The organism is Brevibacillus ginsengisoli, from assembly GCF_050113715.1.
Taxonomy (GTDB): Bacteria; Bacillota; Bacilli; order Brevibacillales; family Brevibacillaceae; genus Brevibacillus_H; species Brevibacillus_H ginsengisoli.
The window spans coordinates 1-57,671 of record NZ_JBNJQR010000013.1 but is presented as its reverse complement, the minus strand read 5'-3'; the positions used below and the strand labels follow the sequence as shown (position 1 = coordinate 57,671).

59 protein-coding genes (1 of these 59 running past the window's edge) are annotated in these 57,671 nt (G+C 46.3%); 53 read left to right on the top strand and 6 right to left on the bottom strand.

Annotated elements, in window-relative coordinates:
* The 16 genes from ACQCN2_RS22055 to ACQCN2_RS21980 form a co-directional block, all read left to right on the top strand.
* Positions 1-113, top strand: the end of a protein-coding gene (locus tag ACQCN2_RS22055; RefSeq protein WP_426931121.1) for a FixH family protein. It extends 301 nt beyond the left edge of the window; only the last 113 of its 414 coding nucleotides appear in the window; its start codon lies off the left edge, out of view; its stop codon occupies positions 111-113.
* 13 nt (positions 114-126) lie between these two features.
* Complete coding sequence (locus ACQCN2_RS22050; RefSeq protein WP_426931120.1) at positions 127-762, top strand: SCO family protein; 636 nt, start codon at positions 127-129, stop codon at positions 760-762.
* 120 nt (positions 763-882) lie between these two features.
* The gene (rnjA, locus tag ACQCN2_RS22045) at positions 883-2,532 is read left to right on the top strand and encodes a ribonuclease J1 (RefSeq protein ID WP_426931119.1); all 1,650 of its coding nucleotides are present in this window, start codon (positions 883-885) and stop codon (positions 2,530-2,532) included.
* Positions 2,533-2,620: 88 nt separating this feature from the next.
* Complete coding sequence (locus tag ACQCN2_RS22040) at positions 2,621-3,052, top strand: BrxA/BrxB family bacilliredoxin (protein WP_426931118.1); 432 nt, start codon at positions 2,621-2,623, stop codon at positions 3,050-3,052.
* 87 nt (positions 3,053-3,139) lie between these two features.
* Complete coding sequence (locus ACQCN2_RS22035; protein WP_426931117.1) at positions 3,140-4,015, top strand: aldo/keto reductase; 876 nt, start codon at positions 3,140-3,142, stop codon at positions 4,013-4,015.
* Positions 4,016-4,157: 142 nt separating this feature from the next.
* Entirely contained in the window at positions 4,158-6,944 is a 2,787-nt protein-coding gene (locus tag ACQCN2_RS22030) for a calcium-translocating P-type ATPase, SERCA-type (RefSeq protein ID WP_426931116.1), read from the top strand.
* A 322-nt stretch (positions 6,945-7,266) separates the two neighbouring features.
* Positions 7,267-8,274, top strand: a complete 1,008-nt coding sequence (locus tag ACQCN2_RS22025) for an LCP family protein (protein ID WP_426931115.1) — start codon at positions 7,267-7,269, stop codon at positions 8,272-8,274.
* A 257-nt stretch (positions 8,275-8,531) separates the two neighbouring features.
* The gene (locus ACQCN2_RS22020; RefSeq protein WP_426931114.1) at positions 8,532-9,563 is read left to right on the top strand and encodes a methionine ABC transporter ATP-binding protein; all 1,032 of its coding nucleotides are present in this window, start codon (positions 8,532-8,534) and stop codon (positions 9,561-9,563) included.
* Complete coding sequence (locus ACQCN2_RS22015; protein ID WP_426931113.1) at positions 9,563-10,246, top strand: methionine ABC transporter permease; 684 nt, start codon at positions 9,563-9,565, stop codon at positions 10,244-10,246. The genes ACQCN2_RS22020 and ACQCN2_RS22015 overlap by 1 nt, the downstream gene beginning before the upstream one ends.
* A 75-nt stretch (positions 10,247-10,321) precedes the next feature.
* The gene (locus ACQCN2_RS22010; RefSeq protein WP_426931112.1) at positions 10,322-11,173 is read left to right on the top strand and encodes a MetQ/NlpA family ABC transporter substrate-binding protein; all 852 of its coding nucleotides are present in this window, start codon (positions 10,322-10,324) and stop codon (positions 11,171-11,173) included.
* Between the two features lie 290 nt (positions 11,174-11,463).
* Positions 11,464-13,113 (top strand): peptide ABC transporter substrate-binding protein, encoded by a 1,650-nt coding sequence (locus ACQCN2_RS22005; protein WP_426931111.1) that lies wholly within the window; start codon positions 11,464-11,466, stop codon positions 13,111-13,113.
* 277 nt (positions 13,114-13,390) lie between these two features.
* The gene (locus tag ACQCN2_RS22000; RefSeq protein WP_426931110.1) at positions 13,391-15,031 is read left to right on the top strand and encodes a peptide ABC transporter substrate-binding protein; all 1,641 of its coding nucleotides are present in this window, start codon (positions 13,391-13,393) and stop codon (positions 15,029-15,031) included.
* Between the two features lie 157 nt (positions 15,032-15,188).
* Positions 15,189-15,446: a hypothetical protein gene (locus ACQCN2_RS21995; RefSeq protein ID WP_426931109.1), complete on the top strand. Its 258-nt coding sequence runs from the start codon at positions 15,189-15,191 to the stop codon at positions 15,444-15,446.
* Between the two features lie 26 nt (positions 15,447-15,472).
* Entirely contained in the window at positions 15,473-16,003 is a 531-nt protein-coding gene (locus ACQCN2_RS21990; protein WP_426931108.1) for a hypothetical protein, read from the top strand.
* Positions 16,004-16,213: 210 nt separating this feature from the next.
* Positions 16,214-17,863: an N-acetylmuramoyl-L-alanine amidase gene (locus tag ACQCN2_RS21985; protein ID WP_426931107.1), complete on the top strand. Its 1,650-nt coding sequence runs from the start codon at positions 16,214-16,216 to the stop codon at positions 17,861-17,863.
* 24 nt (positions 17,864-17,887) lie between these two features.
* Positions 17,888-18,463 carry a GerMN domain-containing protein gene (locus tag ACQCN2_RS21980; protein WP_426931106.1) on the top strand — a complete coding sequence of 192 codons (576 nt, stop codon included), beginning with the start codon at positions 17,888-17,890 and terminating at the stop codon, positions 18,461-18,463.
* 57 nt (positions 18,464-18,520) lie between these two features.
* Here the strand turns inward: ACQCN2_RS21980 and ACQCN2_RS21975 are convergent, their stop codons facing one another.
* Positions 18,521-18,715: a DUF378 domain-containing protein gene (locus tag ACQCN2_RS21975; RefSeq protein WP_426931105.1), complete on the bottom strand. Its 195-nt coding sequence runs from the start codon at positions 18,713-18,715 to the stop codon at positions 18,521-18,523.
* Positions 18,716-18,882: 167 nt separating this feature from the next.
* Between ACQCN2_RS21975 and ACQCN2_RS21970 the strand changes: the two genes are divergently transcribed.
* The 5 genes from ACQCN2_RS21970 (at position 18,883) to pstB (ACQCN2_RS21950) (ending at position 23,255) form a co-directional block, all read left to right on the top strand.
* The gene (locus tag ACQCN2_RS21970) at positions 18,883-19,392 is read left to right on the top strand and encodes a GNAT family N-acetyltransferase (protein ID WP_426931104.1); all 510 of its coding nucleotides are present in this window, start codon (positions 18,883-18,885) and stop codon (positions 19,390-19,392) included.
* Between the two features lie 174 nt (positions 19,393-19,566).
* Positions 19,567-20,487, top strand: a complete 921-nt coding sequence (locus tag ACQCN2_RS21965) for a phosphate ABC transporter substrate-binding protein PstS family protein (RefSeq protein WP_426931103.1) — start codon at positions 19,567-19,569, stop codon at positions 20,485-20,487.
* Between the two features lie 84 nt (positions 20,488-20,571).
* Positions 20,572-21,564 carry a phosphate ABC transporter permease subunit PstC gene (gene pstC, locus ACQCN2_RS21960; protein WP_426931188.1) on the top strand — a complete coding sequence of 331 codons (993 nt, stop codon included), beginning with the start codon at positions 20,572-20,574 and terminating at the stop codon, positions 21,562-21,564.
* Positions 21,561-22,448, top strand: coding sequence for a phosphate ABC transporter permease PstA (pstA, locus tag ACQCN2_RS21955; RefSeq protein WP_426931102.1), 888 nt, complete (start codon positions 21,561-21,563; stop codon positions 22,446-22,448). The genes pstC and pstA overlap by 4 nt, the downstream gene beginning before the upstream one ends.
* A gap of 33 nt (positions 22,449-22,481) precedes the next feature.
* Complete coding sequence (gene pstB / locus ACQCN2_RS21950) at positions 22,482-23,255, top strand: phosphate ABC transporter ATP-binding protein PstB (protein WP_426931187.1); 774 nt, start codon at positions 22,482-22,484, stop codon at positions 23,253-23,255.
* A 142-nt stretch (positions 23,256-23,397) separates the two neighbouring features.
* Here the strand turns inward: pstB (ACQCN2_RS21950) and ACQCN2_RS21945 are convergent, their stop codons facing one another.
* Positions 23,398-25,431 carry a methyl-accepting chemotaxis protein gene (locus ACQCN2_RS21945; RefSeq protein WP_426931101.1) on the bottom strand — a complete coding sequence of 678 codons (2,034 nt, stop codon included), beginning with the start codon at positions 25,429-25,431 and terminating at the stop codon, positions 23,398-23,400.
* A gap of 314 nt (positions 25,432-25,745) precedes the next feature.
* Here ACQCN2_RS21945 and pstB (ACQCN2_RS21940) point away from each other — a divergent pair, with 314 nt between their 5' ends.
* The 18 genes from pstB (ACQCN2_RS21940) to ACQCN2_RS21855 all read left to right on the top strand — a co-directional run bounded on the left by pstB (ACQCN2_RS21940) (position 25,746) and on the right by ACQCN2_RS21855 (position 40,537).
* The gene (gene pstB / locus ACQCN2_RS21940) at positions 25,746-26,498 is read left to right on the top strand and encodes a phosphate ABC transporter ATP-binding protein PstB (RefSeq protein ID WP_426931100.1); all 753 of its coding nucleotides are present in this window, start codon (positions 25,746-25,748) and stop codon (positions 26,496-26,498) included.
* A gap of 127 nt (positions 26,499-26,625) precedes the next feature.
* Positions 26,626-27,018: a hypothetical protein gene (locus tag ACQCN2_RS21935; protein WP_426931099.1), complete on the top strand. Its 393-nt coding sequence runs from the start codon at positions 26,626-26,628 to the stop codon at positions 27,016-27,018.
* Positions 27,019-27,021: 3 nt separating this feature from the next.
* Positions 27,022-27,588 (top strand): gluconate 2-dehydrogenase subunit 3 family protein, encoded by a 567-nt coding sequence (locus tag ACQCN2_RS21930; protein ID WP_426931098.1) that lies wholly within the window; start codon positions 27,022-27,024, stop codon positions 27,586-27,588.
* Positions 27,575-29,212, top strand: a complete 1,638-nt coding sequence (locus ACQCN2_RS21925) for a GMC family oxidoreductase (RefSeq protein WP_426931097.1) — start codon at positions 27,575-27,577, stop codon at positions 29,210-29,212. Before ACQCN2_RS21930 ends, ACQCN2_RS21925 begins: the two co-directional genes overlap by 14 nt.
* A gap of 95 nt (positions 29,213-29,307) precedes the next feature.
* Positions 29,308-29,649: an ArsR/SmtB family transcription factor gene (locus ACQCN2_RS21920; RefSeq protein WP_426931096.1), complete on the top strand. Its 342-nt coding sequence runs from the start codon at positions 29,308-29,310 to the stop codon at positions 29,647-29,649.
* Positions 29,650-29,792: 143 nt separating this feature from the next.
* Positions 29,793-29,978, top strand: coding sequence for a gamma-type small acid-soluble spore protein (locus tag ACQCN2_RS21915; RefSeq protein WP_426931095.1), 186 nt, complete (start codon positions 29,793-29,795; stop codon positions 29,976-29,978).
* 374 nt (positions 29,979-30,352) lie between these two features.
* Positions 30,353-30,736: a holo-ACP synthase gene (gene acpS, locus ACQCN2_RS21910; RefSeq protein ID WP_426931094.1), complete on the top strand. Its 384-nt coding sequence runs from the start codon at positions 30,353-30,355 to the stop codon at positions 30,734-30,736.
* A gap of 265 nt (positions 30,737-31,001) precedes the next feature.
* Positions 31,002-32,030 carry a DUF4367 domain-containing protein gene (locus ACQCN2_RS21905; RefSeq protein ID WP_426931093.1) on the top strand — a complete coding sequence of 343 codons (1,029 nt, stop codon included), beginning with the start codon at positions 31,002-31,004 and terminating at the stop codon, positions 32,028-32,030.
* Between the two features lie 353 nt (positions 32,031-32,383).
* Positions 32,384-32,824: a hypothetical protein gene (locus ACQCN2_RS21900; RefSeq protein WP_426931092.1), complete on the top strand. Its 441-nt coding sequence runs from the start codon at positions 32,384-32,386 to the stop codon at positions 32,822-32,824.
* A gap of 87 nt (positions 32,825-32,911) precedes the next feature.
* Positions 32,912-34,096 (top strand): alanine racemase, encoded by a 1,185-nt coding sequence (gene alr, locus ACQCN2_RS21895; RefSeq protein WP_426931091.1) that lies wholly within the window; start codon positions 32,912-32,914, stop codon positions 34,094-34,096.
* 182 nt (positions 34,097-34,278) lie between these two features.
* A complete protein-coding gene (locus ACQCN2_RS21890) occupies positions 34,279-34,584 on the top strand; it encodes a CopG family ribbon-helix-helix protein (protein WP_426931090.1) in 306 nt (101 codons plus the stop codon).
* A gap of 3 nt (positions 34,585-34,587) precedes the next feature.
* Positions 34,588-34,938: a type II toxin-antitoxin system PemK/MazF family toxin gene (locus ACQCN2_RS21885; RefSeq protein WP_426931089.1), complete on the top strand. Its 351-nt coding sequence runs from the start codon at positions 34,588-34,590 to the stop codon at positions 34,936-34,938.
* A gap of 189 nt (positions 34,939-35,127) precedes the next feature.
* On the top strand, positions 35,128-35,535 hold the full coding sequence (locus ACQCN2_RS21880) for an anti-sigma regulatory factor (RefSeq protein ID WP_426931088.1): 408 nt from the start codon (positions 35,128-35,130) through the stop codon (positions 35,533-35,535).
* Positions 35,535-36,539 (top strand): PP2C family protein-serine/threonine phosphatase, encoded by a 1,005-nt coding sequence (locus tag ACQCN2_RS21875; RefSeq protein ID WP_426931087.1) that lies wholly within the window; start codon positions 35,535-35,537, stop codon positions 36,537-36,539. The genes ACQCN2_RS21880 and ACQCN2_RS21875 overlap by 1 nt, the downstream gene beginning before the upstream one ends.
* A 62-nt stretch (positions 36,540-36,601) precedes the next feature.
* Complete coding sequence (locus ACQCN2_RS21870) at positions 36,602-36,940, top strand: anti-sigma factor antagonist (RefSeq protein ID WP_426931086.1); 339 nt, start codon at positions 36,602-36,604, stop codon at positions 36,938-36,940.
* Complete coding sequence (gene rsbW / locus ACQCN2_RS21865) at positions 36,937-37,422, top strand: anti-sigma B factor RsbW (RefSeq protein ID WP_426931085.1); 486 nt, start codon at positions 36,937-36,939, stop codon at positions 37,420-37,422. The genes ACQCN2_RS21870 and rsbW overlap by 4 nt, the downstream gene beginning before the upstream one ends.
* The gene (gene sigB, locus ACQCN2_RS21860; protein WP_426931186.1) at positions 37,388-38,179 is read left to right on the top strand and encodes an RNA polymerase sigma factor SigB; all 792 of its coding nucleotides are present in this window, start codon (positions 37,388-37,390) and stop codon (positions 38,177-38,179) included. The genes rsbW and sigB overlap by 35 nt, the downstream gene beginning before the upstream one ends.
* Before the next feature lie 192 nt (positions 38,180-38,371).
* Positions 38,372-40,537, top strand: coding sequence for a Tex family protein (locus ACQCN2_RS21855; RefSeq protein ID WP_426931084.1), 2,166 nt, complete (start codon positions 38,372-38,374; stop codon positions 40,535-40,537).
* 64 nt (positions 40,538-40,601) lie between these two features.
* Here the strand turns inward: ACQCN2_RS21855 and cmpA are convergent, their stop codons facing one another.
* Together cmpA and ACQCN2_RS21845 are read right to left on the bottom strand one after the other, a co-directional pair.
* Positions 40,602-40,727, bottom strand: coding sequence for a cortex morphogenetic protein CmpA (cmpA, locus tag ACQCN2_RS21850; protein WP_426931083.1), 126 nt, complete (start codon positions 40,725-40,727; stop codon positions 40,602-40,604).
* 79 nt (positions 40,728-40,806) lie between these two features.
* Positions 40,807-41,151: a hydrolase/acyltransferase gene (locus tag ACQCN2_RS21845; RefSeq protein WP_426931082.1), complete on the bottom strand. Its 345-nt coding sequence runs from the start codon at positions 41,149-41,151 to the stop codon at positions 40,807-40,809.
* A 134-nt stretch (positions 41,152-41,285) separates the two neighbouring features.
* Between ACQCN2_RS21845 and ACQCN2_RS21840 the strand changes: the two genes are divergently transcribed.
* The 6 genes from ACQCN2_RS21840 to ACQCN2_RS21815 all read left to right on the top strand — a co-directional run bounded on the left by ACQCN2_RS21840 (position 41,286) and on the right by ACQCN2_RS21815 (position 47,361).
* Entirely contained in the window at positions 41,286-41,780 is a 495-nt protein-coding gene (locus ACQCN2_RS21840) for a SprT family protein (RefSeq protein ID WP_426931081.1), read from the top strand.
* 61 nt (positions 41,781-41,841) lie between these two features.
* Positions 41,842-42,312, top strand: coding sequence for a tRNA (adenosine(37)-N6)-threonylcarbamoyltransferase complex ATPase subunit type 1 TsaE (gene tsaE / locus ACQCN2_RS21835; RefSeq protein WP_426931080.1), 471 nt, complete (start codon positions 41,842-41,844; stop codon positions 42,310-42,312).
* Entirely contained in the window at positions 42,293-43,006 is a 714-nt protein-coding gene (gene tsaB / locus ACQCN2_RS21830; protein WP_426931079.1) for a tRNA (adenosine(37)-N6)-threonylcarbamoyltransferase complex dimerization subunit type 1 TsaB, read from the top strand. The genes tsaE and tsaB overlap by 20 nt, the downstream gene beginning before the upstream one ends.
* Before the next feature lie 42 nt (positions 43,007-43,048).
* Positions 43,049-43,513 (top strand): ribosomal protein S18-alanine N-acetyltransferase, encoded by a 465-nt coding sequence (gene rimI / locus ACQCN2_RS21825; protein ID WP_426931078.1) that lies wholly within the window; start codon positions 43,049-43,051, stop codon positions 43,511-43,513.
* Positions 43,506-44,594 carry a tRNA (adenosine(37)-N6)-threonylcarbamoyltransferase complex transferase subunit TsaD gene (gene tsaD, locus ACQCN2_RS21820; protein ID WP_426931077.1) on the top strand — a complete coding sequence of 363 codons (1,089 nt, stop codon included), beginning with the start codon at positions 43,506-43,508 and terminating at the stop codon, positions 44,592-44,594. The genes rimI and tsaD overlap by 8 nt, the downstream gene beginning before the upstream one ends.
* Positions 44,595-45,108: 514 nt before the next feature.
* Complete coding sequence (locus tag ACQCN2_RS21815; RefSeq protein WP_426931076.1) at positions 45,109-47,361, top strand: hypothetical protein; 2,253 nt, start codon at positions 45,109-45,111, stop codon at positions 47,359-47,361.
* Here ACQCN2_RS21815 and ACQCN2_RS21810 read toward each other — a convergent pair.
* Complete coding sequence (locus ACQCN2_RS21810) at positions 47,358-49,304, bottom strand: ABC-F family ATP-binding cassette domain-containing protein (protein WP_426931075.1); 1,947 nt, start codon at positions 49,302-49,304, stop codon at positions 47,358-47,360. The genes ACQCN2_RS21815 and ACQCN2_RS21810 overlap by 4 nt on opposite strands.
* 70 nt (positions 49,305-49,374) lie before the next feature.
* On the opposite strand from ACQCN2_RS21810, the gene ACQCN2_RS21805 reads away from it, so the two are divergent.
* The 6 genes from ACQCN2_RS21805 (at position 49,375) to ACQCN2_RS21780 (ending at position 53,242) form a co-directional block, all read left to right on the top strand.
* On the top strand, positions 49,375-49,935 hold the full coding sequence (locus ACQCN2_RS21805; protein WP_426931074.1) for a 5-formyltetrahydrofolate cyclo-ligase: 561 nt from the start codon (positions 49,375-49,377) through the stop codon (positions 49,933-49,935).
* An 82-nt stretch (positions 49,936-50,017) separates the two neighbouring features.
* Complete coding sequence (locus tag ACQCN2_RS21800; protein ID WP_426931073.1) at positions 50,018-50,533, top strand: MogA/MoaB family molybdenum cofactor biosynthesis protein; 516 nt, start codon at positions 50,018-50,020, stop codon at positions 50,531-50,533.
* The gene (locus tag ACQCN2_RS21795; RefSeq protein WP_426931072.1) at positions 50,527-51,525 is read left to right on the top strand and encodes a molybdopterin-binding protein; all 999 of its coding nucleotides are present in this window, start codon (positions 50,527-50,529) and stop codon (positions 51,523-51,525) included. Before ACQCN2_RS21800 ends, ACQCN2_RS21795 begins: the two co-directional genes overlap by 7 nt.
* 18 nt (positions 51,526-51,543) lie before the next feature.
* A complete protein-coding gene (gene tatA / locus ACQCN2_RS21790; protein ID WP_426931071.1) occupies positions 51,544-51,885 on the top strand; it encodes a twin-arginine translocase TatA/TatE family subunit in 342 nt (113 codons plus the stop codon).
* Between the two features lie 30 nt (positions 51,886-51,915).
* The gene (tatC, locus tag ACQCN2_RS21785) at positions 51,916-52,707 is read left to right on the top strand and encodes a twin-arginine translocase subunit TatC (RefSeq protein WP_426931070.1); all 792 of its coding nucleotides are present in this window, start codon (positions 51,916-51,918) and stop codon (positions 52,705-52,707) included.
* A 127-nt stretch (positions 52,708-52,834) separates the two neighbouring features.
* Complete coding sequence (locus ACQCN2_RS21780) at positions 52,835-53,242, top strand: hypothetical protein (protein ID WP_426931069.1); 408 nt, start codon at positions 52,835-52,837, stop codon at positions 53,240-53,242.
* 92 nt (positions 53,243-53,334) lie between these two features.
* On the opposite strand, the gene ACQCN2_RS21775 is transcribed toward ACQCN2_RS21780, so the two are convergent.
* Positions 53,335-54,741 carry a CAP domain-containing protein gene (locus ACQCN2_RS21775; RefSeq protein ID WP_426931068.1) on the bottom strand — a complete coding sequence of 469 codons (1,407 nt, stop codon included), beginning with the start codon at positions 54,739-54,741 and terminating at the stop codon, positions 53,335-53,337.
* 478 nt (positions 54,742-55,219) lie between these two features.
* Here ACQCN2_RS21775 and groES point away from each other — a divergent pair, with 478 nt between their 5' ends.
* Both groES and groL read left to right on the top strand, forming a co-directional pair.
* A complete protein-coding gene (groES, locus tag ACQCN2_RS21770) occupies positions 55,220-55,504 on the top strand; it encodes a co-chaperone GroES (RefSeq protein ID WP_426931067.1) in 285 nt (94 codons plus the stop codon).
* A gap of 55 nt (positions 55,505-55,559) precedes the next feature.
* Positions 55,560-57,185 carry a chaperonin GroEL gene (gene groL / locus ACQCN2_RS21765; protein ID WP_426931066.1) on the top strand — a complete coding sequence of 542 codons (1,626 nt, stop codon included), beginning with the start codon at positions 55,560-55,562 and terminating at the stop codon, positions 57,183-57,185.
* The last annotated feature ends 486 nt before the right edge of the window (positions 57,186-57,671 follow it).

Sequence of the window (57,671 nt, the reverse complement as noted above, 5' to 3'; positions counted from 1 at the left end):
GACCGAACATTATGATGGAAGGGCTTTGGAGCGTTCAACTGGAGTGGGATCAACCCGATGGACAATCCCATAAGAAGCGGTTCTTTGATTTTTCTGCTACGATAAAAGAATAGGGGGAGAAGCTTGGTGTCACTTGATCATCAACTCGAACGTCCCAGGAGTTTTTGGAGTAAGTACTGGTTTGTCATGTTGGCCAGTGTCTTGATTCTCTTGATCGTAGCAACGGTTTCCTATCAGCTGTGGTGGGGAGCAACCCGCCTGCCCTTTGTCAAGCACATCGAGAATTTTACGTTGGAGAATCTGTCTGGCGAACCGTTTCAGTTTAAAGAACTGGATGGCAAGGTGAGATTGGTTTCTTTCATTTATACCAAATGTCCGGATATCTGTCCGGCAACCTCCAATGTGATGGCAACCCTTCAGGAAGAATTGAAGAAGCAAGGTTTGTTTGGAACTGACGTGGCGTTTCTCTCCGTTACCTTTGATCCTCAAATCGATACGGCCCAAGTGTTGGATCATTACGCCGACGCATTTCATGCGGACCGTGGCGGCTGGTACTTCTTACGCGGAGACGAATCCGCTATCAAGCAAGTGACGGATCAATTCGGGATTGGAGTAGAGAAGCTGCCGGATGGTTCTTATCTTCATACAATGCGGACGTTTCTCGTCGATAAGGATAAAAATGTCCGAAAAATGTATGGGATGGGAGCAGGCATGGACATAAATGAAATTGTGTCTGATATTGAGCGGTTAGCAAAAGAGTAGAAACAAAACGGTCATGACCGTTTTGTTTGACCGCTTGCGGTCATATCCACTTTTATGAAAAACGTCGAGACGTTTTTCACACATAATATACAGAGAAAGAAATGCGCAGGAGGAATCCAATTGAGCGAGGTAAAAATTTTTGGTTTAGGCGGTTTAGGTGAAATCGGTAAAAACATGTATTGCGTCGAGTATGAAGACGAGATCATCGTCATTGATGCAGGGGTGAAATTCCCAGAGAACGAGATGTTTGGGATTGATCTTGTCATTCCGGATATCAGCTACCTGGTAGAGAATCAGGATAAAATCAAGGGATTGTTTGTCACACATGGTCATGAAGATCATATTGGCGCCATTCCTTATGTAATGAAGCAAATCAGACCGAAGATTTATGGTGGAAGACTTACTTTGGGGCTGATTAAATCCAAGCTTGAGGAGCACCGTCTCTTAAACGACGTAGAGATTGTTACCATTCACGATGATAGTGTGTTTAATTTTAAGAATTTGCAGGTTTCCTTTTTCCGGATGAACCACAGTATTCCTGACTCCTTCGGGGTTGCGATTGAGACACCGGAAGGAACGGTTGTGCACACAGGGGACTTTAAGTTTGATATGACGCCAGTGGGACCTTCCTCTGATTTTGCGAAGCTGGCCAAACTGGGTCAAGGGGATGTGCTGTGCCTTTTGTCTGACAGTACCAACAGTGAGCGCGCCGGCTACACCATGTCCGAACGTGCGGTTGGCGAAGGAATCATGGATGTTGTCGAGAAAGCCAGAGGACGGGTTATTCTCGCAACGTTTGCGTCCAATGTCCATCGTTTGCAGCAGGTAGTTGACGCGGCCATGGAAACCAACCGTAAAATTGCCGTGATCGGCAGAAGTATGGAAAAAGCCTTCATGATTGGGCAGGAGTTGGGCTATATCCAGATGCCTGAAGGAATGCTGATTGATATCAAAACCATCGACAACTATTCCGATAATCAAGTCTTCATTCTCTGTACGGGAAGCCAGGGTGAGCCGATGGCGGCGTTGACGCGCATCGCATCCGGCTCTCACAAATCGGTGCAAATCTATCCGCAAGATACGGTTATTATCTCAGCTTCTCCAATTCCGGGGAATGCGGTCAACGTAAGCCGGACGATTGATAAGCTGTTCCGCGCGGGAGCGAATGTCGTTCACGGTTCCGTATTTGATATCCACGCGTCTGGTCACGGCAGTTCCGAAGAGCTGAAGCTGATGTTGAACTTCATTCGTCCGCGTTATTTCATCCCGATTCACGGGGAATATCGGATGCTGAAGACGCATGCGAAGCTGGCGATTCAAACAGGTGTGGACGAAAAAAATATCTTCATTATGGATAACGGCGATGTATTCCGTTGTACACGAGAAAAAACATCGATGGGCAAAGTGCCTGCGGGCGTGGTTCTCATTGACGGAAGCGGTATCGGTGATGTTGGTAACATCGTATTGCGTGACCGCAAGCATCTGGCTGAGGATGGACTGCTTGTGGTGGTGGTTAGTATCGATATGAAAAACTTCAAAATCCTGACCGGTCCTGATATCGTCAGCCGCGGGTTTGTCTACGTGCGAGGTTCTGAATCGCTCATTACCGAGGCGACGGAGATCGTGAAGAAGACCCTTTCCGAAGCCTTATCGAGAAAAGTAAAAGAGTGGTCGGAATTAAAATCGCAAATTAATCAGGTGCTCAAGCCATATATTTTTGAGAAGACTGGCCGCAACCCGATGATTCTTACGATTCTCATGGAAGTGTAATCGAGCTTACTGCAGTTCCGCCATTCTCCAATTAAGTAAATGAGGGTATAATAGATAATAAATCTCAATTAAAGGAGAGAAAAATCCTATGATGTCATATGAAGCATATATGTCTCAAGTTATTCAACCGATGCGTGATGAGTTGACTCGTCACGGATTCACCGAACTTCGCACACCTGATGAGGTGGATCAAGTATTGTCCAACATGAAAGGAACTGCTTTGGTAGTCGTCAACTCCGTATGCGGTTGCGCGGCTGGTCTAGCTCGTCCAGCGGCTGCTCATTCCTTGAACCATGAGAAAAAGCCTGATCATCTTTACACGGTGTTTGCCGGTCAAGATAAAGAAGCGACCGCAAAAGCTCGTGAATACTTTGAAGGCTATCCGCCATCCTCTCCATCCTTTGCCTTGATGAAAGACGGCAAATTGGTAGCAATGGTTGAACGTCATCAAATCGAGAATTATGATCTTCAAACGATTTCTTCATTCTTAACAACAGCGTACGATAAGTACTGTGAATAATTGGTTTTCTGAGAGGGAACGTCTACACAATAGGCGTTCTTTTTTCTAGCCATATTGCGTAAGCCCACTCAAGAAAGGATGGAAGAGATGATTACCAGACCGTTTGGAAGAGATCCGAAGCAGGTATCGCTGCTCGGCTTTGGCGCGCAGCGAATTGTGGACGAGCATGATTGTACAGAAGAACAGGCAATCTCGATCATCAGGCGAGCTGTGGAGAAGGGAGTCAACTACTTCGATACGGCTCCGAGCTACAGTGATGGGCAATCGGAGACAAGGGTAGGTCTCGGGCTGAAAGGCTTGCGTGATCAGGTGTCGATTGCGACCAAGACAGGCGGAAGAACGAGAGATTTGGCGTGGCGGGACTTGGAAACCTCCCTGAAACGTCTGCAAACCGATTACGTAGATGAATGGCGTGTACATAATGTGATGCAGCCGCATGATTTGGAGAGTATTTTTGCCAAAGGCGGCGCGCTTGAAGCGTTGATCGAAGCCAAAGAACAAGGTCTGGTTCGCAAGCTCTCCATCAGTGGACATACGGACCCACGTCTTCTGGCAGAGGCGATTCGCCGATTTCCTTTTGACAGTGCGCTTGTGGCGTTATCCGCACTTGATCACTTCATCTACAGCTTCGCCCATGAGTTTGTTCCATTGGCAGTTGAGAAGGGAGTAGCTATCATTGGGATGAAGGTGATGGCTCTTGGTCAGTTGGCTCCTTGGTATCATCAGGCTCTTCGTTATACGTGGAGTTTGCCAGTTTCCACGGCTATTCTTGGCGTGAGCAAAATGAGCGAGCTGGAAGCGGATATTGAAGCCGCTGAGAAATTTATACCGATGAACGATATTGAACGAGTGCAATTCTTTCAAGAGATTTTCCCGTTGGTACGAGCGGATGTGCTCCGCTGGAAAGCTGGCGAATGGATGTCAGGCGAATGGTATCAGCTGCCTGAGTTGACTTTTGCCTAAGACAGTTATCGTACGTCTAATTGATCTTATTACCTGAAGCGTCACTTTAGCGACTTGCTGAAGTTGGCGCTTTTTTCTTTTTCATAGAGAAGAGCTTGTTCGCATAGATATGAAGAAGAGATTAAAGTTGGAGGAGATCGATGTGATAACCAAGCCAGCGAAACCATGGTACCTCGTTTCTTCAAGTGAAGCGATAGAAGTGCTAGCAAGCGACGCGCAAAAGGGATTAGATTCCCGTGAGGCAGAGAAACGGCTGGGGGATTTTGGGACAAACCAACTCCGGGAGAAAGAGAAAGCCTCTCTTTTTGAAGTGTTTTTTGGTCAGTTTAAAGATTTCATGGTCGTCATCCTGTTGGTCGCTACCGTCATCTCGTTCTTTCTCGGTGAATATCTGGATGCGATCACTATTGTCGCGATTATCTTTATTAACGCGATACTTGGTTTCATTCAGGAGGCGCGGGCGGAAAAATCCTTGCAAGCACTGAAAGAACTTGCCTCTCCCATGGCTCGCATCGTAAGGGATGGAAAACTGGATATGTTAGCCGCTTCCCAGCTGGTGCCTGGGGATATTGTCTTGCTAGAGGCGGGGGACCGTGTTCCTGCGGATATGCGAATGCTTGTTGCAAGCCGCTTAGAGATAGAAGAGTCTGCATTGACGGGTGAATCGGTACCGGTAACCAAGCAGGAAGCGGCTATACGCCCAGAAGGAGCAGGCGAGATGATTCCTCTTGGTGATCAGAAGAACCTGGCCTTCATGGGGACGCTTGTCACTGGCGGAACGGGCAAGGGGATCGTCACCAAGACCGGAATGGAAACAGAGATTGGCAAAATCGCTCATCTCATGAACGAATCCGAGACGAGCTCTACCCCTTTGCAGCATCGCTTGGAGCAAATGGGCAAAACGCTGGTGGGATTATCGCTAATTCTTACCGTTTTGGTCATTGCAGCTGGCGTCTGGCATGGACAAGAGTTGATGACGATGTTTTTGGCTGGGGTGAGCTTGGCGGTAGCGGCTATTCCCGAGGGGTTGCCGGCGATTGTTACGGTCGCTTTGGCTCTTGGTGTCCAGCGAATGATCAAGCGCAACGCAATCGTTCGGAAGCTGCCATCTGTGGAAACCTTAGGCTGTGCCTCTGTTATTTGTTCAGATAAGACAGGGACCTTGACCCAGAATAAAATGACCGTTACACACATGTGGCACAGCGATCAGATATACGAGGTGAGCGGGTCTGGCTATGATCCGAACGGCAGTATCCTCAACCAGAACAAGCCGGTCAGCTTAAAGCAACAGACAGGATTGTGCCAACTGTTGCGGATTGCGGAGCGCTGCAATAATGCCAAAATTTCAGTAGAGGAACAAGCGGAGCGCAAGTTGTTGGTGTTGACCACCAAGGTTCAATCCTATCGGGTGATCGGTGACCCTACGGAAGGAGCGCTTCTGGTCTTGGCGGAGAAAGGCAAGCGAGAAACTGGAGGGAAACTCCCCGTTTTTGCCACAGGTGAACGGATTGACGAGTTGCCGTTTGATTCCGATCGTAAAATGATGTCCGTTGTAGAGAAGACCTCCGATGGACAATTAACCTTACTGACCAAAGGAGCCGTAGAAGCGTTGCTGTATCGCTGCTCCCACATCCTTTGGCAAGGGGAGGTTGTGCCGCTAACCACCCGCATACGCAATGTCGTCATGGACAAAACAGAGGATATGGCGCGCAAAGCCTTGCGTGTCTTGGGCTTTGGCTATAAGCCTTTGGCCACATACCAATCTGGTCAGCCACTTATTTCCGTTGAGTCTGGACTCGTTTTCGTCGGAATGGTCGGAATGATCGATCCTCCGCGTGAAGAAGTCACTCAAGCGATTTCCTTGTGCCGTCAAGCGGGAATCAAAACGGTGATGATTACTGGCGATCATAAAATCACGGCGGAAGCGATCGGACGTCAGATCGGCCTATTGCGCGGGATGCAGGAAGTCATGGAAGGCAGCGAGCTGAATGAACTAAGTGACGAGCAGTTAACTGTCTGCGTGGAAAAGGTTTCCGTGTTCGCGCGGGTCTCGCCTGAACACAAGCTGCGAATTGTGCGTGCTCTTCAGGCAAGAGGACATGTCGTGGCGATGACCGGGGATGGGGTTAACGACGCTCCGGCGATCAAGAGCGCTGACATCGGAATCGCCATGGGAATCACGGGAACAGATGTAACCAAAGAAGCCTCTGATCTGGTGCTCCGGGACGACAACTTTGCCACCATTGTAGCAGCGGTCGAAGAAGGGCGTAACATCTATGATAATATTCGTAAATTCATCCGTTACCTTCTCGCCTCCAATGTAGGTGAAATCCTGGTCATGCTCTTTGCGATGCTGCTCGGTTTACCTCTGCCGCTAGTTCCAATCCAGATTCTCTGGGTGAACCTGGTGACGGATGGATTGCCGGCAATGGCGCTCGGCGTTGATCCGGCTGAAGCGGATACCATGTATCACAGACCGCGCGGGAAGAACGAGAATATTTTTGGCCGGGGATTGGGCTGGAAGATCATCAGCCGCGGCTTCTTGATCGGAATCACCACGTTAGGGGCGTTTTGGCTGACCTTGCAAGAGAATCCAGCTGATCTGGTCCACGCGCAAACCGTTGCTTTTGTGACACTGGTTATGGCGCAGTTAATCCATGTATTTGACTGCCGAAGTGAATATTCCGTGTTCCACCGTAATCCGTTCGAGAACAAATATCTGATTTGGGCCGTTCTCTCTTCCTTGTTGCTGGTGCTTGGCGTGATTTATATCGATGCCCTTCAACCCATTTTTAAAACAACGAATCTTAACTTCCGTGACTGGGCATTGATCTGGGTAACAGCGGGAATTCCTACCTTCGTAGCAGGTATTGGGGGAGCGCTTCGCAACAAGCGGAATTATCAGGCCAAAGCCCAGCCGTTCGCTTGAGACTCTACTCATAAAAAAAGCACTATACAAGCCCCTTACAGAACCAAGGCCAGCAAATGATGTGTATGCTGCCTGCTGTAAGGGGTTTTTCCATTCGTGTCAGCCCGCTAAAGAAAAGACATCGTCCGCTCGACGCTCATTTTAAGCGGACAGCAGATGCTACACGCGAGCTTAAACAGAGCACAGAGGGACGATGTCTTTTCTTACATGTAGGAATCCACCTTGGTAATCAAGTATACTAACTAGAGCAGGTTTAATAGAAAAGTGCCGCTGAATTGATCCAAAGAAAACCTGAGCATCAGATAAAAAGGTGGAATTACCATTGGTTGATAGACAAACGAGAGAAACACAAAAGGAATTGCGAGCGATCATCCGACAAAAGCGGAGAAGACGGCGAGCGCTTCTTCTGAGAATCTTCGTGATTTTTTTACTGGCCTATATGGGTTACTACGTTTACGCGTTTGCTTCCTTTTCCCAAGAAGTCCAAAATCCCAAAATTATTCCCCATCGATCCTCTGATCCTGTAATTGATCAGCCCAAGCAGGACATTCCGATTTTGGGAGGCTCTGAACGGGTGAACATCCTGCTGATGGGTGTGGATCGACGAGCGCTCCGCCCCAACGAGATTCCGCGCTCCGACAGTATGATGCTGGTCAGCATAGACCCGGCAAGCAAAACGTTTACGTATTATTCCATTCTGCGTGATACGTATATAAAGATCCCGGGCTATGGCAAGTCGCGGATTAATGCCGCAGTGGCGGATGGCGGGCCGGAATTAGCGATGGATACGGTCAGCCGATTTACTGGGTTGCCAGTCAGCTATTATGTGCTGACCGATTTTGAAGGATTTAAAGGGCTGGTGGATGCTGTTGGCGGTGTCGATATGGATGTTGAAAAGCGGATGGTCTACCATGACCCAACCGACGAAGGAAAATATGATATTGACCTTCAAAAGGGTCCGCAGCATCTCGATGGGGACAAAGCGCTCCAATATGTAAGATTCCGTCATGACGCGACTTCCGATTACACACGAACCGAGAGACAACGAAAGCTTCTTCGAGCGCTGACCCAACAGCTGAAAAGCGGCTCGACCATTCTTCAGATGCCGCACATCTTGCAGGCTGTAGAACCTTATGTTCAAACCAATCTGACATCAACGGACATGGTGAAGCTGGCTGCCCTGGGGCTTACTCTCAACTCCAATTCAGAAGGGTACCAACTGCCCCAAGCTGGCGCCTTCCATGAATCGAATCATGGCGGCTCTGTGCTTATTCCATCGGTGGAAGATGTGCAGCAATACATTCAAGACACGTTGAAAAAAAATCCATAAACTCGTCTGAAATCGAGAAAGGCGTCTTGCGTGTGCAGGGCGTCTTTTTTTTATTCAATAAAATAAATTCAGTCGATTTTTGGCATTGACAGGGGGCTTGAATTTATATATCGTTATATTTGTTTGCGTTAAGTCCTAGTATTTCACTTGGAATTAAATGCTAGATGTATAAAGGTTATGAATCGTCGTATATTCGTAGGGTTTTTATAAAAGATATTCTATTCAAACAAGAGCAGAAAGGAGGAAGCATCAAGTAAATGATTACTCTTTCACAAGTTGTCAAAATCTTTAAGAATAAATTTGGTTCATTTACTGCCCTGGATGGCGTTGATTTATCAATCAAGCAAGGGGAGATCTTCGGGATTATCGGATACAGCGGTGCGGGGAAATCCACCCTTGTTCGAATGATTAACTTACTGGAGGCTCCTACCAGCGGGGAAGTAATGGTCGGAAACACCAAGCTTAACCAGCTCTCAGCAGGAGATTTGCGTAAAGCGCGACGCAAGATCGGAATGGTGTTCCAACATTTTAATCTCTTGTGGTCTCGTACCGTAGGGGAGAATGTCGCGCTTCCTTTGGAGATTGCGGGAATTCCCAAAAGCGAACATCCTGCGCGGGTGAAGGAATTGCTATCTTTAGTTGGATTGGAGGATAAAGCTGACTCCTATCCATCGCAGTTGTCTGGCGGACAGAAGCAGCGTGTGGGGATCGCCCGCGCACTTGCCAATCAGCCGGATGTACTGCTTTGCGATGAAGCGACTTCAGCGCTTGACCCGAAGACCACTGACTCCATACTGGAATTGGTGAAGGAAATTAACCGCAAGCTGGGGCTTACCGTTGTACTCATCACACATGAGATGCATGTAATCGAGAAAATCTGTGATCGTGTCGCTGTGATGGAGAGTGGACGAGTGATTGAGATGGGCAACGTTGTAGACATCTTCTCCAATCCCAAAACAACGACTACTCGGGAGTTCATCAGCCAAGTGACGGGAGTCGATCAGCTTGATGAAGAATTCCTGTCTACTCTTGGTCAAGGTACGGTTTTGCGCTGTACGTTCTTGGGTGACTCTGCCAGTCAAACCGTTATTACGCACCTTGTTCGGGATTTAGGAGTAGAAGTGAATATTCTCCAAGGCCAGATCAAGCGCCTGAAGGATGTCGCTTTCGGAACGCTCTACATTCAGGTTCCTGGAGACGTCGACACAGAAGCACAAGTTATTGCCTACCTCAAAAAACAGGGTGTCAAAGTAGTAGTTGTCCGTGAAGCAGAAGGAGGTGTGAGTTGATGAACGAGTTAATCTCAACCTATCTGCCGAACGTCGTGACGTTCTGGGATTACATTGAGAAAGCCATCGGCGAAACGTTGTACATGGTGTCGATTGCGCTTCTATTCTCTGCGTTAATTGGTATTCCGTTGGGGGTTCTACTAGTCATCACCAGCAGGAATCACCTGACGCCATTGCCTGCGTTTCATCAGATTCTCAGCTTTATTATCAATATTTTGCGCTCCATTCCGTATATCGTACTGATTATCATTTTAATTCCATTCTCTCGTAAGTTGATCGGGACTTCCATTGGTCCGGACGCCGCGATTATCAGTCTGGTCGTCGGTTCAGCGCCATTTATTGCGAGGTTGGTCGAGACCTCTATGCGCGAAGTTAACAAAGGAGTAATCGAAGCGGCTCAATCCATGGGGGCGTCCAACTTCCAAATCATCCGCAAGATTCTCATTCCGGAATCTCTTCCTGGGATCATTTCGGGTGTGACCGTTACGGCCGTAGGTCTTATTGGATACTCTGCGATGGCAGGTGCGGTAGGTGCTGGCGGTTTGGGAGCAATGGCCTACAACTACGGATTTAACGGGTTTAAGCCGGACATTCTTTTGGTCACCACTGTATTCCTGATTGTTATCGTCCAGATTGTGCAAATGATTGGCGATTTCATCGCGAGAAAGATCGATCACCGGTAACAACCATCTGAAATAACCCTAAGGTTAAGAAGATGGGCTTCACTCATACACAAATAGATAGAGGGGGAAAGATTCATGAAGAAGTTATTTTCTTTTCTGTTGACAGGGATACTTGCTGTTTCTTTGGCAGGATGCGGTGGTCAAGCATCCAAACCTGCTGACAACGCGCAACAGTCTGGTCAAGTTACATTGAAAGTAGGGGCTACTGCGGTTCCGCATGCGGAAATCCTGAATGAAGTAGTCAAACCGATGCTTGCCAAAGAAGGCATCAATCTAGAAGTTGTCCCTTTCCAAGACTACGTGCTGCCAAATACTCAATTGGCTGAGAAAGAATTGGACGCCAACTTCTTCCAGCACATTCCTTGGTTAGAGAACACTAATAAGGAAAAAGGCTTGAACCTGACATACGTGGCAGGCGTTCACATCGAGCCATTGGGTATTTACTCCAATAAAACAAAAGCATACAAAGATCTTGCTTCCCTTCCACAAGGGGCTAAGGTAGCCATCACCAATGCGCAAAGTGAACATGGCCGCGTATTGGCGCTTCTTCAATCGGCTGGTCTGATCAAATTGAAAGACGGCGTAGGCATCAACGGTTCAATGGCCGATATCGTAGAGAAAAAAGTGGATCTGGTTGAGCTTGAGCCAGCGATGTTGCCACGCTCCATCGATGACGCAGGTGTCGATGCTGCAGTAATCAACTCCAACTTCGCAATGGAAGCTGGTTTGAACCCTTCCAAAGACGCTATCTATCTCGAACCTGGTAAAGACAACCCGTATGTAAACGTTTTGGCAGTTCGCCAAGACAACAAAGACAGCGAACCAATCAAAAAATTGGCGAAAGCAATCACTTCTCCAGAAGTCAAAGCGTTCATCGATTCCAAATACAAAGGTTCTGTCCTGTTCGTAGGTCAACTTAAAGAATAGGTTCAATAAAGAGGAAAGCTCGATTAGCCAAAATGCTGATCGGGCTTTTTTATATTACTTGGAAAGCCCTCTGTCGAAGACCTCGTTCAGCAATCGTCTCGTAAAGAATTTTTTATAATTTTTTCCAAAAACCCCGCAGTAAAGTGCTGGAATACCTTTATTATTTTTCACAAAATCCTATAATTTTAAAAATTCATAAAATTAAGTTAAATCAATTCAAATACTATTTCAGAAAATTCCGAACTAGAGTATATTTTACTCAATTCAGATAAAAAGGGGGATTTTTACAGATGAAAAAATACTCGAAAGGCATATTCGCTTTACTAAGCAGTACCTTAGTGCTCGGTGCCGCACTCGCTGGATGTAGTGGCAACACAGCCGCTCCAACGACTCAAAAGAATACCGAGCCGACTGCAAACCAAGGAGCAACTTCCAGTCAGAAAGTATTTCGCGCCAACCTGCATAGCGAACCACCTACAGCAGACCCGGGGATAGCGGAAGATTCAACTTCAGGCGTGCTTGTACGAGCAGCTTTCGATGGATTGACTCGATTGGATAAGGACGCCAAACCAGTTAAATCGGTCGCGCAGGATTTTAAAGTTTCCGCTGACCAGAAAACCTATACGTTTACCCTCCGTGATTCCAAGTGGAGCAATGGCGACCCAGTTACCGCTCATGACTTTGAGTACGCTTGGAAGCGGGCGCTTGATCCCAAAACAGCGTCTAACTATGCTTATCAGCTGTTCTATATCAAAAATGGAGAAAAAGCCAATAAAGGTGAAGTGGGGCTTGATCAGGTAGGCGTAAAAGCGCTGGATGACAAGACCCTGCAGGTTGAACTGGAGAATCCGACTCCATTCTTCCTGGAACTGACGTCTTTCTATACGTACGCTCCGGTCGACAAAAAGATAGTAGCTACTAATCCCAAATGGGCGACAGAAGCCAAAACCATTGTAGGCAATGGGCCGTTCAAGTTCGACACCTGGGATCATAAGAACAAGATTATACTGACCAAGAACGAGAACTATTGGGATAAAGACGCGGTAAAGCTGGATCGTATCGAACTTTCTATGATTGAAGACGAGAATACGGAGCTGTCCATGTTTGATAACGGCGAGCTTGACTGGGCGGGTGCGCCGATGAGCAGTCTTCCGCTCGATGCGGTTCAATCCCTGAAGGACTCCGGTAAGTTTAAGAGCTATGTATCAGTATCCACATATATGTTCAAGATGAATTCCGAGAAGAAGCCCTTCGACAATCCGAAGATTCGAAAAGCCTTTGCTTACGCGATTAATCGTAAAGAAATTACAGACGGAGTGCTTCAACAAGGACAGATTCCGGCAACAGGCTTCGTTCCGCCAAGCATGTCCTTAAATCCGAACGGATACTTTAAGGACAATGATGTGGAGACAGCGAAGAAGCTGCTTGCGGAAGGGATGAAAGAAGCAGGCATCACTAAACTTCCACCAATTACTTTCTCTTATAATAATAAAGGCGAGAATGGCAAAATTGCCGAAGCCGTTCAGGATCAGTGGAGAAAAGCGTTGGGTGTTGATGTGAAACTAGAAGCCAAGGAATGGAAAGTATTCATTGAAGATTTGCATCAAGGGAATTTCCAAATAGCGCGTATGACCTGGGTGGGTGACTTCAATGATCCAGTTAACTTCCTGGAGGTATTTAAGGACAAAAAAGGCGGCAACAACGATACTCTCTGGGAAGATCCTAAATACAAGGATCTGTTGAATCAATCAGCCAAAGAAACCGATCCAGCCAAGCGTAAAGAACTCATGAAGCAAGCAGAGAGCATCTTGATGGATCAAATGCCAATGACTCCGATTTACTATAGAACCGAAGCCTATGTGCAGAACGATAAGGTAAAGGATGTTGCGCTTGATCCGCTCGGTAATATTGACTTTAAATGGGCAACGATTGAACCGTAAATAAAATAAGTTTATGGATCTTTATAAAAAAGGAGTGAAAAGCTCCTTTTTTATATATTTATATGGATTGGTTTTATGTTTGTTTATCGAATTTAACAACATAATAAAAATAAATTAAATGTTAACAAAACATATTTCAAACAATTGCGAAAAGAAGTATATTTAACTAAAGATTTAGATAAGCCCTTTTGAGGAGTGGTCGGATCACTTCATGTACGAACTTCTACGGATGCCAACTCTGGGCTAACTTATTAAAGATCTAGGGGGATATACTCGCATGAAAAAGAATGTATTTGTGCTTGTAAGTTCAGTTCTTGTTCTTGGTGCTGCTCTTGCAGGTTGCGGTGGTAACAGTGCAACTCCAGCTAAGGATAATGGAAGCGCTTCCGCTCCAGCTGACAGCAAAGGCTCATCCAAAACTCTTCGTTTGAATTTTCATAGCGAACCACCTACAGCAGACCCTGGTATCGCTGAGGACAATACTGCAGGTGCGGTTACACGTGCAACTTTCGACGGTTTGACTCGTATTGGTGAAGACGGTAAGCCACATGAATCTGTTGCAGAAAAAATTGACGTGTCTGATGACCTCAAAACATACACCTTCCATCTTCGTGACTCCAAATGGAGCAATGGCGATCCGGTAACGGCAAAAGACTTCGAATTTGCTTGGAAGCGCGTTCTTGATCCAAAAACAGCTTCTAACTATGCAAGCCAGCTTTACTACATCAAAAACGGTGAAAAAGCTAACAAAGGTCAAGCGAAACTTGATGATGTAGGCGTTAAAGCATTGGATGACAAAACTCTTCAAGTAACCTTGGAAAACCCAACACCTTACTTCCTTGAGTTGACTGCTTTCTATACTTACTTCCCAGTTGATCAAAAAGTGGTAGAGAAAGATCCTAAGTGGGCAACTGAAGCAAAAACTCACGTAGGTAACGGTCCTTTCAAATTGGAAACTTGGGAACACAAATCCAAAATGGTTCTTGTGAAAAACGACAACTATTGGGATAAAGATGCTGTGAAACTCGGCAAAATCGAATTATCCATGGTTGAAGATGAGAACACAGAATTGTCCATGTTTGACAATGGTGAGTTGGATTGGGCAGGTAAACCGCTCAGTGATATCCCAACTGACGCAATGAAACCTTTGAAAGACAAAGGTGCCTTGCAATCTCAAACAATTGCGGGTACTTACTGGTATAAATTCAACACTGAAAAACCACCATTCAACAACGCGAAAGTCCGTAAAGCGTTTGCTTACGCGATTGACCGTCAATCCATCATTGACAACATCACACAAGGTAACCAAAAACCTGCGATGGGAGCAGTACCTTCATCCATGGCTGTAGGTCCACAAGATGGCTACTTCAAAGATCACGATGTAGAAGGCGCGAAAAAATTGCTGGATGAAGGCTTGAAAGAACTTGGAATGACCAAACTTCCTCCAATCACTTTGTCCTTCAACACTTCCGAAGGTCACAAGAAAATTGCGGAAGCAATCCAAGACCAATGGAAAAAAGCATTCGGTGCTGACATCAAATTGGAAAACAAAGAGTGGAAAGTTTACATCGAAGACTTACACCAAGGTAACTTCCAAATCGGTCGTATGGGTTGGTTGGCTGACTTCAACGATCCAATTACCTTCTTGGAATTGTTCAAAGATAAAAAAGGTGGAAACAACGATACAAATTGGGAAAATCCTCAATTCAAAGATCTGTTGACCAAATCCGCTTCTGAAAAAGACCCTGCAAAACGCAAGCAAATCCTTGCTGACGCAGAGAAAATCTTCATGGATGAAATGCCAGTTGCTCCAATCTACTTCTACACAAACTCTTGGGTACAAAATCCAAAAGTTAAAGGCGTAGTAGTTTCCGGAACCGGCGCAGTTGACTACAAATGGGCTTCTTTTGAAGACTAATAGAGAACATAAAAAACAGGGATACCGAAACGGTGTCCCTGTTTTTTATGTTGGAAAGTTTAATTTGTGCTCTTGTACCTCCTACAGATGTCCATACCAGCTTGCTCCTTTTGACATAAAGTAAATGGAATAGGTTTAGTAAAAAGGAGGAGAGACAGTGGACATTCGCAAGTTACTAAGCATCGCCAGTTCGATCCCAAAGGAGAAATTGAAAACAGATGCAGGGCTAAGAGAAGTCATCAAAGAACTTGGCAGAAAAACAGGTCGTACTTTTACTGAAAATGAACTCAACTCGTATGTAAGCAAATTTAAAAGTATGGCTCGCACCGAAAATACAAGCAGTCTATTAAATCAACTTTCCAAAAAAGGCATGACCCAAAATGATCTCAATGAGATCAAGAAACGGTTTAAATAAGGGGTGCATGTGCTATCGCTACCAAAGTGAGCAAGAAAAAGAAGCACTCCCATAATAACGAGATGAAGAATTTACTTCATCAACTGATCCAGGCGAATGAGGCAAATGTTGAGCGGGTCACGTCTCAGAACAATCAATTGCTAGAGGAAATAGCTTTCGTCCATCGAAATATGGATGAAATGAAGACCGTTCTCGCGCGACTAAAGCCTGTCGCACCATCTACACGTCGCGGAGGACTATTCTCTCGTCGGCCCCGGAATGTACCTATTACAGTTGAACCTGAAGTGAAACAGAAACCTCTTTCACTTCCCATAGAGGAGTTATTGCCGCTTCTTCCCCAATTGGGTGGAGTTATCCCGCAACTAAACAATCCAAAAGTAAGAGATACGATGAAAATTCTCGGCAATCCGGCAGTAATGGGAATGATTCAACAGTTCTTGGCTAACGGCGGATTAAAAGGGATAGCAGGGATAGCAGGGAAAACAGGGGTAAAAGGGAAAACAGGGATAATAGGGAAAACGCAAGCATTGCCCAAAGGGCGTGGATTTGGTCGTTGATGAATATCATTGATTTTTCCTAAATAGGGAGGCTCCCAATTATGCGGAGTTCTTCCTATTTTAGTTCTCCGCTCTCATAGTAATCAGATTTTCAGAATGGTAGTATGAGTATATTAAGGTAACATTTTCGGACAAGTTACGTCTAATTCGTTGATATAGCAACAAAATTCACCACATGTATACTACATCGAGGAGAAAGAGAGGTTTGGAATGAAACGTTTTTGGACAAGCGTGTTTATGCTGATTTGTTTGATGTTGGTCGTTCCTTGTATGGTATCGGCTGCTGCTTCATCCCCTTCTGATGCGATTCACTTAGTCATCGAGGGAAAACAGGTGGAGGCAGATGTACCTCCTATGATTAGTGATGGCAGGACGATGGTGCCCGTCCGTGTCGTTGCGGAGAAGATGGGTGCCGAGGTTCAATGGGATCAGGATACCCAAACAGCTACCGTTATTCAGGGCCAAAAATCAATCAAAATGCAATTGGACAATATACAAGCATCGATTAATGATAAGAGTGTCAAGTTGGATACTCCTCCGCAAATTATGAATCATCGGATGCTTTTGCCTCTTCGTTTCGTTGGCGAAGCTCTTGGCTCGACAATCGGATGGGATCCAACTTCCCGTACAGTGATCGCGAATCAATCGGTTCAAGTACATATCAATGGAGAAGACGTATCCAATTCAGTCAAATCATACAAACTCGACGATACGTTATATATGCCTGTTCAACCTATTTTGCAAAAAGTAGGGGTGAATGCCTCTGATCTTCCGCTTGATCTAATGAAAACGATTGACTCTGTGAAGGTGGCACCTATTTCTGTTCTTGATTCCCTGCTAAATGGACACATCTCTTGGGATAGTGATCGAAATCAAGTAATGGTAGAGCACCTTCAATACTTTGAGGGATATACGGTAACCGATCCCAACCACGTTATTCTAAAAACGTCTATACCAGTAACTCCTCAATCGTTCATGTTGGACAACCCTCGGAGATTGGTCATTGATTTACCCAATACCAAGCTGGCGGATCAGATAGACGAACACAATCTGACTTTACCTGCTGCGGAATCCTCGCCAGAATCGAATCCCGCTGATAGCAGTAATCAGACGGATTCATCGGCTGCGGGACCAACCGCCGATAGTCAGCAAACAGCTGCGGCTATGCCATCGCCGCTTATCCAGAATGTTCGATATGGTCAATATAGCGAATCACCTTATACGGTACGTGTTGTACTGGAGTTGTCTCAGAACGCCAAGTATACGATCACAACCAATCAAAATGAAATATCGATTAGTCTCAATACAGCGCCACAAAAAACGGGTTATTTAATTGTTGTTGATGCCGGACACGGCGGTAAGGACCCAGGCGCCAAAGGAGTATCAGGAAACGACGAGAAGGATTATAATCTTAGTGTGGCCAAAAAACTGGTTGAAGATTTGAAGAAGTATCCAGAGTTCCAAGTGGTGGCGACTCGTTCCACTGATACGTTCGTTGAGTTGAAGGATCGAGCCAAGATTGCCAATGATATGGGTGCTGATTTGTTTATCTCTATTCACGCCAACTCGTTTAAACCGGATAGCCGAGGTACGGAAACCTACTACTATAATGGTGTTAGCAAGGAGTTTGCTAATATCGTGCATCGCCACTTGGTCGGGGCTACGAAGTTTCCGGATCGAGGAGTGCAGACAGCTCCATTCGTCGTGATTAAACAGACTACGATGCCTGCGGTACTGACCGAAACAGGCTTTCTCACCAATCAAATCGAGAACAGCCAACTAACCTCTCCTGATTTCCAAGCCCAAATAGCGCAAGCACTGGCTGATGCTATTCGTGAATACTATCAATCCCACCATTAAACGTGGATAACAGGAGGTCAACTCATGAAACAGTTGCTTCGATCACTCGTGATCGTTACCTTAATCAGTGTTTTGACGGCTTGTGGCACCGCTCCAGCTCAAAAGCAGACCGTTGATACGACACCAAAGCAGACAGCGAATTCTTCTGCCTCTACTACTCAACCAACCGAGCCTCAGCCAGAGCCACAAAAGGCTAAGGAGAAGGCGCAGATCAAAGTGTATTACAGCAATCCAGATGCTACGAATCTTGAAGAAGAGCAGCATGAAATCACGTATCAAGATAACCACGAGAAATACGAGCAAGTGTTGGCTCTGTTGGGGCATCCAGGAAAAAAAGGCCATGAGGCGCTTTGGGACAAATTTCAGTACCATTCAATCAAGTTCAAGGAAGGTCAGCTGACCATTGACGCTTCCGGGAAAAACGTGTACAACCTTGGCTCCACCGGGGAATTATATGCGATGGATGCTTTAATGAAAAGCTTCTTTCAATTCCCGGAAATCCAGAAAATCGTCATTCTGGTCGACGGTAAGCCCACCGATTCCCTCATGGGCCATATGGACACGAGCGTGCCGTTAACCAGAAAAGACTTGCAGCAGTAAAGACCGCACTGAATAAACGTAAGAAGCTCACACCGAATAGGGTGTGAGCTTCTTTTCTTATGATCGGGCCCGCTCAGCCACAAGAAACTTAATCGAGTAAATCCCGGCAAGACCTACGAGGGAATAGATCACCCGACTGCCAATGGAGGTTGAACCTCCAAAAATGGCGGCAACCAAGTCCAGATGAAATAAGCCAATGAGTCCCCAGTTTACAGCCCCAATGATGACAAGAATTAAAGCAAGTTTGTCCACAGCTTCCACACTCCTAGAATGTTGGTCAATACCATCATCTCCATATCGTGAAATCCTTATTCAATGGGCCAAGCCTTATTCAAGTATTATTTACACTCTCGCCACAGGATCTTCATATGCGGTTAGTAAACTGGTGCTATTCGGACATAAAGGTGGGGGCAATCACAATGGAAGTATATATTTCATTAGCAACCAGAGATGATTTTCATGACATGATTCAATTGGCCGATGTAACCATACCAGATCGTATGAATTTACACGAGTTGAAAAAATACTTTGAGCTGTTTCCCGACCTTATATTTAAAGCCACCGTTCAGGAGCGCTTGATTGGATTTTGTTGCGCGGGGATTGATATGTATCAAACGACCGGCTGGTTATTGTTCAGCAATGTCTCCAGCGAGTACCAAGGGATGGGGATCGGCAAGAAATTTATAGAGACGAGGCTAATTTCTCTTCGGCAATTTCCCAATCTTCAGCGCGTGCTGGTCACAGTGAAAGACACTAATATACCATCCATTAAAGCTTTAGAAGCGTACGGCTTCCGCGTGAGACATACGGAATCCGATTACTACGGACCTGGTAAGGATCGCAGTATTCTTGAACTTCCGATCGTTTCCCATCTCTTCCAGTCAGAGAATCCGCAGATGAAAGTGAAGACTGAAATAATTTCTTTATGATGCTGGAATAATAAAGCTAATTCAATAGAAATACGGGGGGATATTTCCTTATGTAAATCTTCTCACGTTTAATCTTAACAATCCTTTAATATTCCCTTAATCGTCTCTTTAAGCTTATCAAGTACTATTACAAGTGTTGAAAGAATTCAGCAAAATCGTTAAGGGGGCTTTACCTTGAAAAAGATTTCATCCATTTTCATGGCTTGTGTACTATCAGTTGGAATGCTCTTGACCGGTTGCGGCGGCGGAAGCAATGCTCAACCAGCTCCTGCACAATCTAATACTCAACAGCCAGCTGCCTCTGAAACAAAAACAGGCGCGCCAATCACAGCGGTTGGATCTACTGCTTTGCAACCATTAGTTGAACAAGCTGCAAAAGACTTCATGGCGAAAAACGCAGGCGCACAAATTCAAGTACAAGGCGGCGGAAGCGGTACTGGATTGAGCCAAGTGGCAAGCGGCGCTGCAACAATCGGTAACTCCGATATTTTCGCAGAAGAGAAAAAAGGAATTACAGCAAGTGATCTAACTGACCATAAAGTAGCCGTTGTTGGGATCGTGGCTGCCGTTAGCCCGAAAGTAGGCGTAGACAACCTGACCAAACAACAATTAATCGATATTTTTACCGGCAAAATCACAAACTGGAAACAAGTAAACGGCGCCGATATGAAAATCACATTGGTTAACCGTCCGAAAAGCTCCGGTACTCGCGCAGTTTTCCACAATTTAGCGTTGGGTGGTAAAGAAGAAGCGGAAGGTATTACAGAAGATTCTTCAGGTACAGTTCGCAAAATCATCGCAGAAACTCCTGGAGCAATCGGTTACTTGGCTCTTTCTTACATCAACGACACTGTAAAACCTTTGAAATTGGATGGCGTAGAAGCAACTGCTGATAACATCACAACTAACAAATATCCAGTATGGGCGTACGAGCATATGTACACCAAAGGGGAAGCAACAGATACTGCGAAGGCATTCATGGATTATGTACTTTCTCCTGACGTTCAAAAAAGTACTGTAACGAATCTTAAATTTATCCCAATCACAGATATGAAAGTAGAACGCGACGCTACAGGCAAGCTTACACAAAAATAAGAAGTTGAATGAGCAAGACAGGTTCTAAATAGAGAAGAGGGGTGAATCTACCCCTCATTCTCATGTTTAAAGAGGAGGTACATGATGAGTCATCAAGGGGCGCAAGGGACAACCATCTCAAAAGGGATCGTGACACAGAGAAATAAAACCGTTCATCCGAATCAATCGGAGATCAAACATAAACTGTTGAATAAAAACAAGAAACAGCATGTTGAGAATTCAGTAGGGAGAATTCTCACAATGGTATGCGCAGGTTTGTTAATACTTGTTGTTCTTTCAATCACATATTTTATCGCATCTAAAGGATTATCTACATTCTTCGTGGATAAAGTGAATTTTGTTGATTTTATTACGGGTCTGAAGTGGGATCCAGAGGGTGATACACCTCTTTTCGGCGTGCTTCCTTTCATTGTCGGATCATTTTTGGTCACGTTTCTTGCGGCGATTATTGCCGCTCCGCTTGGAATTGGGGCAGCGATTTTCATGACAGAGATTTACCCAACTCTCGGAAAAAAAGTACTGAAGCCTGTTATTGAATTACTAGTAGGCATTCCGTCAGTCGTTTATGGATATATAGGTCTTACGATTTTGGTTCCACTGATTCGTGACAAGTTTGATGTCTTGGGATTCAGCTTGCTGGCTGGTGGAATTGTTCTTGCCATTATGATTCTTCCTACCGTCACCAGTGTAGCTACGGACGCGATTGAAGCAGTTCCGCAAGATATTCGCAACGCTTCCCTGGCATTAGGGGCTACCAGATGGCAAACCATTTGGAACGTCGTCCTTCACAGCGCGATGCCAGGATGTTTAACCGCGATTGTTTTGGGTATGGCGCGCGCGTTTGGTGAAGCTTTGGCTGTACAGATGGTCATCGGGAATACGACCAAATTGCCAACAAGCCTTCTGGATCCTACCAATACCTTAACGAGTGGGATCACATTGAACATGGGGAACACCATTCAGGGTACACCCTACAACAATGCCTTATGGTCGATGGCACTCTTGCTATTGCTCATGTCTTTCGGGTTTATCATGTTAATTCGCATCCTGGGTAGAAAGAAGATGGTGAGTAAATGAGTGCAAGGATCAAAGATCGGATCGCCACAATTACCTTAACGACGATTGCGATACTTATCGTGGTCTTGTTGTTTATCCTACTTGGGTTCATTTTGACGAAAGGCTGGCACAAATTAACGCTTGATTTCATCACGTCGCCACCAAATATCTCGAGTGCAGGCGGAGGGATCGGCCCTCAATTGTTCAACTCCTTTTACCTTTTGGTGTTAACCATGATCATCGCATTGCCATTGGGCCTTGGCGCCGGTATTTACATGGCTGAATATGCACCCAATAATAAATTTACGCAATTTATCCGTTTGAGTATTGAAGTGTTGTCCTCACTTCCTTCGATTGTCGTGGGTCTGTTCGGATTGCTCGTGTTTGTCAATATGACCGGTTGGGGGTATTCATTGATTTCGGGAGCATTAGCGCTCACCGTCTTCAATCTCCCGCTGCTCGTGCGTATTACAGAGGATGCTTTGCGGAGTGTTCCCTCCAGCCAAAAAGAAGCAAGTCTGGCGCTGGGAATCTCCAAGTGGCGTACCATTACTTCGGTGGTTCTTCCTGCTGCGTTGCCAGGAATCCTGACTGGCGCAATTCTAGCGGCTGGACGCGTTTTTGGTGAGGCGGCTGCCTTGCTCTTTACGGCAGGGATGTCCTCTCCGGATTTGAATTTCCACGATATGGCCATGAATGGTCCGTCATCACCGCTCAATCCATTCCGACCGGCAGAAACCTTGGCCGTGCACATTTGGAAAGTAAACAGTGAAGGCTTAACGCCAGACGCGAGAGATGTGGCTGACGGTGCTGCGGCTATCCTGATTTTGGCTGTCTTGACGTTCAATCTTTCGGCTAGATGGTTTGGCAGATGGCTGTTTAAGAAAATGACGTCCGGTGCGTAAGAGATGGGAGAAGGTGAAGAGATGACCATTCAGATGAATACGCTTGAAGCTACCGATACAATTATTCAAACCAAGGATCTTAGTGTTTATTACGGGGAGAAGAAGGCGGTAAAAGAAGTATCCCTGGAAGTGGAACGCAATTCCGTCATGGCTTTTATAGGTCCGTCCGGTTGTGGGAAGTCTACTTTTTTACGAAGCATTAATCGAATGAATGACCTCATATCCGGCTGCCGAGTTACGGGTTCCATAAAGATAGAAGACACCGAAGTGAATAATCACAATGTAAATATTGAAGGACTCCGTCAAATTGTAGGGATGGTTTTTCAGCGACCTAATCCATTTTTTAAATCCATTTATGAAAATATAGCCTTTGCCCCAAGATTTCATGGCACTAAAAACAAATCAAGTCTGGATGAAATTGTTGAACAGAGCTTGCGTAAGGCGGCTTTGTGGGATGAAGTAAAGGATCGCTTGCATAGCTCTGCGCTTTCATTATCAGGTGGGCAGCAGCAGCGTCTATGTATTGCCAGAACCATTGCCATGCAGCCATCCATTCTTTTGCTGGATGAACCGGCCTCCGCGCTTGATCCAATCTCCACATTGAAGATTGAAGAGCTGATCACGGAATTAAAAGAAGAATACACCATTGTAATCGTTACCCATAACATGCATCAAGCTGCGCGTATTTCCGATAAAACGGCTTTCTTCCTTATGGGAGAATTAATTGAGTTAAATGATACCTCTGTTCTGTTTACGAACCCTACGAGAAAAGAGACAGAGGATTACATCAGCGGACGATTTGGTTGATCTCATGCCCCGACTAACATGTCCGATAAAGCGAAGACCCTTGTGCTTGATCACGAAGCACAAGGGTCTTTTCGTTTGTAAACGAGCAGCAAGGTGAGCAGCCGGCCAGCGGATGACCAGCAGGTGCTTCTCGCCAGCCTGCTTAAATTGCGTTTCCGTCTCCCAAGAGGGCTGGGTTTTCATCGCGCAGCTGAAAGTAGGAAATCTCTGACTCCAATCCTTCGACAAGCTCTATTAACTCTTTGGAATCATCGGAGAACTGTTGAGAGATTGTGGCGCTTTCTTGGGTAGAGGCAACCGCCTGCTGGAAGCCCGTGAACACATTTTCATACGAATTGTACAGATTGCCTACATCTTCTTTTATCACAAGGCTCTGCGTATTAATGGACTGGGAGAATTGCTCGATAACTTGCAACCTTTGACGCAACTCCTGCGTCCTGTTCACAATCTTGGAGAAAATATCAATAGTAGAGTCTAATGTTTCAATTCCTTCAACGGAGGCCTTATCGGTTTGTGTTAGTCGGGTGGCCACAGTCTGTAATTTATCTTGAACTTGATTCAAAACTTGCTCGATTTCGGATGTCGCAAGTTCTGTTTGCTCCGATAGAGCTCGAATTTCGTCTGCGACCACACCGAACCCCAGACCGTGTTGGCCAGCTCGGGACGCCTCGATTCGAGCGTTAAGGGAGAGGAGCTTGGTTCGCTTGGAGATCGTGATGATGGTAGAAAGAATAAGCGTAACCGCTTGAATACTTTGATTGAGATCAGCGAACGCGAGATGGGAAGACTGCATGTCATCCACGATTCTTCCCATATCCTTCTGTAAGTGATTCACGGCTTCCGTCGCTTGCAAGGTTTGGTTTTGAGCTTCATCTCCAAGGCGGGACGCTTCATCGATGTTTTCTTTTATGGTGCTTATTTCGTTGGTGATCTCATCTACTGTGGTACGAATTTGGTTCATTTGCTCTCGTTGTACTTCAATTTCCGATGCCAGATGATCCGTCATCGAGACAACATTCATCTGTGTGGCGAACGTAATCTGAGAACTTGTCGAGACGTTCTGGGCGATGGATTTGACATTGTTGATGACACAGGAGATACGAGTAATGATATGGGAGAGCTTTTGACTCATTCCATTGAAGCTTTCCGCCAAATGCTGAATTTCATCTTGTGTCTGGACGCAGATCGTTTGTGTCAGATCTCCCTCGCTGAATTTCTCAATTTTTTGCTGGACTTCTTTGATCGGAACGACCATTTTTCGAACATAAAGCCAGAGTACGGTAGAGAGGAGTACCAAACTAAGCACGGAGACGACAAGCGTAACGGATTGCAGCTTATATATGTCTTTTTTCGCTTCCGAATCTGCCTGTGCGACGAGGAATCCCCATCGGAGCTTGGGATTGAAGTCATAGGCTGATGTATACGATGTATTCTGCTGTTCCATCTGTCCGATTCCGGAATGTCCAGCTATCACATCACGTACAATATTTAGATCCTTTAAGGATGGATTGGATAATACATATTGTTGGTTAGGGTGAGCGATAAGGTTTCCTTTTTGGTCGACTACAAAAACGTATCCAGTCTCACCAATATGAATGGATTTAATGAACTCACTTAGTTTGGATACAGATACGAAGGAAACCACGACACCTTTGATCTGTTCATCTTCTGTATACACCGGGATAGAGATCGCGATCTTGGGGAACTCTGTTTGGGAAAAGCGGAAGACGTCGGAGATATAGGCTCCTTTCGACTCAATTGCACCCTTGTACCAGTCTGTATTACGCGGGTCATAATTACTATCCGTAGGTGACCCCGGGTACGTAATATATTTACCATCGATGGTCGCGTATTGAATTTCGGATATATCTTTGTTTTGGTTTACAATATCCGTAAAAATATCAAAGGCTTGTCCATTGGTGATCGTATTATGCTTGGCAATCATTGTATATGTATTTAAAGAAGAAAGAATAGAATCTAAGCGGGAATTAACGGCTTGAATGGAACTTGTCGTGGCTTGGGCAAGCAAGTTTTGTGTTTTTTGATCCACGATGGTTTTGGCCTCATAGCCAATACTTGCTGCCATGATGATCATCATGACCAATACAATTGAAGATATACCAAAGAATAGACGAAGCAAGATGGAACGATTTCGTTTGGTGAATCTCTTCTTCAATTTCAACACTCCTCTGTCTTCCTAAACACAGGTCTATTGTAAGTTTGGCTGTAGAGGGAGTCGATACAATTGGCAAAATCTTTAAATAAAGTTTACATTAGCTAAATAATAAGGGTGAATGACTTATTTTGATTTCATCTAAACTTTACAAAACATAAACAGAATCACAACATTCACCTGATATTGTAAACATGATAAATTGTTTTGAGTATGCTGATTTGATCCACATCTGGACGAATTGATACACATAAATTACGCCCCGGCCCATCGTCGGGAGGTTTCTCAAGTCTGTTGGATAAAGGGGAGTCCTTCTAGTGAACATCATAGACGTTCGTGATCTCAACCTCTACTATGGCAAACACCATGCCCTGCTGAATATTAGTATGGATATGCAAGAAAATAGCATTACGGCTTTAATTGGACCTTCTGGTTGCGGTAAATCTACCTTTTTACGGACCTTGAACCGAATGAATGATACGATTCCCAATGTGCGAATTACAGGCAGCGTGCAAGTAAACGGACAAGATATCTATGATTCGAAGATAGAAGTGGAAGAGCTTCGCAAAAATATTGGGATGGTTTTTCAGCAGCCTAACCCGTTTCCCAAAAGCATCTATGAAAATATAGCGTACGGCCCTAAACTTCATGGCATAACCAATCGAACCACATTGGATGAGCTCGTGGAAACAAGCCTCAAGTCCTCCGCATTGTGGGATGAGGTGAAAGACGTGTTGAAAAAACCCGCACATGGCTTGTCAGGTGGACAACAACAGCGTCTCTGTATAGCGCGAGCGCTGGCCGTTCAACCCAAGATCATTCTCATGGATGAACCAACCTCCGCGCTTGATCCGATTTCTACAGCCAAAATCGAAGAGCTTCTTGATGAACTGAAAACATCCTATACGATTGTGATTGTCACTCATAATATGCAGCAAGCCGCGCGGATCTCTGATAAAACGGCCTTCTTCTTAAACGGTGACCTTGTTGAGTATGATGCGACTCCAGTGATCTTCCAGAACCCATGCGACAAGCGAACAGAGGATTACATTACGGGTCGATTCGGATAATAGCATGAACAAGCGATTTACTCTCCCTTTCTTCATGGAAGGGGGAGTTTTTTATGTATGAGACCCCTCTCGGTAAGGAAACAATTGGATTAGGTAATAGAATCCATGTTCAATGGAGGTACGTATTATGTGGGTTGGCTGGCCTTTGGAAAGAGTTTTGCTTTTGTTTGTAGGGTTAGCGTTTCTATTAATTTTTGTTCAGGTGACCATGTTTCATTCCCGGCAAAATTTCCACCATTGGTCGATGTGGATTCCCGTACTGGCGACGCCGGTTGATGGAGTTGTTTCCCTGTTGCTTGCCTTTTACCCGGTCACGTGGATGAAGGTCTTGTTTACCATTTTGATGTGGGTATCGGTTTTTGCGGGGGGATTCGGCGCTTATCGGCACACGGTCGGTGTAAGGCAGCGGGTTGGGGGATATTCCCAGAGGCAGAACTTTCTTGTGGGTCCGCCTATTATACTTCCGACCTTAATTACGGCAATCGGCGCAGTCGGCCTACTCGCGCTTTATTGGAGGTAGCTTATGTCGAGAGAGAGTCAATATCCTGGCTATGACGTCTGGGAAGAACATCAGGAATGGGATGAGCATACACGTTCTATCGTAATGAAACGAAAAACACCACAAGTGATCTATCAGTATCTCAACAGTGAAGAAGCGATGACGTTACAGGCTGCGATCTATTTGCTTGTAGATGATCAGCGGTTGGAGGTCACAACCTATGTCTTGCAGCATCTGGACGAATCCCTGGCGAGTGAAATTGGCGAGAGTCAGCGTAAACAGGACGTCCTTGTGCAGAAAGCACTCTTCCGGGATGGGCTCGGCAGGATGGAGCTGCTTAGTCATCAAGCGTATGGAACGAATTTTGTCACGTTGAAATGGGATCAACAAACAGAGGTGCTCCGGGCAACGGAACAAGAGTACCCCGAATTTTTCAAGAAGCTTTTAAAGAAGGTCGTGGAAGCCTACTACTCTCATCCGATTGTTTGGTCCGATATTGGCTACGGAGGGCCTGCATACCCACGAGGGTACGTTCGAGTTGAGAAAGGTTTGGTAGACCCTTGGGAGGCGAAAAAGAATGGAAAATCATGATCGTGTCACGCATCATAGCCTTCACTATGCGGGGCATCGCTCCAATCAATTGGACAAGCGGAAATACGCGGACGGGGCAGATGTATGTATTGTCGGAGCGGGTGCGGCGGGTGGTGTCCTGGCCTTCGAATTGGCCAAAGCCGGTTTGAAGGTTGTCGTGATTGAAGCAGGTCCATTCTGGAATCCGCAAACGGACTTCGCAAGTGACGAGCTTGCCACGCGTAATCTAGCTTGGCAGGATACGCGGATTGTGGCTGGCGATAATCCCTTGTCTATGGGGCATAACAATTCAGGAAGGGGTGTAGGGGGAGGTACGGTTCATTTTACCGGCGTCTTTTTGCGGTTTCACGAGAGTGACTTTATGACGCATACAGTAGACGGTGTAGGCGAGGATTGGCCGATTCGTTATGAGGATTTGGCTCCCTATTACGACAAGATTGAGAAGGATATTGCGGTTTCTGGTCCTGACCATTTTCCGTGGGGTTCTTTCAACGGCCCTTACCCCTATCCTGTGCGCGAGCCGATCAGTGCCAATTCGCAATTGTTTCGTGAAGCCTGCGAGAAACTTGGCTATGACAGTGTCGTAGCTCCGTTAGCGATTTTGTCGGCGCCTTTTGATGGTCGTCCACCATGTATTAATCGCGGTTTCTGTAATCAAGGCTGTATGCCCAACGCCAAGTATAGCGGGCTTATCCACCATATCCCCAAAGCGATTGAACACGGCGCAGAGATCTTATCGGATTGTATGGTGACTTTACTTGAAACCGATGGAAGCAAAATTACTTCTGTCGTATTTCGTCATGGCGACACGACCTATAGACAAACGGCGCAGGTTTTTATCCTGGCAGGCTTCGTTGTGGAGACTCCAAGGCTCTTGTTGCATTCAGCCACTCCTCATTTTCCAAATGGACTGGCCAACTCCAGCGGCTGGGTGGGAAAAGCGATCATGCCTCACAGCAGTCAGGATGTTTATGGAATTTTATCGGATGAAGTCCGTATTTATAAAGGAACTCCCGTTTTGGCCTTGACTCAGCATTTTTATGAGACAGACCAAAAGCGGGGATTTGCCAGAGGGTATACACTGAGCGCTCATGGATCCAGGCCCGTTGCTATAGCGACAGGCATCGCTAGCCAACGGATGGACGGGAAAATGCTATGGGGAAAAGAACTGCGGGAAGCGATGTTGGATTACAACCAATATGCTCGGATTACGCTGGTAGGGGAAGTGCTTCCGAATCCGGCCAACGATGTTACGCTTACCAACGAGAAGGACGAGTACGGCATTCCGCGCGCCAAAGTAACCTTTACTTACGGAGAGAATGATCGCAAGCTGATTGCTCATGCAATTGACCAGATGAATGAATTAATCCATGCAATGGGGGGAAAACCTGCCCATGTTGTAGATGATACGGCTCATCTGATGGGAGGGTGTCGCATGGGGAATGATCCGAGATCGTCAGTCGTCAATTCATTCGGTCAAAGTCATGATATTCCAAACTTGTATCTAGCGGGGGCTAGTATTTTCGTCACCTCGTCGGGAAGTAATCCGACCAACACCGTCATGGCCTTGGCGGCAAGAACGGCCGATCACATCGTATCATCCTTCAAGCAGCAGACCCTATGAATGCATACCCCGCCAAAAATCGGCATCTATTGAAGCATTTGTGATACCTATAGTATACTGATTAGCGTATAAACAAAAGCAAAGGCGGGGTAAAGATGGAACCCACGGATATGATGCAAATCTTGTACATGGCCGATATATTTAAACTATTGGGAGATAAAACGCGTCTCACCATTATGGCTTTACTTTATGTTCAGTCCATGTGTGTACGAGATCTTGTGGAAATCTTGCAGGCGTCGCAACCATCAGTGTCCCAACATCTTGCCAAACTGCGTTCGCACGGTCTAGTAAAAGAAACACGCAAAGGAGCATGGGTGTTCTATTCCATTAATGCGGAAAGCACACCGGTTGTTGCCCAAATTCTGCAACAGCTGCCCACATTCAAACAGTACGTAGAACGTTTACGAGAACAAACTGTTTCGGTTGTCGCCAATTAACTGCAAGAATTTCTTTTAAATAATTCCCTGTAGCGCTTATCATTATGTTTTAACTTACTGGCAAAACAGGAAAATAGTGTGTGGATACGACTCGGTGTTGCTGTACAAATTAAGGTCAGCAATGTCGAGGAGGTGATTTTGAAATGGCGAAAAGCAATCAAATGAACCCAGCAGCGACTCCTGCTAACGCATCAGCTAACGCAGCAGCTCGCGCAGCTAGCCAATCCACTGCTACAGAATTTGCAAGTGAGACCAACGTAGCGCAGGTTCGTAAGCAAAACCAACAATCTGCTGCACGTGCTTCTCAACAAAACAACGCAACTGAGTAATCGAGTGAGAACCCCCATCTAGCATGGGGGTTTTCTAATTAATACTCGAAAGTTCAATTGCTTTACAGTAGTAAAGTAATTCAACTTATCCTTTCGCGTAAGCCCGCCAAGAAAAGATTTCGTCGCTTGTAGTCTCCTTGGAAGTGATGCCGAGGGAAAGAACGGAGAAAGGGATAAGAGTCGCCACCCAACCCCTTTAGGGGCGCGAAGCGTTTGGCGACTCCCTTTCGTAGTGAAAGAGCGGACTTTCCCACTTCATTGCGAACTTCCACAGAGCGAAAAGGGACGAAGTCTTTTCTTTTTTTCAAGACATATGGTATCGTGCCAGTATACATAAAGAACTACCGGAATTATTTGGTGAAGGAGTCGTATCTATGATTATTGGGGTAGGTTCAGATATTGTGGAAATTGATCGGATTGCTGCTTTAATCCAACGAAAAGGCTCATTTTTGAATCGGATTCTCACAGAAAGAGAACAAACTTATCTTGCCAATCGATCGGCGGAGCGAACCGTCGAGTTTGTAGCGGGTCGATTTGCAGCCAAGGAAGCGGTAGCCAAAGCCTTAGGGACAGGCATTGGAAGGCTGCTAAGCTTTCAAGACATGGAGATTATCCCAGATTCGATGGGGAAACCCACTGTCGTTTTAAGTCAGAGAGTGCTTACGGAGCATTCGCTTGCTGATCGAAGCAATATCCATCTAACGATTTCGCATAGCCGCACGTTTGCGATTGCTTATGTGGTGATCGAACGAATTTAACTTGTCTGCATATTGGGACGAGAAGGGTCATAAGTATATATCGCATAGATTAGGAGGGACTACCCTGATCTTGAACAGGAAGGTGTTGGGTTCGATTCCAGTTCGAGCGATATTGAGTCAAGCTTATGGCCTGCGACATGTTCTTACAGACTTGGTGATTTAGGTGATGACACGATTCCTGAGCTGTGAACTTAGCCTGACAAATTTCCTAGGAAATAGACAGGGCGCCCTTCTTTGTCGAAAATAGATGAGGAGGGTTATAACGATGAGACGGGGAGCTTTATGGTTAGCACTACTGCTTGTCCTTTCCGTTTTCACAGGGGGTTGCTTTGGACAGAAGTCGCCGGAAGATGTAGTAGGAGATTTGAGCAGTACCCTGAACAAAATGACGGGGTATAAGACGAGTGCGGTGCTTACTTTGCAAACTGGTTCAACACCGCAGCAGTATGATGTTCAAGTTTGGTATGCCAAACCAACCAATTATCGGGTGGCGCTCACATCCAAACAACGGAACATTACCCAGATTATTTTGCGCAATGATGAAGGTGTCTTCGTGCTGACCCCGCATTTGAACAAAAGCTTCCGTTTCCAAAGCGGCTGGCCGGAAAACAATGGACCACTTTATCTGTATGAAACGCTCGTCAGAAGTATTGTAGACGACACAGAACGTCAATTGAAAATGGATAACAAGCAATACGTTTTTGAAGTGAAAGCAAACTACAGCGGAAATCGCTCCCTTACCAAACAAAAAATCTGGTTAACGCAAGATTTTAAACCGGCTAAGGCAGAAATTATGGATAACAATATGAACAAATTGGTGGAAATCCAATTTAATGATTTTACGTTTGACCCAGCTTTTGATAAAGATGCGTTTGAAAAGGATCGCAACATGACGAGCGCCATTAACGCAATTCCTACTCTTGCCCAGGGAAGTGCCAAGAAACACCCGAACAAAGATTTTGGCGTCATTGAGCCAACTTATCTGCCAGAAGGTGTTCATCAAGTAGGAGTTGAACCAATTAAGCGGAATGGTGAGCGGACCATCGTTTTACAGTATAAAGGGGCGTACAATTACAAATTGCTCGAATCACGTCCAACTGCGGCAACCGTCTCCTATGAAAATGGAGAGCCAATGAATCTCGATTTCACCATTGGCGTATTGACGCAAAGCACGGAGAACTATCGAGCGCTCACATGGGAGCTTGACGGCGTAGAATTTACGCTAGCGGGTGACTTACCGGAGGAAGAAATGGTGAAAGTGGCCAAAGCCACGTACGGACAAGGCGGTAAATAATGCAAGCTTACCCATCAAAAACTGCTGGCACGTTGTGCTGGCGGTTTTTTTACATTCAGCGAACGACAGAAAAGAGCATTGTCACTTGCCCCCTCTCATCGGGGGGTCGAAACACAGTCTCCTTGGAGGTGATGCTTAGCGAAAGAAAGGAGAAAGGGAAAAGAGTCGCCACCCAACCCCGCAGGGGCGCGAAGCGTTTGGCGGCTCCCTTTCGGAGAGAGAGAGCGGACTTCCCAACTTCTATGCGAACCTCCACAGAGCGAAAAGGGACAATGCTCTTTTCTTACATTGACACACCCGCCCAAAAAGCGATAAGATACGTCATAGCCTAGACGTGAGGTGACCGAAGTCAAATGAAGAAATCCAACGATGAAATACTCTTTCAATCGGAATCAGGCTATTCCGATCTGTTGATGCGGAAAAGTCTGAAATTACGAATCCTTGAGACCTGCCTTTTTTTATTTGGCATGCTATTTGCCTCTAATTTTATAGATGCAAAAAGCGGTACGTTTAAAGTAATTGCGATTTCCATTGCGATTGCGGTTGTCGGATTAGCTCCGTTTTTTTACAAAATGGTGCTGCGACCCAGGTACACCCTTACTAAAACACAGTTAATCGTCTCCATTTCGGGTAAAGAAACGGCCTATTCACTCGATCAAGTGGAACCGCTTATCCAGGGACGCCACTTCTATAAATTAAATGGCAAACGTGAATCCTTAATGGTTTCCCGTGAGTTTCTTTCTCATTTAGAGGAGAGGTTAGCTTTGTTTCAAAAGAAATCAAAAAGGCGATAAATGAAACTAACAATAAATGATTGAATGAATTGAAGCGTGAGAAAAGCGTGAAAAAGCGTGAAAAAGCGTTAAAACGAGGCGATAGAGATGAAGACTTATTGTCGAGATACTTGGATCGAAATTGATTTGGACGCAATTCGAGCAAATGTTACGTCACTGAGAAACCATCTTTCAGAAAAAACAGCGATTATGGCAGTCGTCAAAGCGGATGGGTATGGTCATGGAGCTGTTCAGGTTGCTCGGGAAGCGTTAGCGGCAGGTGCTAGTGAATTGGCGGTAGCCATGATAGATGAGGCTATTTTGCTTCGAAACGCCGGGATCACGGCACCGATACTGGTTCTCGGGTATACGCCGATCGACTCGATTCGTCAAGCAAGAAAACACGATGTACAGCTGACGGTCTATCATTCGGAGTGGATTCGACAGGCGTCTGAGATTTGCCAACAGGAATCATCGGATTTACCTGATTTGCGTATTCATTTAAAGCTGGATACGGGAATGGGACGGATCGGAATCCGAGAGACGGAGGATTTGCTCGCAATTGTCGAACTTCTTCAGCAATCGCCACTTCTTCAATGGTCTGGAATTTTTACGCATTTTGCCTGTGCGGATGAAGAGGATCTTACTCATGTCCGAGCACAGCACGATCGCTTTCAAGAAATGTTATCCGTGTTGAGAGATGCCGGTTATTCCTTGCCTCGGGTTCACTGCTGCAATTCGGCGGCAGCCATTGCTTTTCCAGAATGGGGGTATGATCTCGTGCGTTTCGGAATAGGTTTATACGGATTGTATCCTTCTGCCCACATCAAGCGATTAGGGATCATCGAGCTTCATAGCGCCTTGAGTCTTAAAACACGAATTACTCACTTGAAACGGATGCCTTATCCGTATACGGTCAGCTACGGAGCAACCTATACGGCGGGTTCCAACGAATTGATTGCGACACTTCCAATTGGATATGCGGATGGTTTTTCGCGGAATCTGTCCAACCGTGGAACGGTGCTTCATAACGGACAGAGAGCTTCTGTCGTCGGCAATGTTTGCATGGATCAAATGATGGTCAGACTGGAAGATAATGAAGCAGAGGTTGGTGACGAGGTCGTCGTGTATGGAAAACAGGGCGATGAGGAGGTCTCGCTTGATGAAGTGGCACAGCTTCTTGGTACGATCAACTACGAGGTAGCCTGCATGCTGAATGCCCGGATGCCGCGAGTCTATCTTCGTGACGGACGGATTGTTGAAATTTACCAAAGAACTCAATGCAAGTGTTAATATGTTACACTTTTTCTTTTGCAGGATTTTTGGTGATAAGCACGAATAAATTTTAGTTAGAACTCCACACAAACAGACAAATTATCGCTACTTTTTACGGATATAGGTATATTTTTGAAGCTGGTTCGACATAATGGTATTGTTATGAATGGAAAACGGTCGAACTTCTAATTAAGGTTGTTATGGTCAGCGGCTGGAGGTGGATTGTCTTGTCAAAGACAAATACAAAGCGAATCATGATTAGTCTGCCACAACATTTGTTACAAGAAGTGGACGGCGTGGTTGAAAAAGAAAAATCAAACCGAAGTGAATTAATTCGTCAAGCCATGAGCTTGTATCTCAAAGAGCGTAAAAAGCGTTTCATTCGAGAAACCATGCAAAAAGGCTATATGGAAATGGCTAAGATTAATTTAAACATGGCATCGGAGGCATTTGGCGCTGAAGAAGAAGCAGACCTTACTTTGGACCGCTTAGTTAGCGGGGTGTAGCCGGTGATTGTTAAACGTGGCGATGTATTTTTTGCGGATCTCTCTCCGGTTGTTGGATCTGAACAAGGGGGAGTAAGACCCGTTTTAGTTATTCAAAATGATATAGGGAACCGTTTTAGCCCAACGGTAATCGTCGCTGCCATCACGGCTCAGATCCAAAAGGCGAAACTTCCTACGCACGTAGAGATTAATGCGAAAATGTATGGCTTTGATCGAGATTCCGTCATTCTCTTGGAACAGATTCGGACGATTGATAAGCAGCGTCTTACTGACAAGATTACACATTTGGATGATGAAATGATGGAACGAGTAAATGAGTCCCTGCAAATCAGTTTAGGCTTAATTGATTTTTAAACGATATATGTCGCCACCCGAGTCTCGGAGACCCTGGTGGTTTTTTGTTGTGTAAATTATATTGAAAACGGATGACTCTACTGGGTTGGGGCAGGATTTATGCATGGATGCAGCGAATTTTACTCGTAAAGAGTTTTAGACAAAATTAGACATTATTTTCCATTGCTTTGCGAAGGGAGTCCCGCTTTGATGGACATGCCAGTATGCTTACAGATTCATACAGAACAAGATATTGTCACTGCACGGCATATTGGCAGATCGATCGCAAAGGATTTTGCGTTCGGCAATATTGAACAATCTCGGATTGCGACGGTAATCTCGGAGCTGGCGCGGAATATTTTTCTCTATGCCTACGTGGGGACGATTACCATTGATACGATTGAGCGAGAAGGAATGTTGGGCCTTCGTATACAGGCGAAGGATCGAGGTCCGGGGATTCCAGATATCCGTAGAGCGATGGAGGATGGTTTTTCAACTTCAGGAGGTTTGGGTGCCGGACTTCCGGGTGTGAAACGATTAATGGACGAATTTACTATAGAGAATATCCTTCAAGGAACCTATGTATCAGTTGTGAAATGGAGGAGGGAGCCGAATTAATGGTCCAGCAGCAGTTGGAGAAACAGTACGAGGAACTCTTGCGCGCGTACTTGGAGGGTCGAGGAGAAGACCAGCTATACTTTGGACAGCAATTGAGCAAGTGGTTTTTTACTCATGGCGTTGCTCCTGAAAACGTAGTGGATCTGCACTTGCAGGCGCTTCAACAAGTAAAAGAGCTGCCTGAATTTGTTCGGGATTCCTTTCAGTTGTTAATGGAAGTGATGATGGAATACGGGAATGCTTTCCGCGAATTTCACTCTCTTCGCCATAAGCAGAGACAGCTGGAGCAAGAGATAGAAGTTGCGGCGACCATGCAACAGACCTTCTTGACTGATTGGCTACCGTCCGTTCCTCAATTGGAAGTCGGCATCATCAGTGTCCCGGCCAAGAGAATGAGTGGAGATTACTATAATTTCTATCAGCACATGAATGGTGATTTCAGTGTCGCCATAGCGGATATTGTAGGGAAGGGAGTACCTGCCGCGCTCTGCATGTCGATGATCAAATATGGGATGGACAGCATGACGGTCGCCCAGATCACCCCACGACTGATGCTTCGTTATCTGAACAATGCTGTAGGAAAAAATATTGACCCCAGTATGTTTATTACCATGTTGTTTGGTCGATATGAACAAGATAAACATCAGTTTCATTACTCTGTCGCAGGTCACGAGCCAGGCTTTATTTACCGCGCCGCAGAAGATGCCTTTTACGATCTGGAAGGTCAGGGCATGGCGCTGGGGATTGCCGAAGATGTAACCTACCAGGAATATCTGATTGAACTGAATCCTGGCGATATGGTCATCCTTTTGACCGATGGAGTAACCGAAAGAAAAATAGGGGACACCTTTATGCAAAGAGAGGACCTGATCCACTTAATCAGGAGGAAGGTGGGGAGTACGGCCCAACAGATTGTGGATGATCTGTATCATCGATTACTGCAAATTTCCAACTTTGATCTACCTGACGACTATACAATGCTGGTACTACGTAGGCAACCATAGAAGAAGATACGATTACATATGGGAGTAGGTTGACTTCTGTAGAACTTATGGGGGGAACGGAATTGAATTTGTCACTTCGAACCAAGAGAAATGACAAGGGACAGGATGTATTGTTTGCAGGTGGGGAGGTAGACGCTTTTACGGCACCCCAATTGAAAGAATCATTGGTATCACTGATGCAGCAAGCGGACGTCCAGGTGGTTGTTCTTGATTTAACCGAGGTTATCTATATGGACAGTACGGGGGTAGGAGTCATCATCGGCGCCTTAAAAACCTGCAAGGCGAAAGGCCTGCAGCTTGTTTTGGAGAATGTGCCTCCGCGGATTGAACGCTTATTCAGAATTACTGGGCTTACTGAGGTCGTGACGATTAAACCGTTGCAAGGAGAGAAGCCAAAATGAGCGAACAACATGCAGACAAAGTAATCGAACTGACATTGCCCGCTGATGTAGAGTTTATCGGAATCGCTCGTTTACTCATGTCAGGTGTGGCTAATCGAATGGGCTTTGCTTATGACGAGATAGAAGATATCAAGTTGGCGGTTGCCGAAGCGTGTACGAATTCGGTTCGGCATGCTTATGAAGGCGGACAAACCGGCACATTCACCATCACAAGTACGCTTCACGAGGACCGTCTGGTGGTTCAAGTATCGGACAAAGGAAAAAGTTTTGATGCTTCTCAAATTAAAATGGCTCCGCTCGATCCGACAAAAGAGCTTGAAGAACTTACGGAAGGCGGTTTGGGGCTTTATTTGATTCATACACTGATGGATCAAGTAGAAATCAGATCAGATGATGGTATCCTGATTGAAATGGTCAAATATGTGCAGCGGGATGAGGTGGCTTATGTTGACAACGAATCCTCGCAGACACGGACTGAGTAAAGAAGATGCCTACGCGCTGATTGAACAGTTAAAAGAAAATCCCACGCCCGAAATTCAAACCGAATTGGTCCTTTATTACCGGGACTTGGTAGAATCGTTGGCAAGTCGATTTGCTCGCAGACATGAGATGGTTGAGGATCTGCGTCAGGTAGGGATGATTGGACTATTGGCGGCTTTCAGGCGTTACGACGCCTCTTTTGGTAGAAGCTTTGAAAGCTTTGCCGTTCCAACCATTGTGGGAGAGATTAAACGCTACATGCGAGATAAGACATGGAGCGTCCATGTTCCCCGCCGCATTAAGGAATTGGGGCCTCGAATCAAGAAAGCGATCGATGAGTTGACCATACAGCTCCAGCGCTCACCACAAATCGCGGACATTGCCGCTTTTGTCAAGGTAAGCGAGGAGGAAGTGCTGGAGACCCTGGAGATGGGACGCAACTATCATTCATTGTCGATGGACAGTGAAATTGAAGCGGAAATGGACGGCAACACCGTTACATTGTTGGATTTGATCGGACAAGCGGATAACGGATATGAGAAGATCGATCAGGAGATGTTAATCTCCAACTTGTTCCATGTCTTGACCGAGCGAGAAAAAAAGGTCATTTCTCTAACCTTTTACGAAAATCTCAGTCAAAAACAAGCGGGAGAAGTCTTGGGAATCTCTCAGATGCACATCTCTCGTCTGCAACGAAGAGCGCTTCATAAGCTGCGAGAAGCGATACGTTTAGATGAAACCATTAACGTAAAAAAGTAATCATGCGGATCATATTATTCATTTTAATCCTGAATATTGGAGCAAAGCGGTCGATTATTCGGCGGCTTTTTTTAATAGAGCCACCCACCCAATGCACAACGGCCTGCTGGTTTTGTCCGCCCGACATCCAATGAGATTCCCTAATTTGTGGTACAATGATTGGAGCTTAAGTTGGATCAGGAGGAGTAGCGGATGGATATCAAACAAATGACGCTAACGATTGCGCATGAGCTGCAGGTCAAACCGCATCAGGTCGAGCAAACGATCAACTTATTGGATGAGGGAAACACTGTTCCTTTTATTGCGCGTTACCGCAAAGAAATGACGGGGCAGCTAGACGAGACTCAAATCCGCACAGTGGAAGAGAGAGTACGTTACTTACGCAATCTGACTGTACGCAAAGATGAAGTGCTACGTCTCATTGAGGAACAAGGCAAGCTGACGGAAGAACTGTCCCAAGCGATTCAGGCGGCAACGAAGCTGCAGGAAGTAGAGGATTTATATCGTCCGTACCGCCAGAAGCGACGTACAAGAGCAACGGTTGCCAAGGAAAAAGGACTAGAACCGCTTGCGCTGTACCTGATGAGTTTGCCAGTCCAAGGCGATCCTACTCTGGAAGCCCAGACATATATTAACCCTGAAAAAGGGGTAGAGACAGCCGAAGAGGCTCTGCAAGGCGCCATGGATATCATCGCTGAGCAGATTTCTGACGACGCTGACATACGCAAGTGGATTCGTGAGACCACATTCCAAAAAGGAATGCTGGTCACGGAACAAAAGGAACAGGAAGCGGACGGCAAAAACGTCTATCAGATGTACTACGCGTACAACGAACCGCTGAAAAAAATCGTTCCGCACCGTGTACTGGCGATCAACCGCGGAGAGAATGAAGGAATCCTCAAGGTGTCCATCGAGGCTCCTGTCGATGATATTCATCGCTATTTACAGCGGCGAGTGATTACCAAACAAACCTCGGTGCAGGACATTCTTGAAGCAACGATAGAAGACAGCTACAAGCGTCTGATCGCCCCTTCGATCGAACGGGAGGTTCGCAACAATCTCACTGAAGTAGCGGAAGAGCGAGCAATTCACATTTTCTCCGAGAACTTGCGGAATCTCTTGTTACAACCGCCGTTAAAAGGAAAAATGGTGCTAGGGGTCGACCCTGCTTATCGAACTGGCTGCAAGCTCGCTGTCGTGGATGAAACGGGAAAAATGCTGCATGTGTCCGTAATTTACCCGACACCGCCTGTCAATAAAGTGGAAGAAGCCAAAGCTCGCATCAAAGATTTAATCGAGACCTTTAACATTGAAGTGATTACGATTGGGAACGGAACGGCTTCGCGTGAGACTGAACAGTTTATTGCCGACTTGCTGAAGGAAGTGAAGCGAGATGTGTTCTACATCATCGTGAATGAAGCCGGCGCATCCGTTTACTCCGCCTCCACACTGGCGAAGGAAGAGTTCCCTGAGCTAGACGTAGCGGAGCGAAGCGCGATCTCCATTGCGAGACGCCTGCAAGATCCGTTGGCCGAACTGGTGAAAATCGATCCCAAATCCGTCGGGGTTGGACAATATCAGCATGATGTCTCTCAGTCGAAGCTGTCTGACAGTTTGCAGTTCGTGGTAGAATCAGCCGTTAACCACGTGGGAGTGGACGTGAATACAGCATCCGCTTCACTGTTGCGGTATGTTTCAGGTATTAGCAAACAAGTAGCGACGAATATCGTGAAGCAACGGGAAGAGCTGGGCAAATTCAGCAGCCGCCAGCAATTGAAAAAGGTTCCTCGCCTTGGAGCCAAAACCTATGAACAATGTATCGGGTTCCTGCGGATTGTCGATGGAGAGAATCCGTTAGACAAAACGCCTATTCACCCTGAATCTTATGATGCGACCAAGCAGCTTTTAAACGAGCTAGGCATTCGTCCGGAAGAGATCGGAACAGAAGCGTGCAAAGAAAGCTTGTCGCGGATCAATCTTAGCGAGACAGCAGAGAAAATGAACATTGGCGAACCTACGCTAAAAGACATTGTAGACAGCTTGCTTCGACCGGGACGCGACCCTCGTGACGAGTTGCCGAAACCATTGTTGCATACCGATGTCCTGAAGCTGACGGATTTGGTCAAAGGCATGAAGCTTCAGGGAACGGTGCGTAATGTGGTGGACTTTGGCGCGTTTGTGGATATCGGATTGAAAAATGACGGATTGGTGCACATTTCGCAGCTTCGCAAAGGATTTGTGAAGCATCCGCTTGATGTCGTCTCCGTTGGTGAGATTGTCGATGTTTGGGTTGTTGAAATCGATGAGAAAAGACAACGTGTCGGACTCACGATGATTCCGCCTGAGAAACAGGAGTAAACTACCGACCAGGCTGTACCAACGCTTGCGCCTTGTCGGGGCCTCACACAAAAAAGTAGCCGTCCTAGTCTTGTGGACGGCTACTGTGCTTTTCTAAGTATAAGAACCAGCAACTGTTAAGTAAGCGGATTTGACGAACATCCTTGCCAAAGAAGGCGCGCTGAAGCTGTTTGCGCATCCACTGCGGCATAAAAACACCTCCTGCCCTGATCCCTCAATAGCAGTCTATGTGGGTTACGGGTAGGAGGTACCTGTCTAACTGAACGGAATTACTCGGATTCGTCTTCTTCTTGGAGATACTCCAGCTGAGCGAGCAGCGCGCGAATTTCGGTCAACAGTGAAATCAGCGGGTACTCGGTTTCTTTCAAGCGAGCGAATTGTTGTTCCAGCTCATTTACGTATGCAATTCCTTCGATGACGGAATAGTTGGCAGAGAGTAGCTCCAATCCTGTACATTCACCGATCATTGTTGGCAAAGCGGGACGATCCGAAATAGTTAGTTTGTCAATTTCCTTATGCAGTCGTTTTAATAACGCGACGAATTGGTACATGTGTGTTCCAGGCAGGGAGACAAACAAGAGCTTGTCTGTTTCTTGTAATAATAGATAATGCATGGCTTCCTCCTGCATAAAAAGTGTGTAAGCCTATTGCTTTCATGGACAAGTGTAGCGTATCCTTCAAAGTGAATTCAAGCATTGTTTCGCCAATTGTACATTTGACAAACTGAACGGAAGGGGTCGGGGCAATTATGACGGATTCAGAACTGCAGCGTTTGGTGGAAACCATTTCAGAACAGCATTTTGCTAGGCCTTTCCGTCACGTTGCCACATTTAATTCCCGTTTGAGATCGACTGGCGGCCGCTATCTCTTGAAGACGCATAATCTGGAGTTTAATCCCCTTCACTACCAGGAGCATGGAGAACAAGAGCTGATTGGCATCATCAAACATGAATTGTGTCACTATCATTTGCATCTGGAAGGTAGAGGGTACAAGCATCAGGATCCGGATTTCAAAATCTTGTTGAAGCAGGTAGGAGGAACAAGGTACTGCCAGCGAGTAAGCAAAGCCAAAATGAAACAACCGCAACCGTATCGGTATCAGCTGGTTTGTACCGAATGTGGGTTATCTTATAAACGAAAGCGGAAAATGAACCCGGCTCGTTATGTCTGCGGAAGATGCAAGGGGAAACTAAGGCTGGAGGAACTGCCCAACGTGGCGGCAATCAAGCCGTCTAGGGTATAATGAGCGGGACGAACGAATTGAATGGTAAATCATTTTCGCAAACAGGAAGGAGGCGAATAGCGTGGAATTACTCGTAACTTTGCGTGATACGAAGGAAACCCAGCAGTTCGCCGAAAGGTTGGCCAGGTATCTCCAGGCGGGAGACCTGTTAACGATGGAAGGCGATCTGGGAGCGGGCAAGACCACCTTTACTCAAGGCTTGGCTCGTGGCTTGGGTGTCACCGACATCGTGAACAGCCCAACCTTTACGATTATCAAGGAATACATAGGGCGCTTGCCGCTTTACCATATGGATGTCTATCGAGTGGGAGATGACGTCGATTCGTTAGGGCTTGACGAGTACTTTTACGGGGACGGGGTTTGTGTAGTGGAGTGGGCATCACTTATTCAGGAAGTGTTGCCAAAGGAACGGTTGGAGCTTACATTGACCGTTGACCATGAACAGAATCGAGTATGCAGCCTTGCCCCAAAAGGAAAGCGTTACGAGGCATTATGTGAGGAGTTAGGTATAGATGCGGATTTTGGGAATTGATACATCCAATTTGGTATCCAGCGTTGCGCTGGCAGATGAAACCCGTGTATTGGGTGAATGGACAACCAATCTGAATAAAAATCACTCCATTCGTCTCATGGATAGCATCTCCATGCTGTTAGACGAGCTTGATGTTGCTCCAGAAGACCTGGATGGAATTGCGGTCGCACATGGCCCGGGATCCTATACTGGAGTCAGAATCGGGGTATCTGCCGCCAAAAGTATGGGCTGGTCGCTTGGTGTACCGGTCGTAGGCGTATCGAGTCTGAAGGTGGTCGCTATGAATGCGCTGGGCTTCGATGGGCCGATTATTCCGTTGTTCGATGCCAGACGAGGTCAGGTCTACACAGGCTGTTACCGGTCCCGATCATTTGGATTGCTGGAAGAAACGTTGACCGAGCGAATCATTCTATTACGTGATTGGTTGCCGATGGTTGTGGAACAAGCGGACCACAAACCGATTCTGTTTCTCGGAGAAGATCTGCGTTTGCACAAGGAGACGATAGAAGAAGTGGTGGGCGAACAAGCCGTGTTTGCTCCAGTGTCTTTTCAGCATCCGCGTGCCGCTCATATCGCCATTATGGGAGCCCAGCTGTTAACGGAAGCCGGCAATATCCATGAACTGGTGCCAGAATATTTGCAGGTGGCGGAAGCGGAGGCCAAGTGGTTAGCGACACAGGAGCAGAAGAAGTAGTATCCGAACAAACTGGATTAAGTTAGATAAGAAGGGATCAAGATGGAGACGAGAGAAGAGGAACTTGAATTTCGATTCATGACCCTGGAGGATGTCGAGGCAGTTGCCGAGCTGGAACAACTCTCCTTTAGTACGCCGTGGCCCAAAGAGGCCTTCGAGAATGAAATGACGATTAATCAGCACGCTAAATATGTGGTGGTTTATCAAGGGAATCGGCTCATTGCCTATTGTGGGATGTGGTTGATCATTGATGAGGCGCATATTACCAACATTGCTGTTCATCCAGAAGCTCGTGGGCTGGGAGTTGGTGAGAAGCTGATGCGGCAGATGATGGAGTTGGCATTGGCGCTAGGCGGCTTACGAATGACCTTGGAAGTCCGTCCATCCAATGAGATAGCCCGTAACTTATACACGAAACTGGGCTTCGAGGAACATGGACGACGCAAAAAATACTATTCCGATAACAACGAAGATGCCATAATTATGTGGGTGAATCTAAGTGAATAAACAACAAACACGCTATGAACAACGTACCAAAGAAAAGTATCAGCGTGATCTTCAATCCAATCAACCGACGCTGATTCTGGGAATTGAAACAAGCTGTGACGAAACCTCAGCCTCTATTGTGCAAGATGGCAGAATCGTCCTGTCCAATGTCATTGCTTCTCAAATAGACATTCACAAACGATTTGGTGGCGTAGTGCCAGAGGTTGCTTCTCGCCGCCATGTGGAGAATATTACTGCGACGATTGAAGAGGCCATGGAGCAAGCGGGTAAGACTTTGGATGATATCTCAGCCATCGCGGTCACGTATGGTCCGGGACTGGTTGGCGCCCTGCTGGTTGGTGTATCAGCTGCCAAAGCGATCTCCTACGCCAAAGGGATTCCGTTGATTGGAGTTCATCACATCGCTGGTCATATCTACGCGAACCGTCTGGTGGAAGAAATGGAGTTTCCGTTGATTGCCCTTGTGGTTTCCGGCGGTCACACAGAGCTTGTCTATATGAAAGAGCACGGAGATTTTGAGATTCTGGGTCAAACCCGAGATGACGCCGCAGGAGAAGCCTACGACAAAGTGGCTCGTTCCCTGAAGCTTCCTTATCCGGGCGGACCGCATATTGACCGCTTGGCCCATGAGGGAGAAGCGAATATTGTTTTACCGAGAGCCTGGTTAGAGCCGAACTCTTATGATTTTAGCTTTAGCGGACTCAAATCGGCGGTGTTGAACACCTTACATAATGCCGAACAGCGGGGAGAAACCATCGAGCCCGCTAATCTGGCCGCAAGTTTTCAATCCTCCGTCGTTGAGGTTCTGGTCGAAAAAACCATTCGCGCCACGAAAGAATATGGAGCCAGACAAGTCCTTCTGGCAGGCGGGGTGGCAGCCAACAGGGGTTTGCGTGAGAAGTTAACGGCTCGCTGTCAGGAAGAAGGAATCCATCTGATCACACCACCGCTTGTCTATTGCACAGATAATGCGGCCATGATCGCAGCGGCTGGAACTATTCTTTATCAAAAAGGAAAATTTGCTTCACTCGATTTGAACGGAGTACCGAGTCTGTCCTTACGAGAATCCTTTTTATCCTAAGGGGTAAAAGGGATTTTTTCTTTGCAATATCGGAATGTTCAATTGCTATATAGAGGTAAAGTAATTGAACATTCCCTCCATTCGCCCGCTTAGAAAAGACTTCGTCCGCTTGCCCCCTCTCATCGGGGGGTCGAAACACAGCCTCCTTGGAAGTGAAGCCTAGCGCAGGAAAGGAGAAAGGGAGAAGAGTCGCCACCCAACCCCGTAGGGGCGCGAAGCGTTTGGCGACTCCCTTTCGGAGTGAGAGAGCGGACTTTTCCACTTCTTTGCGAACTTCCACAGAGCGAAAAGGGACGAAGTCTTTTCTACTTTTATCCACATCTCTTATCCAGAATCCATGTGGATGAGATATTGGAAACCTGTGAATAATGGTGATAACTTCCTTAGCAGTTGAACAATCGGGGAATGATATTGTGGATGATTCTGTGGAGTTTGTGGATAAACCTGTGGATAATCCGTAAACAATCTGCCTTGATTCACTGCGTTAGGGTCCGATTATACACAGGAGGAGCAAATGCTTTACACATGGATTAGTCGATGGTTCGTTACATGGACCTTTTCACTCATGATTTTGTACTCACAAACAGCGTGCGTTTATGCCGATAATGCGAAGCAAACTGTTGAGAATAAGCAGGTCATCATGATCTTCGTTGACGGGATGTCTTTTACCGATCTATCTCGTTTAATCACTTACCCACATGTGCATAACTTATTGCCGAAAGCGGGGTATGGAGCTCTGACTTTACGTCCGGTGGGGCAGCGCAATGACCCAAGTGCCTACCTGATGAGCGGAAGTGGGGGACAGGCTCTCTATACCGAAAGAAGCGGGACGGCGTATCAGTGGGATGAGATGTATAAAGAGGGAGTGACAGCTGGGCAATGGTACTCTCAATTAAATGGGTCAGCCCATCTAGAAACACCGATTCAAGATTCCATTGTTTTTCCCGGGATCAACAGGCTGCTAACGGAGAACCAGGACAAACCGTATAATCCGTCTCTGGGTTTACTCGGGAGCTCCATCCGTCAAGCGGGTCTCATTGTATCGGTGTACGGAAATGCCGATACCCTTTGGGAAAGAAAGCGGAATGCCGCCCTGTTCGCCATGGATCAGTACGGAAGAATTGGGGAAGGCGATGTTTCAAAACGTTGCCTTCAACAGGAAGCAGCCTATCCGTATGGAATACGCACAGATTACCCTTATCTGGCGAAGCGAATTCTTCAAGAGAATCGTTCTGGCCTGCATGTTGTTGAACTTGGGGATTTGGCTAGACTTTATTCCTTGCGAACCGATACGGCTCCCCTCTATTTTAATCGCCTCTATGCGCAGATTTTAGGAGAGATGGACTCATTCATCGGTACCATACTGGCTAACCAGAATCCGGGTCAGTTGGTTATGCTTTTGTCCGTCAACCCCAATGATCAGTCACAAAAAGAAAAATCCCTGCTTACCCCGCTGCTTACTTGGAAAAATGGACAGCCAAGCGGCGTGTTAACCTCCCAGACTACAAGACAAAGCGGTGTAGCGAATGGGCTGGATCTTCTGCCCACGATTTTAGATTGGCTGCAGATTCCTGTTCCGCCTCAGTCGATTGGCTACCCAATTACAACGGATCCATCCGTTCCATCCACCTTTCCGCAGTTTATGCTGGAAATCGAACGAATCAATCATATCTATCAAAATCGCCCCACGATCCTGTACATCTACGTCATGCTGCAGATTTTTACCCTCGTCCTTGCTTCGGTTATCTGGATTTGGCGCAAACGAGTTCGAACGAGTGAAGAATTAGATTATCGCAGGGCGATTCGGTTGTGGCTATTGGCTATGCTCTTCTTTCCAGCGCTGTTTCTGCTTGAGCCCATCATGCTGGCCAATACGCCGCCATTGCTTGTTTTGGGTGTCATCGTTCTTCTTGCTTTTGGTGGAGCACTGTTGGTAGAACGACTTCCTTTTCCTCAATTGCTCCTAGCTGTTGCTGGGTTTACAACAGTCTGCATTCTCATCGATGGGTTTACTGGGGCCAAAGCGATGAGCCGCTCATACATGGGATATGACCCCGTGATTGCCGCGAGATTTTATGGGCTGGGCAACGAATATGAAGGCGTATTGATCGGTTCCATGATTCTTCTGGTCTCGGCACTTTATGAGGGATGGAGAAGAAGAGGAGCAAGGTGTCTGGTACTTGGGAGCTGTTTGTTTGCCTTTGTGCTGTTTTACATGGCATATCCAACCTTAGGAACCAATGCCGGCGGATTTCTTGCGGGCATGGTGGGCTTTGGAATCACGCTGTTCCGTTTGCAGGAATGGCATCTAGGCAAAAAAGGCCTCCTCTACGTGGGAGGGGGCCTTGGCGTCGGGATTCTGATTTTAGTTTGGCTGCACGTACAGCCGGGACAGCCAACGACACATATCGGCCGTGTGGCGCATGATATCCTGAATGGAAACTGGACACAAGTCGTTCAGATCATTGAACGTAAACTGCAGATGAATCTTCGGCTGATTCGAATCTCCGCCTGGAGCAAGGTTTTCGTGGTTTCTCTTTTGGTGATCGGTCTTTTGAGTTTGCGACCCCAACAGTTTCTCAAAACTCTGTCGCTTCGCTATCCCACCTTGGTTCGTGGATTTGGCGGCATCATTGCCGGTTCCATCGCCACCTTGATCTTGAACGATTCGGGGATCGTATCTGCGGCTACCTCGATCATCTTTTTTGTGATTCCTGTATTGTATGCCGCTTTGATGGATGCTGAGGGTGAGGCGTCACAAGGCTAATCCTCGGACAGTTCGCCCCATTCCTCAAACAGCCTCTCCATCTCCGTACGCGCGTGACTGATCAGATCGTTGCGATTTTTGACCTGCTGATGATCCGCGTACACTTCAGGCTGGCACAACTCTTCTTCCCACTGGGCGATAGAGGCTTCTAGCTGGGAGATGGTTTGTTCAATTTCTTCGATTCGGCGCTGGCGTTGTCTTTCGCGCCGCTTTGCTTCTTTATCCAGCTCATAGGAGGATTTATCCGCGGCTTTTGCCGTGATCACCTGGTTTTTGCCACCGCCTTTTGCGGTTGTTGAATTGGCTTGCTCCAGCGACAGCTCAGCCAGCTCCTGTTTTTTCTCCACATAATAATCGTAGTTGCCGAGATAGCTGGTCACGCCTTCAGGGGAAAGCTCCAGTACGCGAGTCGCAATCTTGTTCAGGAAGTAACGGTCATGGGAAACGAACAGAATTGTCCCAGGATAATCGAACAAGGCGTTCTCCAAGACTTCCTTGCTGATAATGTCCAGATGGTTTGTCGGCTCGTCAAAAATCAGGAAGTTCGCTTCCTTCAACATCAGCTTGGAAAGAGAGACCCGAGCGCGTTCGCCGCCTGAGAGTTCTCCGATTTTTTTCTGCACATCGTCACCGCTGAATAGAAAATTCCCGAGAATGGTTCGGACGTCCTTTTCCGGCATGTGCGGGTAATCATCCCACAGCTCGGACAGAATCGTTCTGGCTTCGTTCAGGTTGCGCTGTTCCTGATCATAATAGCCGATCGTTACATTGCTACCCATATGGATCGTGCCATGAAGCGTTTCAAGCTGGCTGACAATGGTTTTTAACAGTGTCGACTTGCCGATACCGTTGGGACCTACCAGCGCGACCCGCTCTTCTCGCTCAATATCAAAGGTCAGATGGCGAGAGAGAATGGCATCTGGGTAACCGACACTCAGATTTTTTACCTTCAGAACCTCATGTCCGCTCATCTTGTTGATCTCAAAAGAGAAGTTGGCTGACTTGGTGCCGCCAATCGGTTTTTCCATGCGATCGATTTTTTCTAGTGTTTTGCGGCGGCTTTGGGCCCGTTTGGTTGTCGAAGCTCTTGCAATATTACGTTGAATGAAGTCTTCCAGCTTGGAGATCTCATCCTGTTGTTTTTCATACATGCGCATATCTTGTTCGATTCGGATCGCCTTCTCGTCAAGAAACCTGCTGTAGTTGCCTACATAGCGGGTCGCTTTGGTTCGCTCAATCTCATAGACGATGGTAACAAGCTTGTCCAGGAAGTAGCGGTCATGGGAAACGACAAGAATAGCCCCTTTGTAATTTAACAGATAGGTTTCAAGCCAGGTCAGCGTCTCGATATCCAAATAGTTGGTTGGCTCGTCCAAAAGCAAAATATCTGGAGCCTGCAGGAGCAGCTTGGCCAAGGCGAGGCGTGTTTTCTGTCCTCCACTTAAGGTTTTGATCGGCGTCTGGATGTCCATCTCCGCAAATCTAAGCCCATGCAAAACCCCGCGAATGCTGCCCTCGTAGCTGTATCCGCCGCGTTCCTTGAATTGTTCGGATCGCTTGGAGTAATCCTCAAGAATTTGGTTGTACTGCTTTTCGTTGGCAAGTACGGCGGGATCGCCCATCTTTTCTTCCAGTTGGCGCAAGGCGCGCTCTTCCGCTTGCAAATGGGTAAACACGGACAGCAATTCATCCCAGATGGAGCGCTCCGATTCAAGCCCGCCGTTTTGAGACAAATAGCCCATTGTCACATCTTTTGGCTTGCGAACGATTCCTGAATCGTAGCTTAATTCGCCAGAGAGAATTTTCATCAGCGTAGATTTGCCGGCGCCATTAATACCAACAAGGCCAATGCGTTCTCCTGTTTGTACTTGCAAGGAAATATCTTGTAAAATGGTTTCAATACCATACGTCTTCGTTATATTTTCGGCTTGTAACAGGATCATAGTTTCACCTCAAAAAATTCATAGCTTTAGTGTAGCGTAAGTAAGAGAGCGGGTACAAGGGGAGAGACGAATGTCAATTGCGGAACAGAAGCGTGCGCTAAGAAAGCAGATCTTGAACAAGCGTGACTCGATACCCGCGGAAGATCGAGCGGTCAAGTCAGTACAAGCAGCCAGGAACCTGCTCGCGCTAGAGTCTTTGGCCCGTTGTCGAACGATCATGCTGTTTCTTTCATTCGGTAGCGAGATTGACACAGTTCCTTTTATTGAAGCGGCCAGAGCTCGTGGACAAACGATCTGGCTTCCAGTCACGAATGTACAAGAAAAACGATTGATCCCCTATGTTTATTCCGAGGGTCAGGTATTGCGCCAAGGTGCATACGGGATTAAGGAGCCAGATCCGGACTTTGCCAAGCAGGGAGAACGATGTGATCTGGAAGCGGTGATTCTTCCGGGGGTAGCCTTCGATCAACAAGGCGGTCGGTTAGGATATGGAGGAGGCTTCTATGACCGATTCCTCAGTTCGCTTGATCATCGCCCCTTATTGGTTGGTTATTGCTTTAACGAGCAAATTGTCGAATGTGTGCCAAAAGAAAGTCACGATATCACGTATGATTGTCTTGTTAAGAATTAGACACAATTTAATGAATCTGTCATACATTTGAGAAGTACTAAACAGCAATTATAGTATAATCTATAAAAGTGGGGGTATATCTATGGCTAATTGGAAAATCGGGGTTATAAGCGCTAGTGATTCTATTTCACGCAAAGAACGACCAGATGACCGCATTCAATTGCTTCAAAAGCTGATTCGTGACCAGTTAAAGGGCGAGGTGGCTGTCTATCGAGCTGTATCAGATGATATGGAAACTCTGCAAGAAAATATGATTGAACTGGTGGACCGCGAGAAATGTGACTTGCTGATTGTCGCAGGTGGGACAGGCTTAAGCCCGCGTGATGTGACACCAGAGGTTACCACTTGGGTGATCGACCGACCTGTGCCTGGACTTGCTGAAGAGATGAGAAGAGTCGGTTTGCAGCAGTCACGTCGGGCGATGCTGACCCGTGCTGTTGCTGGCACAAGGGGAAACAGTCTCATTATTAACCTGCCGGGGAATCCCAAAGGCGTCGAGATTTGTTTTAACGCCATTGCCGATATGCTTTCAGATGCGCTTCATATCCTTCAGGGAACTGAAGAAGCAAGCGAAGACTGGGGCGGGTACGGATGGTAAAACCACGGTTTAGGGAAATACCTGTCCAAGAAGCTGTAGGATTGGTGCTTCCCCATGATATGACCCAAATCATCCCTGGTAAGTTTAAGGGACGTCTTTTTAAAAAAGGTCATGTCATTACAGAAGCAGACATTGAACCGCTTCTATCTATCGGAAAAGAACATATATATATCCTAGACATGCCAGAAGGATACCTGCACGAGAATGAAGCAGCTGAGCGAATTGCCCGGTCTATTGTAGGAGAGGGTCTTACTTTAAGCGAACCACATGAAGGGAAGGTAAGTCTCAAAGCCCAGTATAAAGGCTTGGTCAAAATTAACGCAGAAGCGGTACACGCATGCAATGAGCTTGAGTCGATCTCCATTGCGACCATTCTTACTAATCTGGTCGTTGAGGAAAACAAGGCTGTGGCTGTTGCCCGTATTACCCCGCTGATTATAGAGACAAAGCGGGTTGAACAATTAGAAACAATGGTTGCCGCATACGGACAACCTATAGTCGAGCTTCTGCCTTTTCCTGCCAAGCGGGTAGGAATGATCACGACGGGTAGCGAAGTATTTAAGGGACGAATTGAAGACAAGTTTGGACCGGTCATTCGCTCCAAAGTGGAAGCGTTGGGCTCTGCAGTAGTAGAACAACGGTTTACGCCAGACGATAAAGACGTGATCAAGCAAGAAATTGAGCGTTTTCTCAATCAATCCGTAGATCTTGTGATAGTGACAGGCGGCATGTCGGTTGATCCCGATGATCGTACGCCAGGAGCGATCTCTGAAGTAGCGACAGAAGTGGTGCGATACGGTATCCCCATGTTGCCAGGTTCCATGATGATGATTGCCTATGCCGGAAAAACTCCGATTCTGGGGTTGCCGGGCGCGGTGATGTATGAACCGTATACTTCTTTTGATGTGTTCTTGCCGCGTGTATTAATCGGTGAGCGAATCACAGAGTCTGACATTACCCGCTTGGGATACGGTGGTTTAAATCATTGCTAATAAAAGAATGGAGTGAGCATGATGCATCCAATTTCAATTCCTGGTTTAATTTTGATTTTGTTACTCGCTTTAGTGTTGTTTGGACCGAAAAAGCTGCCTGAGTTGGGACGCGCGGTAGGGCACACCTTGAAAGAATTTAAGAGTGCGACTCGTGGGTTAACCAAAGACGAAGAAGAAGAAGAGCCTAAATCCAAACCGCAACTCATTCAAGAAACCACAGCAAAAGCCACAACCGTAGCAACAGCCTCCGCTCCTGCAGAAACCGTTGACCGCGCTCAGTTGGAAAAAGAAATTCGCGAACGCATCGAAGCGGAGATGCGTGAAAAAATCCAAAAAGAGGCACACACACCTAGTACCTAGGTCTCTTCTTGCAAAAGGGTAGGTGCTTTAATGGAAAAACATAATGAAATGTCATTATTTGATCACCTCGCCGAATTGCGTACGCGCCTCATTTGGGTGATTGCTGTTTTTGTGCTGGCGCTCTGCGGTGGATTCTATTTTGCGGGACCGGCCATTCAGTATCTTAAGGACCAACCGATGGCCAAAGGTGTTCCACTTATCTCGTTTTCCCCTTCAGATGCTTTTCAGGTGTATATACAATTTGCGGTGGTCATCGGCTTCTTGGTTACATTGCCCGTTGCTCTCTATCATATCTGGAGGTTTGTCAGTCCGGGGCTGAGATCCAATGAGCGGCGGGTAACGTTGGGATTTATACCAGCAGCCTTTCTGTTATTCATCCTTGGTCTTATCTTTGGCTATTATGTGGTATTTCCGATGGTTATGAGTTTTATGTCAGGTGTGACCTACTCGATTGGAGCTCCACTTAGTTACGGGATCACCCAATACTTCAGCTTTTTGTTCAATACGGTGACTCCATTCGGATTCTTGTTCGAGTTGCCAATTGTCGTCATCTTCCTGACGAGGCTGAGAATATTAAATCCGATGAGACTGTCCAAGTTTCGCCGGGTTGCTTACCTTGGCTTGACAGTGATTGCGGCAACCATCGCGCCATCCGACTTTTTAAGCATTATCATCGTGGCGATCCCGTTAATTGGGTTATATGAGATCAGTGTCGGGTTATCGCGAATTATTTACCGCAAACAGCTAAAAGAAGACGCGGAATGGGAAAGTCAATACGCGAACGAATCTACTGAAATGACTGGTGGATTGAGTGAGTCGTAAGAACCATGAACCGAAATGAATCGAAATGATGTCCCTTGCTTCCTGGCAGGGGATTTTTGTTTGCGGAGGGGAATGATCTTTCTATCCATTGGCATACTATGGGAAATGCCAACGAGGAGAGACGAGGATGCTGCATTCGCTTTTACTTAGTTTATTCCTAATCACAGCCACTCCAGTTGCTTACCAACAGGTAGAAATATTTGATACGGATAAAGAAAAAGTGGTGGAAACCATTGATAATTCGGAGAGCTTTCAACAGGTGGCGAGTTCGATTCTTGCGAGTGTTACCAGGCGTGTGAGTGAGATGTCGCCGCAGTTGGAGAAGTCGATCATTGTCAAAATTCCACTGCAACCGCCACAACGGATAAAATTTGAGCCCAGTATTCAATCTCCTATCCGGGAAATGTTTATTGTCTTGCCGAAAAGCGAGAAAAGGAACCCCTGGCTCATCCTGCATTCCAAGGATGAGGAGACGCATTTGTTTGAATTTAGCGGTTCTGTCCAAGAATTGAGAAGGCTGATTCATCGGGAGTAAGCGACCCAGACTCGCGTTCATGCAAAAAAAGCCCGACTATCCACGAAGGATAGCGGGCTATTATTTTGTCGCCAAAAGGTTATTCATTTCAGTTATTTCATTGGAGTAACGAAGTCCTGCGTGTAATAATCCATCATAACGCCAACGCCCAGTTCCGAATATCCTTTTTCAAGGATATTCTTCCGGTGACCCAGGCTGTTCATCCAATTCTCAACGGCTTCGATTGCGTCAGGGTAACCGGCGGCAATATTTTCTCCCGCCATTTGATAGCGGAGTCCCGCTTTTTGCAAACGCTGAAACGGATTGAGTCCTGTCGTTGTCGATACGTGATCAAAGAACTGATGACTTTCCATATCATCGCTATGGGCCTTTGCCACTCTGGCCGCCTGGTCATTCCAGTTGACGGAAGACAGTTTATGGCGATAGCGGATTACATTCGTGAGGTCTAGAATTTGCCGTTCTTGGGCAGCGTTCACAAGCTCCTGCTGTTTAATGGAAAGCGGCGGCGGATCAAAATTGGGCGCTTTCCCTTGATACGTCCATTTAGTCTCATAAAACCCGCCTTGAAGGAGCTGCAACCGATCAAGCAAACGGATCGCGGTTACTTTATTCTGGTCATGCTGATCGAGGTAGAAGATAACTGGAGTTCCGTCTATTAAGGCGAGCGGCTTTTGTTTGGTTTGATTGGAGACTTCCACCCGCGCATCGGAATAGGTGAACGAAACAATTGGAGCGAGCGACTGTTTACGGCTAAGTGATTCGTAGCTTGTCCCGATCCCGATATTCAACAGAGTGGCGGCAGGGGAGTTGGAATAGAGGTCGACCACTTTGCCATTCGCAACCCCGACCTGAAGATAGCGATTGAAATCATTTTTGTAAATATACCATTCATAGCCGAGAGCGCTGGGTTCCTGGCGAACGGGTGAGCCAAGCGACTTTAGCACTTGCTGTACCGAATCACCGATAGAGATTCCGAATAAAGCGGGATGTTCATCTCGTGAACGTTGGTTTTGAGACTGAATTTTCTCCTGCGACTGAGGTTGTTTCGGGTTTTCGCTTATCTTTTGGCCTGAATTGTGGGTCTGAACTGATTGAAATGCGGATACAGCCGACAGTGCATTGGTCGAATTCAGCGCCACTACGGGTTTCACTGCCGGCACAGCTTGAGCGGACTTGGCGGATTTCGGAGCAGGAGCGTTGCCTAACCAGATCGATGCTTTTTCTTCGCTCCAACCAATGGACTTATTCAGTTTCGAGCCTACCAGACGAAGGGGCACATATAGTGTTCCTTCATATTCTAGTGTAGCAGGCACATAACTTGTCCCATTGTAATAAAATCCGCGATGATCCTGTGCAGTTACTTCTTTCCCGTCAATGTAAAGTTGTGAGGGAAGCGGGACGGCGCGAACAGTAGTCGAGTCATGCTTGACCCAAATCAAAGAGGCAATGATCAGAATGGTGAGACCGACGCTTGTTGGGAGAAGCCACCTATGAATCATATGATCGCTCCTTGTGGATAGATTTGAACTTGCTTGCTCTATTTATATGAGCTTGAGAGATTAATAGAACTGAGAAGAGTAACTAGAGAAACGGGAAGAATTTTGGAAAATGGACGGATCTTTATTGATTGCCGTATAAGAAGAATCCCTTCCGTCTATAGTAGAGTGGGAAACCAAACGGTCATAACCATTTTCCCTTCTCTTCGGGGGACAAAAGTGTTGACCGCTATACGGTCACATCCACTTTTATGAAAAATGTCGAGATATTTCGATCCCCCGACGTTTCAGTCCCCTAATGAGAGGGGACGTTTTTCACTGAAAAAAGAGACCAGCGCAAAATTGCAAAAAAGTGGTTGAAACTACTTGCAAACAAAACAGTGATTGCTTATTATAGGAATTGGGTGTTAGCACTCCCTTAAGTCGAGTGCTAACAACAAACCATAACTTTACTTTTCCATTCTTGAGGAGGGTGTTTTTTGTGTTGAAGCCATTAGGTGACCGTGTAGTAATCGAACCAATCTCTAAAGAAGAAACTACTGCTAGCGGTATTCTTTTGCCTGACACCGCTAAGGAGAAACCACAAGAAGGCCGTGTGGTTGCTGTCGGTTCCGGTCGCGTAGTTGACAACGGTGAGCGTATCGCTTTGGAAGTCAAAGAAGGAGACAAAGTCATTTTCTCCAAATACGCAGGTACCGAAGTGAAAGTAGACAACAAAGAACTGCTCGTTCTTCGTGAATCCGATATCTTAGCGATCATTGGCTAATTACTTTCGACATATCGAATGAATCAAACACATACCTTGGGAGGTTGAGTTTTTCATGGCTAAACAAATCAAGTTCTCTGAAGATGCTCGCCGTTCTATGCTTCGCGGTGTTGAAGCGTTGGCGAACGCTGTTAAAGTAACACTCGGTCCAAAAGGCCGTAACGTTGTATTGGAAAAGAAATTCGGTTCTCCGTTGATCACTAACGACGGTGTAACAATCGCAAAAGAAATCGAATTGGAAGACGCTTATGAAAACATGGGCGCTCAATTAGTTAAAGAAGTAGCAACCAAAACCAACGACATCGCTGGTGACGGTACTACAACTGCAACTGTATTGGCTTACGCGATGATTCGTGAAGGCTTGAAAAACGTAACAGCTGGCGCTAACCCAATGGTGATCCGCCGCGGTATGGAAAAAGCTGTTCGCGCAGCTGTTGAAGAAATCAAATCCATCGCGAAACCAGTGGAAAACAAAGCGTCTATCGCACAAGTTGCCGCTATCTCCGCTGATGATCAAGAAGTAGGTAACTTGATCGCTGAAGCAATGGAAAAAGTGGGCAAAGACGGTGTTATCACTGTTGAAGAATCCAAAGGTTTTGCTACTGAACTTGAAGTAGTAGAAGGTATGCAATTCGACCGTGGATATGCTTCCCCATATATGATCACTGACACTGACAAAATGGAAGCTGTATTGAACAGTCCATACATTTTGATCACTGACAAGAAAATCGGCAACATCCAAGAGGTTCTGCCTGTACTTGAGCAAGTGGTACAAAGCGGCAAACCACTCTTGATCATTGCTGAAGACGTAGAAGGCGAAGCGCTTGCTACATTGGTAGTGAACAAACTTCGTGGTACCTTCACAGCGGTTGCTGTTAAAGCTCCTGGCTTTGGCGATCGTCGTAAAGCTATGCTTGGTGATATCGCTACGCTTACTGGCGGGGAAGTTATCACTGAAGAGCTTGGTCTTGACCTCAAATCCACCAAAATCACTCAACTTGGCCGCGCAGGTAAAGTTGTTGTTACTAAAGAAAACACTACAATCGTTGAAGGTGCTGGAAACAAAGCGGACATTGATGCTCGCGTAGCTCAAATCCGTCAACAAATCCAAGACACTACTTCCGATTTCGATCGTGAAAAATTGCAAGAACGCCTTGCGAAATTGTCTGGCGGCGTAGCGGTAATCAAAGTAGGTGCTGCTACTGAAACTGAGTTGAAAGAAAGAAAACTTCGTATCGAAGACGCTCTCAACTCTACTCGCGCAGCGGTTGAAGAAGGTATCGTTCCTGGTGGCGGTACAACTCTTATTAACGCTATTAAAGCTGTTGAAGCTATCAAAGTTGAAGGCGACGAAGCTGTTGGTGTTCAAATCGTTCTTCGCTCCCTCGAAGAGCCAATCCGTCAAATCGCTGCAAACGCTGGTTTGGAAGGCTCTGTAATCGTTGAGCGCTTGAAAAAAGAAGCGGTTGGCATTGGTTTCAATGCTGCTACTGAGCAATGGGTAAATATGCTTGAAGAAGGTATCGTTGATGCTGCGAAAGTAACTCGTTCCGCATTGTCCAACGCTGCTTCTGTTGCTGCTATGTTCCTCACTACTGAGTGCGTTGTAGCTGATAAACCTGAAGAAAACAAACCGGCTATGCCTGACATGGGCGGAATGGGCGGCATGGGAATGATGTAAGCTCATTTCCCGTGAGCTTTGAATAAGGGGCAGGCATACGCCTGCCCCTTATTTATTTTGGTAGATAAGAATTGATAATCCCCATCTATATAAGCGGTCGGCTAAAGGCTCAACAATCGCTGAGCTTCCTAATGTTGCAAAGATTTCTTTGCGGTTCTTGTGTTCTGGTTCTGTTCAGACCTTTTTATCTATCAATAATTTGCAAAAAATACCTGTTGTATTCTGTTACTGGGTTTGTTATTATAACTCTTGTCGTTCTTGCGACTATTAATTTTTTGAGATTTGATTTGATCACTTAAATTATTTTACCAAAAAAACACTCTTGATTTTTAAGGGCATGATGTGGTAGAGTAATAAGGGTCGGCGTTGATAAACGCTAACGAAAAAATGCTCTTTGAAAACTGAACAATAAACGTTTAGTGAATGAAACACTAGCCAAGCAAAACTGTTTTGAAGTTTAGAATCAACTCAACTTTATTGGAGAGT

What these genes read in the sequence shown, in the direction of transcription:
- ACQCN2_RS22010 (WP_426931112.1), top strand. Translation starts at nt 10,322, where the DNA reads ATGAAGAAGTTATTTTCTTTTCTGTTGACAGGGATACTTGCTGTTTCT.
- pstA (WP_426931102.1), top strand. Translation starts at nt 21,561, where the DNA reads ATGAGTGCAAGGATCAAAGATCGGATCGCCACAATTACCTTAACGACG.
- ACQCN2_RS21800 (WP_426931073.1), top strand. Translation starts at nt 50,018, where the DNA reads ATGGCTAATTGGAAAATCGGGGTTATAAGCGCTAGTGATTCTATTTCA.
- ACQCN2_RS21810 (WP_426931075.1), bottom strand. Translation starts at nt 49,304, where the DNA reads ATGATCCTGTTACAAGCCGAAAATATAACGAAGACGTATGGTATTGAA.
- ACQCN2_RS22040 (WP_426931118.1), top strand. Translation starts at nt 2,621, where the DNA reads ATGATGTCATATGAAGCATATATGTCTCAAGTTATTCAACCGATGCGT.
- ACQCN2_RS21890 (WP_426931090.1), top strand. Translation starts at nt 34,279, where the DNA reads ATGGTCAGCGGCTGGAGGTGGATTGTCTTGTCAAAGACAAATACAAAG.
- rimI (WP_426931078.1), top strand. Translation starts at nt 43,049, where the DNA reads ATGGAGACGAGAGAAGAGGAACTTGAATTTCGATTCATGACCCTGGAG.
- cmpA (WP_426931083.1), bottom strand. Translation starts at nt 40,727, where the DNA reads ATGCCGCAGTGGATGCGCAAACAGCTTCAGCGCGCCTTCTTTGGCAAG.
- ACQCN2_RS21985 (WP_426931107.1), top strand. Translation starts at nt 16,214, where the DNA reads ATGAAACGTTTTTGGACAAGCGTGTTTATGCTGATTTGTTTGATGTTG.
- tatC (WP_426931070.1), top strand. Translation starts at nt 51,916, where the DNA reads ATGGAAAAACATAATGAAATGTCATTATTTGATCACCTCGCCGAATTG.
- ACQCN2_RS21920 (WP_426931096.1), top strand. Translation starts at nt 29,308, where the DNA reads ATGGAACCCACGGATATGATGCAAATCTTGTACATGGCCGATATATTT.
- ACQCN2_RS21780 (WP_426931069.1), top strand. Translation starts at nt 52,835, where the DNA reads ATGCTGCATTCGCTTTTACTTAGTTTATTCCTAATCACAGCCACTCCA.
- ACQCN2_RS21915 (WP_426931095.1), top strand. Translation starts at nt 29,793, where the DNA reads ATGGCGAAAAGCAATCAAATGAACCCAGCAGCGACTCCTGCTAACGCA.
- ACQCN2_RS21840 (WP_426931081.1), top strand. Translation starts at nt 41,286, where the DNA reads ATGACGGATTCAGAACTGCAGCGTTTGGTGGAAACCATTTCAGAACAG.
- alr (WP_426931091.1), top strand. Translation starts at nt 32,912, where the DNA reads ATGAAGACTTATTGTCGAGATACTTGGATCGAAATTGATTTGGACGCA.
- ACQCN2_RS21845 (WP_426931082.1), bottom strand. Translation starts at nt 41,151, where the DNA reads ATGCATTATCTATTATTACAAGAAACAGACAAGCTCTTGTTTGTCTCC.
- ACQCN2_RS21905 (WP_426931093.1), top strand. Translation starts at nt 31,002, where the DNA reads ATGAGACGGGGAGCTTTATGGTTAGCACTACTGCTTGTCCTTTCCGTT.
- ACQCN2_RS21925 (WP_426931097.1), top strand. Translation starts at nt 27,575, where the DNA reads ATGGAAAATCATGATCGTGTCACGCATCATAGCCTTCACTATGCGGGG.
- ACQCN2_RS22015 (WP_426931113.1), top strand. Translation starts at nt 9,563, where the DNA reads ATGAACGAGTTAATCTCAACCTATCTGCCGAACGTCGTGACGTTCTGG.
- acpS (WP_426931094.1), top strand. Translation starts at nt 30,353, where the DNA reads ATGATTATTGGGGTAGGTTCAGATATTGTGGAAATTGATCGGATTGCT.
- ACQCN2_RS21935 (WP_426931099.1), top strand. Translation starts at nt 26,626, where the DNA reads ATGTGGGTTGGCTGGCCTTTGGAAAGAGTTTTGCTTTTGTTTGTAGGG.
- ACQCN2_RS21930 (WP_426931098.1), top strand. Translation starts at nt 27,022, where the DNA reads ATGTCGAGAGAGAGTCAATATCCTGGCTATGACGTCTGGGAAGAACAT.
- ACQCN2_RS21880 (WP_426931088.1), top strand. Translation starts at nt 35,128, where the DNA reads ATGGACATGCCAGTATGCTTACAGATTCATACAGAACAAGATATTGTC.
- ACQCN2_RS21875 (WP_426931087.1), top strand. Translation starts at nt 35,535, where the DNA reads ATGGTCCAGCAGCAGTTGGAGAAACAGTACGAGGAACTCTTGCGCGCG.
- ACQCN2_RS22035 (WP_426931117.1), top strand. Translation starts at nt 3,140, where the DNA reads ATGATTACCAGACCGTTTGGAAGAGATCCGAAGCAGGTATCGCTGCTC.
- ACQCN2_RS21805 (WP_426931074.1), top strand. Translation starts at nt 49,375, where the DNA reads ATGTCAATTGCGGAACAGAAGCGTGCGCTAAGAAAGCAGATCTTGAAC.
- rsbW (WP_426931085.1), top strand. Translation starts at nt 36,937, where the DNA reads ATGAGCGAACAACATGCAGACAAAGTAATCGAACTGACATTGCCCGCT.
- ACQCN2_RS22000 (WP_426931110.1), top strand. Translation starts at nt 13,391, where the DNA reads ATGAAAAAGAATGTATTTGTGCTTGTAAGTTCAGTTCTTGTTCTTGGT.
- ACQCN2_RS21980 (WP_426931106.1), top strand. Translation starts at nt 17,888, where the DNA reads ATGAAACAGTTGCTTCGATCACTCGTGATCGTTACCTTAATCAGTGTT.
- ACQCN2_RS21795 (WP_426931072.1), top strand. Translation starts at nt 50,527, where the DNA reads ATGGTAAAACCACGGTTTAGGGAAATACCTGTCCAAGAAGCTGTAGGA.
- pstB (WP_426931187.1), top strand. Translation starts at nt 22,482, where the DNA reads ATGAATACGCTTGAAGCTACCGATACAATTATTCAAACCAAGGATCTT.
- ACQCN2_RS21900 (WP_426931092.1), top strand. Translation starts at nt 32,384, where the DNA reads ATGAAGAAATCCAACGATGAAATACTCTTTCAATCGGAATCAGGCTAT.
- tatA (WP_426931071.1), top strand. Translation starts at nt 51,544, where the DNA reads ATGATGCATCCAATTTCAATTCCTGGTTTAATTTTGATTTTGTTACTC.
- ACQCN2_RS21970 (WP_426931104.1), top strand. Translation starts at nt 18,883, where the DNA reads ATGGAAGTATATATTTCATTAGCAACCAGAGATGATTTTCATGACATG.
- groL (WP_426931066.1), top strand. Translation starts at nt 55,560, where the DNA reads ATGGCTAAACAAATCAAGTTCTCTGAAGATGCTCGCCGTTCTATGCTT.
- ACQCN2_RS21855 (WP_426931084.1), top strand. Translation starts at nt 38,372, where the DNA reads ATGGATATCAAACAAATGACGCTAACGATTGCGCATGAGCTGCAGGTC.
- ACQCN2_RS21815 (WP_426931076.1), top strand. Translation starts at nt 45,109, where the DNA reads ATGCTTTACACATGGATTAGTCGATGGTTCGTTACATGGACCTTTTCA.
- tsaB (WP_426931079.1), top strand. Translation starts at nt 42,293, where the DNA reads ATGCGGATTTTGGGAATTGATACATCCAATTTGGTATCCAGCGTTGCG.
- ACQCN2_RS21775 (WP_426931068.1), bottom strand. Translation starts at nt 54,741, where the DNA reads ATGATTCATAGGTGGCTTCTCCCAACAAGCGTCGGTCTCACCATTCTG.
- ACQCN2_RS22005 (WP_426931111.1), top strand. Translation starts at nt 11,464, where the DNA reads ATGAAAAAATACTCGAAAGGCATATTCGCTTTACTAAGCAGTACCTTA.
- pstC (WP_426931188.1), top strand. Translation starts at nt 20,572, where the DNA reads ATGAGTCATCAAGGGGCGCAAGGGACAACCATCTCAAAAGGGATCGTG.
- ACQCN2_RS22020 (WP_426931114.1), top strand. Translation starts at nt 8,532, where the DNA reads ATGATTACTCTTTCACAAGTTGTCAAAATCTTTAAGAATAAATTTGGT.